Raw genomic sequence first — 46629 nt, 5'->3', positions numbered from 1 at the left:
AGGTCCGTGCGAAGCCGTAAGGCGATGTATACGGACTGACGCCTGCCCGGTGCTGGAACGTTAAGGGGACCGGTTAGTGACCTTTCGGGGTTGCGAAGCTGAGAACTTAAGCGCCAGTAAACGGCGGTGGTAACTATAACCATCCTAAGGTAGCGAAATTCCTTGTCGGGTAAGTTCCGACCTGCACGAATGGCGTAACGACTTCTCGACTGTCTCAACCATAGGCCCGGTGAAATTGCACTACGAGTAAAGATGCTCGTTTCGCGCAGCAGGACGGAAAGACCCCGGGACCTTTACTACAGTTTGATATTGGTGTTCGGTTCGGCTTGTGTAGGATAGGTGGGAGACTTTGAAGCAGCCACGCCAGTGGTTGTGGAGTCGCCGTTGAAATACCACTCTGGTCGTGCTGGATGTCTAACCTCGGTCCGTGATCCGGATCAGGGACAGTGTCTGATGGGTAGTTTAACTGGGGCGGTTGCCTCCCAAAGGGTAACGGAGGCGCCCAAAGGTTCCCTCAGCCTGGTTGGCAATCAGGTGTTGAGTGTAAGTGCACAAGGGAGCTTGACTGTGAGACCGACGGGTCGAGCAGGGACGAAAGTCGGGACTAGTGATCCGGCGGTGGCTTGTGGAAGCGCCGTCGCTCAACGGATAAAAGGTACCCCGGGGATAACAGGCTGATCTTCCCCAAGAGTCCATATCGACGGGATGGTTTGGCACCTCGATGTCGGCTCGTCGCATCCTGGGGCTGGAGTCGGTCCCAAGGGTTGGGCTGTTCGCCCATTAAAGCGGTACGCGAGCTGGGTTTAGAACGTCGTGAGACAGTTCGGTCCCTATCCGCTGTGCGCGTAGGAATATTGAGAAGGGCTGTCCCTAGTACGAGAGGACCGGGACGGACGAACCTCTGGTGTGCCAGTTGTCCTGCCAAGGGCATGGCTGGTTGGCTACGTTCGGGAGGGATAACCGCTGAAAGCATCTAAGCGGGAAGCCTGCTTCAAGATGAGTATTCCCACCTCCTTGAGAGGGTAAGGCTCCCAGTAGACGACTGGGTTGATAGGCCAGATGTGGAAGCCCGGTAACGGGTGGAGCTGACTGGTACTAATAGGCCGAGGGCTTGTCCTCAGTTGCTCGCGTCCACTGTGTTAGTTCTGAAGTAACGAACCGTGTCCATGCCCGGTTGGTTAACTTCATAGTGTTTCGGTGGTCATAGCGTTAGGGAAACGCCCGGTTTACATTCCGAACCCGGAAGCTAAGCCTTTCAGCGCCGATGGTACTGCAGGGGGGACCCTGTGGGAGAGTAGGACGCCGCCGAACAATCATTGTGGGAAAGCCCCGCACCAGGAAACTGGTGCGGGGCTTTTCTGCGTTTACGGGTCTTTTCGAGTGAGGTGGGCTCGGGCTGGGCCTACCAGTCGGCCGGGTAGCTCTTGAGTGTGCTGGTGTCGAGCGTCCAGCGGCCGGCGGTGACGGTGTCCCCGAAGGAGTACGGGACCTTCTTGCGGTACCGGATGCCGTCGGGCCCGTCCGAGGGGTCGCTGTGCACCGTGACCTTCACCTCGGGTGTCTGGGCCTCGATCTGACGGCGCAGCCGCGCGACGTTCAGCCCGTGGGGAGCCGTGGGGCTCGTTGCTCCGCGAAGTCGTGCATGCGGCGCAGCTGTTCCGGGGTGAGGTCGGCCATGGTGTCCTCCTGGTGGGTGCCGTGCTCAACGTGTCCAGGCCGGGACGGTCACAGCACTAGAGGCGGCCGGCGGCCTTCAGGGCGAGGTAGGTGTCTGCCAGGGACGGGGGGAGGGATTCCGGGGTGGCGTCGACCACGTGGACGCCGTGGCGGGTGAGCTGTTCGGCGGTGCGGCGGCGCTGGGACTGGGTCTGGGTGGCGGCCGCGGCCTCGTAGACGGCGTCCAGGGAGCCGCGGGCGGCCGACATCTCCGCGATGTGGGGGTCGGCGACCGAGGCCACGACGACCGTGTGGCGCTGGGTGAGCTGCGGGAGGAGGGGGAGGAGGCCCTCCTCGACGGGGGCCGCGTCCAGGCTGGTCAGGAGGACCACCAGGGAGCGGCGCGGGGCGCTGCGGAGGATGGTGGAGACCAGGGAGCGGGAGTCCGTCTCGACGAGTTCCGGTTCGAGGGAGGCCATCGCGTTGACGAAGGCCGGGAGGGTGTCGGCCGCCGAGCGGCCCTGGACCAGGGTGCGGGGGCGGCGGTCGTGGGCCAGGAGGTCCACGCGGTCGCCGGCGCGTACGGCCAGGGCGGCCAGCAGCAGGGCCGCGTCCATGGCGGAGTCCAGGCGGGGGGCGTCACCGACGCGGCCCGCCGCTGTGCGGCCGGTGTCCAGGCAGATCAGGATGTGGCGGTCTCGTTCGGGACGCCAGGTGCGGACGGCGACCTTCTGCTGGCGGGCGGTGGCACGCCAGTCGATGGAACGGGTGTCGTCGCCCGGGATGTAGTCGCGCAGGCTGTCGAACTCGGTGCCCTCACCGCGCGTCAGGAGGCTGGTACGGCCGTCCAGTTCGCGCAGCCGGGCCAGGCGTGAGGGGAGGTGCTTGCGGCTGGTGAACGGGGGCAGGACGCGGACCGTCCAGGGGACGGTGTGCGAGCCCTGACGGGTCAGCAGGCCGAGGGGGCCGTACGAGCGGATCGTGACGCGGTCGGCCTTGCGGTCGCCTCGGCGGGTGGGGCGCAGACGGGTCGTCAGCAGGCGGCGTTCGCCGGCGGGGACGGTGACCCGGTGCCGGGACGCGGGGGTTTCCGAGCCGGGCTGCCAGCTGCTGGGGGGCCAGGCGTCGCGGACGCGGGCGCGCAGGGGGCGCTTGGCGGGGTTGGTGATCGTGAGGTGGACGTCCGCCGGCTCACCGAGGCGGACCGATGTGTCGCCCGAGCGGGTGAGCCGCAGGTGGCGTACGGGGGCGGCGAGGGCGCAGTCGACGGCGCAGGCCAGGGCCAGGGAGCCGTTGACGGCGAGGAGGCCCGTCCAGCTCGGTTCGAGGAGGCCGACGGGCAGGCTGCCGAGGGCCGCCAGCAGGGCGGCGCGTCCGGTGAGGGCCATCAGCGGGGGACGGGGACGTGGGCGAGGATCGCCGTGATCACCGAGTCCGGGGTGACGCCTTCCATCTCCGCCTCCGGGCGCAGCTGGACGCGGTGGCGCAGCGTCGGCAGGGCGAGGGCCTTCACGTCGTCGGGGGTGACGTAGTCGCGGCCGGTGAGCCAGGCCCAGGCGCGGGCGGTGGCCAGCAGGGCGGTCGCGCCGCGGGGGGAGACGCCGAGGGTGAGGGACGGCGACTCGCGGGTGGCGCGGCAGATGTCGACGACGTAGGCGGTGATCTCGGGGGAGACGGTGGTCCCGGCGACGGCCTTGCGGGCGGCTTCCAGCTGCTCGGGGCCGGCGACGGGGCGCAGGCCCGCGGCGTGCAGGTCGCGGGGGTCGAAGCCGGCGGCGTGCCGGGTCAGTACGCCGATCTCGTCCTCGCGGGAGGGGAGGGGAACGGTGAGCTTGAGGAGGAAGCGGTCCAGCTGGGCTTCGGGGAGGGGGTACGTGCCCTCGTACTCGACCGGGTTCATGGTCGCGGCGACGAGGAAGGGCTCGGGCAGGCGGCGCGGGGTGCCGTCGACGGTGACCTGGCGCTCCTCCATCGCTTCGAGGAGCGAGGACTGGGTCTTGGGGGGTGTGCGGTTGATCTCGTCGGCGAGGAGGAGGTTGGTGAAGACCGGGCCGTCCTGGAACGAGAACTCGGCGGTGCGGGCGTCGTAGACGAGGGAGCCGGTGACATCGCTCGGCATCAGGTCGGGGGTGAACTGGACGCGCTTGGTGTCGAGGGAGAGGGACGCGGCGAGCGCGCGGACCAGAAGGGTCTTCGCGACGCCGGGGACGCCTTCGAGGAGGACGTGGCCGCGGCACAGGAGGGCGACGACGAGGCCGGTGACGGCGGAGTCCTGGCCGACCACGGCCTTGGCGATCTCGGTGCGGAGCGCTTCCAGGGAGGAACGGGCGCTGTCCGTGGTGGCCGTCATGAGGTGCGGACCTCTCTTTCGAGGGCGTCGAGGTGGTCGGCGAGCGCGACGAGTGCCGCGTCGTCGGCGGGGGTGGTGCCGAAGAGGAGGGTGGCCGGGTCCTGCGGGCCGCCGGTGAGGCGGGCCGTCACGGCGGGGACCAGGGTGGCCGGGTCGTGGGCCTGGGAGGCCGCCACGCCGGTCAGCGCGGCGAGGCGTTCGCGGGTGGCGGCGCGCAGCACGGTGGCGGCGCGGTCGCGGGCGGAGGCCTTGCGGTAGAGGCGGGCGCGGCCCTCGGTGGCCTCGGAGGCGCGGATCACGACGGGCAGGCGTTCGGTGACGAGCGGGCCGAGGCGGCGGGCACGCCAGAGGGCGGCGAGGACGGCGGCGACGAACAGCTGGAGCAGGGCCCAGGTCCAGCCGTCGGGGACGAGGTCGAGGAGGCCCTTCTCCTCGGCGGGGCCGTCGGCGGCCATGTCCGCGAGGGTGGGCAGGTACCAGACGAGCTCGGGGCGGGAGCCGAGGAGCTGGAGGGCGAGGGAGGCGTTGCCCTGCTCGGCGAGGCTCTCGTTGAGGAGGACCGCGTCGGAGCCGAGGAGGACGGTGTCGCCGCCCTTGGTGGAGCTGGGGAGCACGAGGAGGGTGGGGTGGCCGTCGTCGGGGTAGCAGGCGGTGGCCCCGGGGAGGTCGGTGGTGTAGCGGATGCCGTCGCCGGTGACGGCCCGGCCGGCGGTGCGGGCGGCGGGCAGGGCGCAGTCCGGTTCGAGGCCGTTGCCGTGGTGGGCGGAGGGCCGGGTGCCGGTGGAGGGGGCCAGGTCGGGGAGGCTGACGCCGCTCGGGGCGACGAGGACGGTGCGGCCTCCGGAGAGGTCGATGGCGGAGCGGATCACCCGCCGCTGGGGCTCGCCGAGCAGGTCGGGGTCGGCGACCAGGAGGGTCGTGCCGGGGCCGGCGGCTTCGGCGGCCTGGGCGGCGTTGGTCACCACGCGGGTGGTGACGCCGCGCTCCTTGAGGAGCTCGGCGACGGCCCGGCTGCCTTCGGGGTCGGCGGAGCGGGGGTCGAGGCGGCCGTGGTGGTCGCCCGCCTGGAGCCCGGCGAGCAGGACGGCGGCGGCGAGCAGGATGCCGAGGGCGAGGAGGAAGCCGCGGGCCCGGAGCCAGAGCTGCCGGCGGGTGAGGGCGGTGGAGGTTCCCGTGCCGGTGCCCTTGCCCTGGCCGGGCGTTGGTGGGGCAAGGGGGTGCCCTGTGCCGGTGCCCTGGCCGGGCGGGACGGGGTTCGGCGTGCCCTTGCCCTGGCCGGGCGGGACAGGGTTCGGTGTGCCGCTGCCGCTGCCGCTGCCGCTGCCGCTGCCGCTGCCGCTGCCGCTGCCGCTGCCGCTGCCGCTGCCGCTGCCGCTGCCGCTGCCGCTGCCGCTGCCGCTGTCCGTGGGTGTGGCCTGGGAGTGGGGGGTGGGGGGCGGTGGGGTGGCGTTGGGGTCTTGGGTCATGGTTGGGGGCCCGTCAGGAGGGGCTTGGTGCGGGCCAGGGTGAGGTCGAGGGTGCGGAGGCGGGCGTAGGTGTCGGGGTCGCCGGTGCGGCCGCCGTAGGTGACGTCGTCGAAGGCGCGGGCGGCCGCGCGGAGCTCGGCCGTGTGGTCGGGCAGGGAGACGGCGGCTTCGGCGGCGGCCTCGTCGGCGGTGCGGCCCGGGCGGGGGTCGAGGAGGGTGCGTTCCTCGAGGGAGCGGACGACGGCGCGCATGCGTTCCTGGACGGCCTCGGTCCAGCGGCCGGCGGCGGCGTGGGCGTCGGCGGCCGTGCGGTGGTCGGCGGCGCTGCGCGGGCCCTCGTCGAACAGGGTGCCCGCGCCGGCGGGGCCGCGGCGGGGGGAGCCGAGGCGCCACCACAGGGCGGCGACGGCCAGTGCGGCGAGGGCGGCGACGGCGAGGAGGCCGAAGCCGCCGCCGGGCGTGGCCCGGGCGGCGCCGTCGAAGAGGTCGCCGAGCCACTCCCAGAAGCGGTCCAGGGCCTTCTCGAGGAGGCCCGGGTCGTTCTGGTGGTAGGCGCGCTTCGCCAGTTCGCGTTCCGCCGCCTCACGGGCGGCGTCGCGCGGTGTCGTCAGCGGTGGTGCCTCGCCGCCGGGCAGCAGGGCCGCGGCGGCCGTGACGATGAGTCCCCCCGTGCTCATCAGCGGCTCAGCCCTCCTGGCCGGCCGCGCGGGCGAGCTCCAGGTCGAGGGCTTCGCGGCGGATGCGCTGGTCGACGTAGAGGAGGGTCGTCACGCCGGACTGCATCGGCAGGGTGACGGTGGTGCCGACGACCCCGCCGATCGCGCTGATGATCAGGAAGGACCAGCTGCGGGCCAGGGAGCCGTCGAGGAGCGAGTCGAGGCCGCCGGGGGCCACGACCACGGCGATCGCGGCGAAGGGCATCGCGATGATCATGGCGGTGATGCCGCGGATCAGGCCGGTGAGCAGGCTGATGCCGAAGATGCGCCACCAGGAGCCCTTGACCAGCTTGGCGGAGCGCTTCATGGCTCCGAGGGCCGTGCCACGTTCCAGCATCAAGGCGGGCGGCGCCAGCACGAAGGTCACCCAGAACCAGCTCAGGAGCACGCCCGCGACGGGGATGCCGAGCAGGGTCAGGGCGATGCTGCCGGTCAGGATGCCGGGCAGGGTCGGCAGGAGGCCCGCGGCCAGGGCGCCCAGGAGCAGCAGGCCGGTCAGGGCGAGCAGCTGCCCCGTGAGCGGGCGGGCGGCCTTCAGGGTGCCGGCGAGGGTGGAGCCCTTGCCGAGGACCGCGCGGCTGACGACGGGCGCCAGCAGGGCGGTGAGGAGGATCAGGCCGAGGAACTCGATGTAGTACTGGAAGCCGTAGACGATGAGGCTGTCGCCCATGAGGTCGACGGTCTGGGACGCCGTCGGGGGCGTTCCGTCGGTGCCCAGCGGGACGGTGTCCATCGTCCAGCGCTCCACGAACAGCATGGCGAGCTGGGACAGCGCGGCGATGACGAGGCTGACGGAGAGCACGGAGCGCCAGTGGCCGCGCAGGGTGCTGACCGCGCCGTCCAGGATCTCGCCCAGGCCGAGCGGGCGCAGCGGGATGACGCCGGGCTTCGCCGCGGGGGGCGGGCCGCCCCAGCCGGGGGCGCCCGGGTAGCCGTACGGGGCCCCGTGCGGGGTGCCCGGCTGCGGGCCGGGGTACTGGCCGGGCTGGGGTGCGTACGAGCCCCAGCCGGGGCCCTGCTGCTGCGGAGGGACCGCCTGGCCCGACTCGGGGCCCGCCCACTGGCCGGGCGGGGGCTGCGTCGCCGACCACTTGCCGTCGCCGGAGCCGGAGGGCTGCGCGGGCGGCCGGGTGCCGTCGGAGCCCTGGCCGTCGGACGGGGACCCGGGCGTGGCCCAGCCCGGAGAGTCGTTCATCGTCGCTCCTTCACGTGCACCTGCCGTGGCGGGCGCGCTGGTCGGCTGCCATCGTGCCACGGGAGATCACCGAACGGACCAGTCGTCCCCCAGGATCTGGGACCGCCGGTCCCTTCAATTGTCGCGCGGATCCGGGGCAGACTGGTCGTCCTGATCACCACGCAGGTCCGAGGGGCGATTTCCAGCCCTTTTGGCTGTGGGACAGCTCACCGCCAGGTAACGATTAGCTAATGGGATGATGTCAAGCATGAAGGGACGAGTCCTTGTCGTCGACGACGACACCGCGCTGGCCGAGATGCTCGGCATTGTGCTGCGTGGAGAAGGTTTTGAGCCGTCGTTCGTAGCGGACGGTGACAAGGCACTGGCTGCCTTCCGGGAGGCGAAGCCGGACCTGGTGCTGCTCGACCTCATGCTGCCCGGACGGGACGGCATAGAGGTGTGCAGGCTGATCCGGGCCGAGTCCGGGGTGCCGATCGTCATGCTCACCGCCAAGAGCGACACGGTGGACGTCGTGGTCGGCCTGGAGTCCGGGGCCGACGACTACATCGTGAAGCCGTTCAAGCCGAAGGAGCTGGTGGCTCGTATCAGGGCCCGTCTGCGCCGGTCGGAGGAGCCCGCACCCGAGCAGCTGGTCATCGGTGACCTGGTCATCGACGTGGCCGGGCACTCGGTCAAGCGCGACGGCGCCTCCATCGCCCTGACCCCGCTGGAGTTCGACCTGCTGGTCGCGCTGGCCCGCAAGCCCTGGCAGGTGTTCACCCGCGAGGTGCTGCTGGAGCAGGTCTGGGGCTACCGGCACGCGGCGGACACCCGCCTGGTCAACGTGCATGTGCAGCGGCTGCGCTCCAAGGTCGAGAAGGACCCGGAGCGCCCCGAGATCGTCGTGACGGTGCGCGGTGTCGGCTACAAGGCCGGACCCAGCTGACGTGCAGCCCGGCGGTTCCCGGGACGGCTCCCGCAGGGGAGCCCCGCGGGGCGGCCGGCTGCTGCCCGACGGAGTGGCCGGCCATCCCGTGCTGCGGCTGTGCGTACGCCTCGTACGCCGGCCGCTGCTTCCGGCTGTCCGGCTGTGGCGGCGCAACATCCAGCTCCGGGTCGTCGCGGCGACCCTGCTGATGTCGCTCGCCGTGGTCCTCGCGCTCGGCTTCGTCGTCGTCGCCTCGGTCAGCAAGGGGCTCCTCGACGCCAAGGAGGAGGCCGCGCAGAGCCAGGCCGCGGGCGGGTTCGCGGTCGCACAGGAGAAGGCCAACACCCCGTCCGCGGTGGACGGGCCCGACGCCACCGACAACAAGGTCGGCCGGGACGCCAGTACGTGGATGAACTCGCTCGTCAAGCAGCTCGCCAGTGGCGGTCAGACGGCCTTCGAGGTCGCCGCGCTCGGCGCGGGCACCGGCGAGCAGGGCCAGGGCGGGCAGGGGCCCGCCGTCCAGGGCGTCAAGGGCGCCCGCGCCTCCGGCAACGTCGACCCCACCGCCAGCGTCCCCATCGAGCTGCGCCGGGCCGTCAACCACACCACCGGCACCTTCAAGACCTTCTCCGAGATCCGCTACACCGCGGGCGCCGGGGAGAAGGCGCCCGAGCCGGCGCTCGTCGTCGGCAAGCGGCTCACCGACATCAACGGGGACCCGTACGACCTGTACTACCTCTTCCCGCTGACCCAGGAGGAGGAGTCCCTCAACCTGGTCAAGAGCACCCTCGCCACGGCCGGGCTGTTCGTCGTGGTGCTGCTCAGCGCCATCGCGTGGCTCGTCGTGCGCCAGGTCGTCACGCCCGTGCGGATGGCCGCCGGGATCGCGGAGCGGCTCTCGGCGGGGCGGCTCCAGGAACGGATGAAGGTCACCGGCGAGGACGACATCGCCCGTCTGGGCGAGGCCTTCAACCGGATGGCCCAGAACCTCCAGCACAAGATCCAGCAGCTGGAGGAGCTGTCGCGGATGCAGCGCCGCTTCGTCTCCGACGTCTCCCACGAGCTGCGCACCCCGCTGACGACCGTACGGATGGCCGCCGACGTCATCCACGACGCCCGGGTCGACTTCGACCCGATCACCGCCCGCTCCGCGGAACTCCTCGCCGGGCAGCTCGACCGGTTCGAGTCGCTGCTCGCCGACCTGCTGGAGATCAGCCGGTTCGACGCGGGCGCGGCCGCCCTGGAGGCGGAGCCCATCGACCTGCGGGACGTCGTACGCCGCGTCATCGACGGGGCCGAACCGCTCGCCGAGCACAAGGGGACCCGGATCCGGGTCCTCGGGGACACCCAGCCCGTCATCGCCGAGGCCGACTCGCGGCGCGTCGAGCGGGTGCTGCGCAACCTCGTCGTCAACGCGGTGGAGCACGGCGAGGGCCGCGACGTCGTGGTCCGCCTCGCTTCGGCGGGCGGCGCCGTCGCCGTGGCCGTGCGCGACTACGGGGTCGGGCTCAAGCCCGGCGAGGCCACCCGCGTCTTCAACCGCTTCTGGCGCGCCGACCCGGCGCGGGCGCGCACGACCGGCGGTACGGGCCTGGGCCTGTCCATCGCCGTCGAGGACGCCCGGCTGCACGGCGGCTGGCTCCAGGCCTGGGGCGAGCCGGGCGGCGGCTCGCAGTTCCGCCTGACCCTGCCGCGCACCGCCGACGAGCCGCTGCGCGGATCGCCGATCCCGCTGGAGCCCGAGGACTCGCGGGGCAACCGGGCCCGGGCCGCCGCCGAGGCCGCCCAGGGCGCCGCGGGGACCGGCGCGCACCCCGCCGAACGGCCCGACCGTTCGCCGATACCGCCGAGGCCCGCGGTCACCACCGCCATGCCGGTGCCCGCCGACCCCACGGCGCTGCCCGGCAACGGCGCCCGGGTCGTGGCCAGGCCCGCCGATCAGGGAGCAGCACAGGAGGATGGATCCGGTGGAGGACGCTGAACGCGTGGGGGGCGGCACGGATCGTACGGGCAGACCGGGTCGTACCGCCGGGGCCGGCGGGGCCGGCGGGACGCTCGGCCTGCTCGCCCTCACCGCCGTCGCCCTGCTGGTGGCGGGCTGCGCCTCCATGCCCGACCGCGGGGAGATCCGCCGGGTGGAGGCCTCGCAGGGCGTGGACTCCCAGGTGCGCGTCTTCGGCGTACCGCCCGCCGACAAGGCCAGCCCGGCCGACATCGTCGACGGCTTCCTGGAGGCGATGACCAGCGACGACCCGCAGCTGGCGACCGCCCGCAAGTACCTCACCGAGGACGCCGCGAGGGACTGGAAGCCCGGCTCGGCCGTCACCGTCCTGTCCGCCGGCCTCGACCGGGTCCCCGTCCAGGGCGAGAAGGACCCCGACGGCCCCCGCTGGAAGGTGTACGGGAAGAAGCTCGCGACCGTCGACGAGCGCAGCGCGTACCAGCCGGAGACCGGCGGCAGCCGCTACGAGGAGTTCCTCCAGCTGGTCCAGGTCAACAAGCAGTGGCGGATCGCGACCCCGCCCAGCAGCCTCGTGCTCTCCGAGTCCGACTTCCAGCGCATCTACAAGCCCGTCAACAAGTACTACTTCGCGGGCAAGACGCTCGTCGCGGACCCCGTGTACGTGCGCCAGCGCAGCGACCCCGACTCCCGCATGGACCCCACCACGCAGACCGTGCAGTCGCTGCTCGCCGGCCCCTCCAAGTGGCTCGGGCCGGTCGTCTCCACCGCCTTCCCCACCGGGAGCGCCCTGCGCGAGGGCACCAAGTCCCTGTCCTACGACGGCCAGAACACGCTGCGCGTCCCGCTCAACAGGAACGCGGAGACCTCCGAGCCGCAGTGCCAGAAGATGGCCACCCAACTGCTGTACACCGTCCGGGACCTGACGGCTTCCCGGCTGGACCGGGTCGAACTGCTGCGCTCCGACGGCAAGTCCTCGCTGTGCTGGGTCACCGGCTCGGCCGCGACGGTCATCGCCAACCGGCCGCCGTCCCCGGAGCACCAGTACTACGTCGACAAGGACTCCCGCCTCGTACGGATGGTCCTCAACGCCGGCGCCGACGAACAGCAGCAGGACAAGCCGGAACCCGCTCCCGGACCGCTGGCCACCGCGAACGGCTTCAAGGTGGGCTCGGCGGCCATCACCTACGACGAGAAGCGCGCGGCGGTGGTCTCCGACGACGGGCACGGCCTGTACGTGGTGACGCTGACCACCGCCGGACCGATGCCGGCGCCCCTGCTCAACAGCAAGTCCGGGAAGCTGTCCGCGCCCAGCTGGGACGCCCAGGGCGACCTGTGGATCGCGGACGCCGACCCGCAGACCCAGGGCCTGTGGCGGATCCCCGGCGGCACCGGGACCCCGCAGAAGGTCGAGGTCGCCGGGCTGGACGGCGGACGGATCAGCTCCCTGAAGGCCTCCCCCGACGGAGTGCGCCTCGCGCTGCTCATCGAGAAGGAGGGCGGGCGCAAGAACCTGTACATCGGGCGGATCGAACGCCCCGAGGGCAAAGCGGACGCCTCGCCGCTGTCGGTGCGCGAGCTGCGCCCGGCCGCTCCGCAGATGGCCGAGGTGACGGCGATGAGCTGGGCGCCGCGCGGCCGGCTGCTGGTGGTGGGCCGCGAGAGCGGCGGCGTCGACCAGGCCCGCTACATGCTGGCCGACGGTTCGATGGTGGCGGCGAGCCTGCCCGGGGCGACCGGGCTGACCGCCATCGCGGCCGCCGAGGACGAGGCGAAGCCGGTGGTGGCGCTCTCCCGTGAGGACGGGATCGTGTGGCTGCCGCCGGGGGCGCAGTGGCGCACGGTGGCGGCGGGCGGCCGGGCGCCGGTGTACCCGGGCTGAGCGTGCTCGCGGGCGGTTGTCCACAGGGGTCGCGGGGGCGTCGCGTCCCCGTCACCGTGGACGGATGCGGGGATGTGCGCGGGAGTGGTGGCAGGAGCTGGCCGGGCTGGTGCTGCCGGCCGGCTGCGCGGGCTGCGGGGCGGCGCGGCAGGTGCTGTGCGCGGGCTGCCGGGCGGCGCTGAGCGGCGCCCGGGCGGGGCCGGTGCGCCCGGACGTGCGGCGGGCGCGGCGGGCGGGGCCTGAGGGGCTGCCGGCGGTGTGCGCGGGGGCCCGGTACGAGGGGGCCGTACGGGCCGTCGTACTGGCCCACAAGGAGCGCGGGGCGCTGCCGCTGGCCGGTCCGCTCGGGGGCGCCCTGGCGGCGGCGGTACTCCAGGCGGGTACCGGCCGGGCCGGGGGCGGCGGGGCCGTGGGGGCTGACGGGGAGCTGGCGCTGGTGCCGGTGCCGTCCGCGCGGCGGACCGTACGGGCGCGCGGCCACGACCCGGCGCGCAGGATCGCCCTGGCCGCGTCGGGGCGGCTGCGCCGGGCCGGTACGGCCGCGCGGGTGGCGCCCGTACTGCGGCTGCGCCGGGCCGTCGCGGACCAGGCGGGCCTGGGGGCCCGGGAGCGGCTGGAGAACCTCGCGGGGGCCCTGGAGGTGTGCCCGGGGGGTGCGCGGCTGACGGCCGGGGCCCGGATCGTGCTGGTGGACGACGTGATCACGACCGGGGCCACCCTGGCGGAGGCGGCGCGGGCGCTGCGGGCGGCCGGGCTGGGGGTGGGGGCGGCCGCGGTGGTGGCGGCGCCGGCGGAGTCGTTCGTGGAGGCAGGTTCGTACGGACGGATCCGGTCGGCAACTCGTACAGGGCAAAAATCTTGTGAATAGATTTGGAACTGCTGGGGAATGCGCAACGTTGCAGGTAGTAAGAGGGAACAGCCACCTGAACGGAGGTATGTTCCGGTAGCGGGTGCCGACAACCGGCTTTGAGAGATATGTTCGGTTGTGAGGAACTGGCGATCCTTGGGCCCCAGGTATCGGAGCACCAGTCCGCCCGTTTTGGAATCTTCGTGTCAGAGGGTGTGTCTCTCTACTCCGAAGTCGGTGGGATGTAGATCTTGCCGATGGGGGAGGAGGAGGTGAAAGTCGCCAAGTCCGAGGCTCCGGTGTTCACCGGGGTCTGGTGCGAAAGGGAGACGCTTCGCCGCACGAGGTGAGGCTCTCCGGGAACGGAGTTCTGCGTGGACATCGTCGTCAAGGGCCGCAAGACCGAGGTGCCCGAGCGGTTCCGCAAGCACGTGGCCGAGAAGCTGAATCCCGAGCGGATCCAGAAGCTCGACGCCAAGGTGATCAGCTTGGACGTCGAGGTGTCCAAGGAGCACAACCCGCGTCAGGCCGACCGTTCCGACCGCGTGGAGATCACCCTGCGTTCGCGGGGCCCGGTGATCCGTGCCGAGGCCGCCGCCGCCGACCCGTACGCGGCGCTGGACCTGGCTCAGGACAAGCTGGAGGCCCGGCTGCGCAAGCAGCACGACAAGCGTTTCACCCGCCGCGGCAGCGGCCGGCTCTCGGCGGCGGAGGTCGCCGACGTGGTGCCGGGCGTCGCCCAGCTCAACGCCAATGGCGAACCGGTCGGCGAGGAAGTCGAGGGCGCTGTCCCGATCCGCCGGATCGGTTCCCTCGAAGTGCAGGGCGAAGGCCCCCTCATCGTCCGCGAGAAGACCCACTCCGCCGGACCCATGTCCCTCGACCAGGCCCTGTACGAAATGGAACTGGTCGGCCACGACTTCTACCTGTTCGTGGATTCCGAGACCAAGATGCCCAGCGTCGTCTACCGCCGTCACGCCTATGACTACGGTGTCGTCCACCTGAACTCCGACGGAGCGTCCACCTCGGACGAGTACGCCGGAGGCGCGGGCGGCGCGCTCGGCGGCTGATCATTCGTCCGTTGCCCCCGCGGGACGTCTCCGGCGTTCCGCGGGGGCACTTGTGCGAGGCGTCGTGGCCGGTACTCACTCCTTTGTGGCTCGTACTGGCGGCTACCGGCCCGTATGAGCCAGACGGGCTGCGCTGGACCTCCGTGCGGAGGTGCGGGCATGGAATCATGGCGGGCAGTCAAGCGGCGGCCGACTCCGCCGGATTGGCCCAGCAGCTCAGCACATGCAGGGGGAGGAACGATGGCGGACAGCTTCGGGCCGGTGCGCGGTGACGACGGCGCGAGCTGTCGGGAAGCGGAGCGGGCGACGGCGGGGGAACGGGCCGGCGAGCCGGCCGGGGAGCCCATCCGGGTGCTCGTGGTCGACGACCACGCCCTCTTCCGGCGCGGGCTGGAGATCGTCCTCGCGCAGGAGGAGGACATCCAGGTCGTGGGCGAGGCCGGGGACGGTGCGGAGGCGGTGGACAAGGCCGCCGACCTGCTGCCGGACATCGTGCTGATGGACGTGCGGATGCCCCGGCGCGGCGGGATCGAGGCCTGTACCTCGATCAAGGAGGTGGCCCCCTCCGCGAAGATCATCATGCTGACGATCAGCGACGAGGAGGCGGACCTCTACGACGCGATCAAGGCCGGCGCCACGGGATACCTCCTGAAGGAGATCTCCACGGACGAGGTGGCCACCGCCATCCGGGCCGTCGCGGACGGGCAGTCGCAGATCAGCCCCTCGATGGCCTCCAAGCTGCTGACCGAGTTCAAGTCGATGATCCAGCGCACCGACGAGCGGCGGCTCGTACCGGCGCCCCGGCTCACCGACCGGGAGCTGGAGGTCCTGAAGCTGGTCGCCACCGGGATGAACAACCGGGACATCGCCAAGCAGCTGTTCATCTCCGAGAACACGGTGAAGAACCACGTGCGCAACATCCTGGAGAAGCTCCAGCTGCACTCGCGGATGGAAGCCGTCGTGTACGCGATGCGGGAGAAGATCCTCGAGATCCGCTAGGGCCTAGGCGCCCCGGCCGGCCCTCCGGCCGCTCAGGCGCCCAGTTCCGCCAGTTCGGAGGTCACGGCCGCCGCCTCGGCGGGGCTCTGGGCCCGCTCCACGCGCACCGCGTCGCAGCCGACCCACTCGGCGGCCTCGCGCAGGGCGCGGGCCATGGCGGGCGCTGCCTTCGGGGTGGTCAGCGACAGCTGGCGGGCCACCAGGGTGGTGCCCTCGCGGGCCGGGTCGACGCGGCCCTGGAGCCGGCCGCCGGCCAGCAGCGGCATCGCGAAGTAGCCGTGGATCCGCTGGGGCTTGGGGACGTACGCCTCGAGCTTGTGCGAGAAGCCGAAGATCCGCTCGGTGCGCGGGCGGTCCCAGACCAGCGAGTCGAACGGGGACAGCAGGGTGGTGCGGTGGCGGCCCGCGGGGGCCGTGGCCAGCGCGGCCGGATCGGCCCAGGCGGGCTTGGCCCAGCCCTCGACCGACACCGGGACCAGCCCGGAGTCCGCGACGACCGCGTCGAACTGCTCGCCCTTGAGGCGGTGGTAGTCCGCGATGTCGGCGCGGGTACCGACGCCCAGGGACCGCCCGGCCAGCGCCACCAGCCGGCGCAGGCACTCGCGGTCGTCCAGGTCGTCGTGGAGCAGGGCGTCGGGGACGACCCGCTCGGCGAGGTCGTAGACCCGCTTCCAGCCGCGCCGCTCCGCGCAGACCACGTCACCGGTGTCGAGCAGCCACTCCACCGCGATCTTGGTCTCGGACCAGTCCCACCAGGGGCCGCCGTTCTTCGCGCCGCCCAGCTCGGTGGAGGTGAGCGGGCCGTCCGCCTTCAGCCGGTCCAGGACCAGGGCGCAGGAACCCTCCCGGTCCTTCATCTTGTGCCAGCGGTAGCCGTGCGCCCGCTTGACCCGGCGGCGGAACGCGAAGTGCGGCCACTCCTCGATGGGCAGGATGCACGCCGCGTGCGACCAGTACTCGAAGGCGTGGGCGTCGCTCCAGTAGGCCTTCTCCACGGTGTCCCGGCCGACCGCGCCGAGGCGCGCGTACGGGATCAGCTCGTGCGAGCGGGCCAGCACCGAGATCGTGTCCAGCTGTACGGCGCCCAGGTGCCGCAGCACCCCGCGGACCCCGCCCCGGCGGTCGGGGGCCCCGAGGAAACCTTGTGCGCGCAGGGCGATGCGGCGGGCCTCGTCGGCGGACAGGGACACGGACGGCTGCGGCGTGCTGGCCGGGCTGCTGGTCATGGTGGGCAGCCTAGGCGGCGCCACTGACATCGGGTCCGGGAGCGGGGAGGTAGGGCAGCGGGGAGGTCATGCCGAGGTCGGAGGGGAGCAGCGCGCCGACCCAGCCGTCGCGCACGGAGTCACCCCGGAGCAGGGAGGCTCGCAGGATGCCCTCGATGCGGAAGCCGGCCTTCTCGGCGACGGCCTTCGAGCCCGCGTTGCCGACCTCGGCCCGCCATTCCAGCCGTAGGGCGCCGAGCTCGGTGAAGGTCCAGCGGGCGACGGCGTCCAGGGCCTCGGTCATGTAGCCGTTCCCGCGGTGCTCCTTGGCCGCCCAGTAGCCGATCTCGTAGGAGTTCGAGCCGAAGGCCTCGTGCACGTGGACGCCGATCGCCGCGACCAGCGGGCCGCCCGCGCCGAGGCGGACGGCGAAGCTGTAGGCCTTGTCCTCGCGCCAGCCGGCGGGGACCAGTTCGCTCACGAAGGCCTTCGCGTGCGCGCGCTCGTACGGGGAGGGGACCATCGTCCAGCGCTGGATGTCGGGGTCCTGGACGGCGGCGTAGACCTCGTCCTCGTCGGACGGCGCGAAGGGCCGCAGGTCGAGGCGGGACGTGGTCAGTGTGGTGGGCTCCATGGTCGGAGTCTGCTGCCTCGGATGCGGAAGGGGCGAGCACTTTTTTCAGAAGCGGCGTGGCGGGGCGGCACCTATTGCATCCCCCGTACGTTCTCATTCCGGGCGCCCGTGCCCTGCGGATACGGCGGACCTCCCGGCGTGACCACGTCCTCGCTTACGATGGCCGTTGCGGTGGGGACCACCTGCCGTGCCCGGTTACGAAACAGTGCCCAGGCCCGACCGGCAAGGAGACAAACCTCGGTGTCCGTCTTCAACAAGCTCATGCGTGCAGGCGAAGGCAAGATCCTGCGCAAACTGCACCGCATCGCGGACCAGGTCAACTCCATCGAAGAGGACTTCGTCAACCTCTCCGACGCCGAGTTGCGTGCGCTCACCGACGAGTACAAGCAGCGCTTCCAGGACGGCGAGAGCCTCGACGACCTGCTGCCGGAGGCCTTCGCGACCGTTCGCGAGGCCGCCAAGCGCGTCCTCGGCCAGCGGCACTACGACGTCCAGATCATGGGCGGCGCGGCGCTGCACCTCGGCTACGTCGCCGAGATGAAGACCGGTGAGGGCAAGACCCTCGTCGGTACCCTCCCCGCCTACCTCAACGCGCTGTCCGACAAGGGCGTCCACCTGATCACGGTGAACGACTACCTCGCCGAGCGCGACTCCGAGATGATGGGCCGGGTCCACAAGTTCCTCGGCCTCCAGGTCGGCTGCATCCTGGCGAACATGTCGCCGGCGCAGCGCCGCGAGCAGTACAGCTGCGACATCACGTACGGCACCAACAACGAGTTCGGCTTCGACTACCTGCGCGACAACATGGCGTGGTCGCAGGACGAGCTGGTGCAGCGCGGCCACAACTTCGCCGTGGTCGACGAGGTCGACTCGATCCTCGTCGACGAGGCCCGCACCCCGCTGATCATCTCCGGTCCCGCGGACCAGGCCACCAAGTGGTACGCCGACTTCGCCAAGCTCGTCACCCGCCTGACCAAGGGCGAGGCCGGCCAGCCGCTGAAGGGCATCGAGGAGACCGGCGACTACGAGGTCGACGAGAAGAAGCGCACCGTCGCCATCCACGAGGCCGGTGTCGCCAAGGTCGAGGACTGGCTCGGCATCGAGAACCTCTACGAGTCGGTGAACACCCCGCTCGTCGGTTACCTGAACAACGCGATCAAGGCCAAGGAACTCTTCAAGGCCGACAAGGACTACGTCGTCATCGACGGCGAAGTCATGATCGTCGACGAGCACACCGGCCGTATCCTCGCCGGCCGCCGCTACAACGAGGGCATGCACCAGGCCATCGAGGCGAAGGAAGGGGTGGACATCAAGGACGAGAACCAGACCCTCGCCACGATCACCCTGCAGAACTTCTTCCGCCTCTACTCGAAGCTGTCCGGCATGACCGGTACGGCCATGACCGAGGCCGCCGAGTTCCACCAGATCTACAAGCTGGGCGTCGTGCCGATCCCGACGAACCGGAACATGCAGCGCAAGGACCAGCCCGACCTGATCTACCGCACCGAGGTCGCGAAGTTCGCCGCCGTCGTCGACGACATCGCGGAGAAGCACGAGAAGGGCCAGCCGATCCTGGTCGGCACCACCTCGGTCGAGAAGTCCGAGTACCTCTCGCAGCAGCTCTCCAAGCGCGGTGTCCCGCACGAGGTGCTCAACGCCAAGCAGCACGAGCGCGAGGCCACGATCGTCGCCCAGGCCGGCCGCCGGGGCGCCGTCACCGTCGCCACGAACATGGCCGGCCGCGGTACCGACATCAAGCTCGGCGGCAACCCGGACGACCTCGCCGAGGCGGAGCTGCGCCAGCGCGGCCTCGACCCGGAGGAGCACATCGAGGAGTGGGCGCACGCCCTGCCCGAGGCCCTCAAGCGGGCCGAGGCGGCCGTGAAGGCCGAGTTCGAAGAGGTCAAGTCCCTCGGCGGGCTGTACGTCCTGGGCACCGAGCGGCACGAGTCGCGCCGTATCGACAACCAGCTGCGCGGCCGCTCCGGCCGTCAGGGCGACCCGGGCGAGTCCCGTTTCTACCTGTCGCTGGGCGACGACCTGATGCGCCTGTTCAAGGCGCAGATGGTCGAGCGGGTCATGGCGATGGCGAACGTGCCGGACGACGTCCCGATCGAGAACAAGATGGTGACGCGCGCGATCGCGTCGGCCCAGTCGCAGGTCGAGACCCAGAACTTCGAGACGCGCAAGAACGTCCTGAAGTACGACGAGGTCCTCAACAGCCAGCGCGAGGTCATCTACGGCGAGCGCCGGCGCGTCCTGGAGGGCGAGGACCTGCACGAGCAGGTCGTCTTCTTCATGGACGACACCATCGACGCGTACATCGCGGCCGAGACCGTCGAGGGCTTCGCCGAGGAGTGGGACCTGGACCGGCTGTGGGGCGCCTTCAAGCAGCTCTACCCGATCAAGGTCACGGTGGAGGAGCTGGAGGACGCGGCCGGCGACCGTGCCGGGATCACCGCCGAGTTCATCGCGGAGTCCGTCAAGGACGACATCCACGACCAGTACGCCTCGCGCGAGAAGGCGCTCGGCTCCGAGGTCATGCGCGAGCTGGAGCGGCGCGTGGTGCTGTCGGTGCTCGACCGCAAGTGGCGTGAGCACCTCTACGAGATGGACTACCTCCAGGAGGGCATCGGCCTGCGGGCGATGGCCCAGAAGGACCCGCTGGTCGAGTACCAGCGCGAGGGCTTCGACATGTTCAACGCCATGATGGAGGGCATCAAGGAGGAGTCCGTCGGCTACCTGTTCAACCTGGAGGTCCAGGTCGAGCAGCAGGTCGAGGAGCTTCCGGTGCAGGACGCGGCGCCGTCGCTGACGAAGGAGCCGGCCGCGGCCGCGCGTCCTGAGATCCGGGCGAAGGGGCTGGACGCTCCGCAGCGGCCGGACCGGCTGCACTTCTCCGCGCCGACGGTCGACGGGGAGGGCGGCGTCGTCGAGGGCGACTTCGAGTCCGAGGGCGGCGGCGACGGGATGACGCGGGCGGAGCGCCGCAAGGCGCAGAAGGCCTCCGGCGGGCGGCGTCGGAAGAAGTAGCCCCGCTGGGGGTGCGTATGTCGGCCGGGGCCGGACACCGATTGGTGTCCGGCCCCGGCCGCGTTCATGTCCGGCGGGGGCCCGTTCCCGGGGCTCCGCCCCGGACCCCGCGCCTCAAGCGCCGGCGGGGCTGGATTTGGCGGCGTGGTTGTTCGGGTGCGGGTGCGTTGCCGGGGGCCAGCCCCCGGACCCCCGCGCCTCAAACGCCGGCGAGGCTGGAAGTGGCGGCGAGGCTGGAAGTGGCGGCGTGGGTGGATGTGGCGGCGTGGGTGGGGTCAGGGGGTCTTTTGGTGGGTGCTCGGGGGGTGGATTTCGATGGCTGCGCAGCGCCAGCGGAGGTCGGGGCCCTGTTCCAGGCGGAAGGCCATCGCCGAGACGCGGTCGCCCGTTGCGATGCGGGCGAAGGCTTCGATGACGCCCGGGCCGGGGTGGAAGCGGCCGCAGTGGCGCAGGACCGGGCGGAGGCGGTCGCGGAGGGGGCCTGAGGGGGCCAGGGCAGCCAGCTGCTCGTACGCCTCGCCCACCGTGAGGCCCAGGAGCGAGTGGACCGGCCGGAGGCCGCTCAGCACCGCCAGGAGGCGTTCCGCGAACCAGTCGTGCGGGCCGGGCCGGCGCAGGGAGCGCGGGGTGCCGGCCGGGCGCCGCTGGTCGCGCCGGCCCGCCGGGCGGGTCCGGCCCGGGCCGGACGGCCTGCTGCGGCTGCCCTCGCCGCCGATCGCGGCGCGCGTGGTGGTGGTGTTCATGGCGATTCCCCCGAACTGACCGGTGACGTGTTGCGGGAGTTCTACGGCCGGTCTTCACGGTGCGCAACCAGTCGTGGCGGAGCGTGGCGGAGGGGGTTTCCGTTCACCTATCCGGGTGGTCGCGGGCCCGCCGCAGGGGGCCGCCGGCCGGGCGTGGGGACACGGGTGGACGCCGGTGGGGCGGGCGGCGTGGGCCCGAAGGGGTACCGGGCGGTCACCCTGCCGGGCGCACCATGGGGCCGGGCGGGGGCGGTCGTATCCTGAGGGCGTTCCCGACTACCGAAAGCAGCCGGCCATGCCCATCCGCGTGTACGTCCCCCTGACACTCCCCGGTCTCGCCGAGGCGCACAAGGCGGGCGAGCTGGGGCCCGCCCCGCTCCGCGCGTACGCCGTGACCCCCGGGCTGCGCGAGTGGTACGTCTCCGACGACCTCGAGGAGCTGGAGTACGCGGCCCTCAGTCGCGCCGCCGAGGCCTCCCTGCGGCTGCTCGCGGCCGACGCGGGCGCGGCCCGCCGCCGTGTCGTGGTCGCCGTCGACGTCGACGACAAGGCCGCCACCGCCGTTCCCGCCGTCGACGAGGCCACCCTCGGGCAGGTCACCCTGGCCGCCGCCGTCCGGCTCACCGTGGCCGCCGCCGTGCACGCCGACGCCGACGACGCGGGCGAGGACGTGGCCGCGGCCGCCGCCGCGATCGGGGCCGCCGACGCCGGTGACGACGACGCCCGTGCCACCGTCGACGGCGCCGAGGACCACGAGCTGCTGTGGTTCGGCGTCCAGGAGATCCCGGGGCTGCTGAAATGACCCATCTGGTGTGGGACTGGAACGGGACCCTGCTGCACGACATCGACGCCGTGATGACGGCGACGAACGCCTCCTTCGCCGAGCTGGGCTTCGCCCCGATCACCCTGGAGACGTACCGCGAGCTGTACGTCGTACCGGTGCCCAAGTTCTACGAGCGGCTCATGGGGCGGCTGCCCACCGAGGAGGAGTGGCTCGTCATGGACGAGACCTTCCACCGGCACTACTGGGCCGCCGCCGACGACGCCGGGCTCGCCGAAGGGGCCCGGGAGCTGCTCCAGGGCTGGCAGCGCGACGGGCTCACCCAGTCCCTGCTGTCCCTCGCGCCCCACGACAAGCTGGTGCCGCTGGTGCGGACGCACGGCATCGACGGGCATTTCCTGCGCGTCGACGGGCGTACCGGCCCCTCGCACACCAGTAAGGCGGGGCACCTCGTACGTCATATGGCCGAACTGGAGCCCTCCGGTGTGACCGCCACCCGTACGGTCCTCATCGGAGACGCGGTGGACGACGCCCTCGCCGCCGCCCACGTGGGCGCGCGGGCCGTGCTCTACACCGGCGGTTCGCACAGCCGCGCAAGTCTGGAATCGGCCGGAGTTCCCGTCGTCGACAGCCTGGCGGAGGCCGTCGCCACAGCTCGGGAGCTGGCCGGATAGCAGCCTGCACGGACGGGCGGCCGCGTCGCTGTCCAGAGTGTCAAAGTTCCACCCCCGGATTTGTACACATACGGCTCGTGACGAGTCGGGGGTGGGTGGGGATAGCCTGGTACCCGTGATCAGCGCGATAGTCCTCGGGGGCACTGACGCCCCCGACCTGCGCCCGGCGCACGACCGTGCCCGGGCCTTCGCTGGTTCTTGCCACCGGGACCTTCACCCTCACATGGTGTCCGAAACCCTCCCGGTCGGTTCTCCCGACGACATAGCGTCGATCTCGAATCCGGACGGACACGCCCGCCCCGTGGCGGAGCTGCGTCCTTCCTTCCTTCACCACCTACGTCACGCAATGGCGCGCGACAGGAGCCAGGGACATGCAGACCAAGCTGGACGAAGCAAAGGCCGAGCTGCTCGCGCGGGCGGCACGGGTAGCTGAGAACAGCCCGGCCGGGGGGCTACTTCCGACTGGGTCCGAGCACGGGGAGCGTCCCGAACAGGGGACGACGCTCGCCTACCTCCAGCGCTACTACCTGCACACCGCACCCGAGGACCTGCTGGACCGGGACCCCGTCGACGTGTTCGGCGCGGCGCTCTCCCACTACCGGCTCGCCGAGATCCGGCCGCAGGGCACCGCGAACGTCCGCGTGCAGACCCCCACGGTCGAGGAGAACGGCTGGACCTCCAGCCACTCGGTCGTCGAGGTCGTCACCGACGACATGCCGTTCCTCGTGGACTCCGTCACCAACGAGCTGTCCCGCCAGGGCCGCGGCATCCACGTCGTGATCCACCCGCAGGTCGTCGTACGCCGTGACATCACCGGCAAGCTCATCGAGATCCTCGGCCCCGACTGCGACGCCCACGGTCCCCGGACCGCGCGCCCCCACGACTCCCTCGTCGAGTCGTGGATCCACGTCGAGATCGACCGCGAGACCGACAAGGCCGACCTCAAGCAGATCACCGGCGACCTCCAGCGCGTCCTGTCCGACGTCCGCGAGTCCGTCGAGGACTGGGAGAAGATGCGCGACGCCGCGCTGCGCATCGCCGAGGGCCTGCCCGAGGAGCCCACCGCCCCGGACCTGCGCGAGTACGAGCTCGAAGAGGCCCGCGAGCTGCTGCGCTGGCTGGCCGACGACCACTTCACCTTCCTCGGCTACCGCGAGTACAACCTCGTCGACGGCGACGCCCTCGCGGCCGTCCCCGGCACCGGCCTCGGCATCCTGCGCTCCGACCCGCACCACAGCGGCAAGGACGACGGCCACCCCGTCTCGCCGTCCTTCAACCGGCTGCCCGCCGACGCCCGCGCCAAGGCCCGCGAACACCGCCTGCTGGTGCTGACCAAGGCCAACAGCCGCTCCACCGTGCACCGTCCCTCGTACCTCGACTACGTGGGCGTCAAGAAGTTCGACGCCGACGGCAACGTCGTCGGTGAGCGCCGCTTCCTCGGCCTGTTCTCCTCCGCCGCGTACACCGAGTCCGTGCGCCGCGTCCCGGTCATCCGCCGCAAGGTCGCCGAGGTCCTCGACGGCGCCGGCTTCGCGCCGAGCAGCCACGACGGCCGCGACCTGCTGCAGATCCTGGAGACCTACCCGCGCGACGAGCTGTTCCAGACCCCGGTCGACAAGCTCCGCGAGATCGTCACCTCCGTCCTGTACCTCCAGGAACGCCGCCGGCTGCGGCTCTACCTGCGCCAGGACGAGTACGGCCGCTACTACTCCGCGCTGGTCTACCTGCCGCGCGACCGCTTCACCACCGGTGTTCGGCTGCGCCTGATGGACATCCTGAAGGAGGAGCTCGACGGCATCAGCGTCGACTTCACCGCCTGGAACACCGAGTCGATCCTCTCCCGCATCCACTTCGTCGTCCGCGTCCCGCAGGGCACCGAGCTGCCCGTGCTCACCGAGGCCGACGTCGAGCGCATCGAGGGCCGCCTCGTCGAGGCCGCCCGCTCCTGGGCCGACGGCTTCCAGGAGGCGCTGATCGCCGAGCTGGGCGAGGAGCGCGCCGCCGAACTGCTGCGCAAGTACGGCACCTCTTTCCCCGAGGGCTACAAGGCCGACCACTCGCCGCGCGCGGCCGTCGCCGACCTGTGCCACCTGGAGCGGCTCTCCGCGAGCGAGCGCGAGTTCGCGCTCTCCCTCTACGAGCCGGTCGGCGCGGGCCCCGGCGAGCGCCGCTTCAAGATCTACCGCACCGGCGAGCAGGTCTCCCTCTCCGCCGTCCTGCCGGTCCTGCAGCGCCTGGGCGTCGAGGTCACCGACGAGCGTCCGTACGAGCTGCGCCGCACCGACCGGGTCAGCGCCTGGATCTACGACTTCGGCCTGCGCATGCCGCTCGCCACGGGCAACGGCGACTCCTACCTCGGGGACGACGCCCGCGAACGCTTCCAGGAGGCCTTCGCGGCCGTCTGGACCGGCGAGGCCGAGAACGACAACTTCAACACCCTGGTGCTGGGCGCCGGGCTGACCTGGCGACAGGCCGTCGTGCTGCGCGCGTACGCCAAGTACCTGCGCCAGGCCGTCTCACCCTTCAGCCAGGACTACATGGAGGACACCCTCCGCAACAACGTCCACACCACCCGGCTGCTGGTCTCCCTCTTCGAGGCCAAGATGTCGCCGGTCCGCCAGGCCGCCGGCACCGAGCTCGTCGACGCCATGCTGGAGGAGCTCGACGGGGCCCTGGACCAGGTCGCCTCGCTCGACGAGGACCGCATCCTGCGCGCCTTCCTCACGCTGATCAAGGCGACCCTGCGGACCAACTTCTTCCAGAAGAACGCCGCGGGCGAAGACCACGCCTACGTGTCGATGAAGTTCGACCCGCAGGCCATCCCGGACCTGCCGGCCCCGCGCCCCGCCTTCGAGATCTGGGTGTACTCCCCGCGCGTCGAGGGCGTCCACCTGCGCTTCGGCAAGGTCGCCCGAGGCGGCCTGCGCTGGTCCGACCGCCGCGAGGACTTCCGTACGGAGATCCTCGGCCTGGTCAAGGCGCAGATGGTCAAGAACACCGTCATCGTGCCGGTCGGCGCCAAGGGCGGCTTCGTCGCGAAGAACCTCCCCGACCCGTCGGTGGACCGCGACGCCTGGCTCGCCGAGGGCATCGCCTCGTACAAGATCTTCATCTCGGCGCTGCTCGACATCACCGACAACATGGTCGCCGGCGAGGTCGTACCGCCGAAGGGCGTGGTCCGCCACGACGAGGACGACACCTACCTCGTCGTCGCCGCCGACAAGGGCACCGCGACCTTCTCCGACATCGCCAACGGGGTCGCCGAGTCCTACGGCTTCTGGCTGGGCGACGCCTTCGCCTCCGGCGGCTCGGCCGGCTACGACCACAAGGGCATGGGCATCACCGCGCGCGGCGCGTGGGAGTCGGTCAAGCGCCACTTCCGCGAGCTGGGCCACGACACCCAGACCCAGGACTTCACGGTCGTGGGCGTCGGCGACATGTCCGGCGACGTCTTCGGCAACGGCATGCTGCTCTCCGAGCACATCCGCCTGGTCGCAGCCTTCGACCACCGGCACATCTTCATCGACCCGAACCCGGACTCGGCCACCTCCTACGCCGAGCGCCGCCGCCTCTTCGACCTGCCGCGTTCCTCCTGGGCCGACTACGACACCGCGCTGCTCTCGGCGGGCGGCGGCATCCACCCGCGCAGCGCGAAGGCCATCCCGGTCAACGCGCAGGTCCGCGAGGCCCTCGGCATCGAGCCGGGCGTCACCAAGATGACCCCCGCCGAACTGATGCAGGCCGTCCTCCAGGCCCCCGTGGACCTGCTGTGGAACGGCGGCATCGGCACGTACGTCAAGGCCACCGCCGAGACGCACGCCGACGTCGGCGACAAGGCCAACGACGCCATCCGCGTCGACGGCTCCGAGGTCCGCGCCCGGGTCATCGGCGAGGGCGGCAACCTCGGCCTGACCCAGCTCGGCCGCATCGAGTTCGCCCGCAGCGGCGCCGGCGGCGAAGGCGGAAAGATCAACACCGACGCCATCGACAACAGCGCCGGCGTGGACACCTCCGACCACGAGGTGAACATCAAGATCCTGCTGAACGCGGTCGTCGCGGACGGCGACATGACCGTCAAGCAGCGCAACAAGCTCCTCGCCGAGATGACCGACGAGGTCGGCTCCCTGGTGCTGCGCAACAACTACGCGCAGAACACCGCCCTCGCCAACGGCTCCGCCCAGGCCCCCAGCCTGCTCCACGCCCAGCAGCGCTTCATGCGCCGCCTCGGCCGGGACGGACTGCTGGACCGCCAGCTGGAGTTCCTGCCCAACGACCGGCAGATCCGCGAGCTGCTCAACAACGGCAAGGGCCTGACCCAGCCGGAGCTGGCCGTCCTGTTCGCCTACACCAAGATCACGGTGGCGGACGAGCTCATCGCCACCGAGCTGCCGGACGACCCGTACCTGCGCCGCCTGCTGCACGCCTACTTCCCGGGCGCCCTGCGCGAGAAGTTCCCCGAGCAGATCGAGGCCCACGCCCTGCGCCGGGAGATCACCACCACCCTCCTGGTCAACGACACCGTCAACACCGGCGGTTCCACCTTCCTGCACCGTCTGCGCGAGGAGACCGGGGCCTCCCTGGAGGAGATCGTCCGGGCGCAGCTCGCGGCCCGCGAGATCTTCGGCCTGGCCGAGGTGTGGGACGCGGTCGAGGCCCTCGACAACAAGGTCGCCGCCGACGTCCAGACCCGGGTGCGGCTGCACTCGCGGCGCCTGGTCGAGCGCGGCACCCGCTGGCTGCTCAACAACCGGCCGCAGCCCCTCCAGATCACCGAGACCATCGAGCTCTTCGGTGCCCGGGTGGCGCAGGTCTGGTCCGAGGTGCCGAAGCTGGTGCGCGGCGCCGACCTGGAGTGGTACCAGTCGGTGATGGACGAGCTGATCGGCGAGGGCCTGCCGGAGGAGCTCGCGGCGAAGGTCGCCGGCTTCTCCTCGGCCTTCCCGACGCTGGACATCGTCGCCATCGCGGACCGTACGGGTCTGGACCCGCTGGCCGTCGCCGAGGTCTACTACGACCTCGCCGACCGCCTCGACATCACCCAGCTCATGGACCGCATCATCGAGCTGCCGCGCGCCGACCGCTGGCAGTCCATGGCCCGCGCCTCCATCCGCGAGGACCTCTTCGCGGCGCACGCGGCGCTGACCGCCGACGTGCTGGCGGTGGGCAACGGCGAGTCGAGCCCCGAGGAGCGCTTCAAGTCCTGGGAGGACAGGAACGCCGCGATCATCGGGCGTGCCCGGACGACCCTGGACGAGATCCGGGGCTCGGACGACTTCGACCTGGCGAACCTGTCGGTGGCGATGCGGACGATGCGCAGCCTCCTGCGGGCGCACGCGTAGGCGTCGCGGGGGTGTACCGGAACGGGCCGGGCCCGGGACCTTGTGGTCCCGGGCCCGGCCCGTCCGTTCGTTCTGGGTGCGGCGCCGTTGCCGGGGGCGCTGCCCCCGGACCCCCGCGCCTCAGGCTCCGGCGGGGCTGGAACGGGTGAAGGCCTCGTAGGCGTCGCAGACCTCCTGGGACGGGCCGTCCATCCGCAGGACGCCCGATTCCAGCCAGATCGCCCGGTCGCAGGTCTCGCGGACCGTGCCGATGCCGTGGCTGACGAGGAAGACGGTGCCCGCGCGTTCGCGCAGCTCCTCGATGCGTTTGTGGCTGCGGCGCTGGAAGGCGGCGTCGCCGGTGGCGAGGGCCTCGTCGATCATCAGGACGTCGTGGTCCTTGGCGGCGGCGATGGAGAACCGCAGCCGGGCGCCCATGCCGGAGGAGTAGGTGCGCATCGGCAGGGAGATGAAGTCGCCCTTCTCGTTGATCCCGGAGAAGTCGACGATGTCCTGGTAGCGCTCGTGGACCTGCCGGCGGGTCATGCCCATCGCGAGTCCGCCGAGGACCACGTTGCGTTCGCCGGTGAGGTCGTTCATCAGGGCGGCGTTCACTCCGAGGAGGGACGGCTGGCCGTGCGAGTAGACGGCGCCGCGGGCCACCGGCTGGAGGCCGGCGATGGCCTTGAGGAGGGTGGACTTGCCGGAGCCGTTGGAGCCGATGAGGCCGATCGCCTCGCCCTTGTAGGCGGTGAAGCTGACGCCCTTGACGGCGTGCACCTCGCGGACGCCCGGGGCCGGCCCGCGGGAGAAGATCCGGCTGAGGGCGGCGGTCGCCCCGCCCTTGCGGGCGCCGGCGCCGTGCACCTTGTAGACGACGTGGACCTCGTCCGCGATGACGGTCGGGACACGGGTGTCAGCCACGGCCGTACTCCTCCTCGGCCTTCCAGAACCAGACGAACCCGCCGGCACCTGCCAGCAGGGCCCAGCCGATGGCGATCGGCCACACGTGGTGCGGGAGCGAGCCCGCCTCGAAGCTGTCGATCAGGGCGAACCGCATCAGGTCGATGTAGACGGCCGCCGGGTTGGTCTTGAGCAGCAGCGAGACCCACTGCGGCAGGTGGTCGGTCCTGAGGACGGTGTCGATGGACCACATCACGCCGGAGGAGTACATCCAGGTCCGCAGTACGAACGGCATCAGCTGGCTGACGTCCGGGCTCTTGCTGCCGATGCGGGCCATGACCATCGCGCAGCCCGCGCAGAAGACGGCCATCAGGAACAGCGTCGGGAGCGCGATCAGCCAGGAGGGGGAGGGGGTCTGGCCGAAGGCCAGCAGCAGGACGACCAGGGCCCCCATGGTGACGAGCAGCTGCTGGAAGAGCTGCACGACGGAGGAGATCGGCAGGCTGGCGCGGGGGAAGTGCAGCGCCCGGACCAGGCCGAGGTTGCTGTGCACGGCGCGGGTGCCGGCGTTGACGGAACTGCCGATGAAGTCCCAGACGAAGACGCCGGTGATCAGGAAGGGCACGTAGTCGGGAACGCCGTGGCTGGCGTGCATGACGATGCCGAAGACGAAGTAGTAGACGGCCGCGTTGAGCAGCGGGGTCATCAGGTGCCAGACCTGGCCGAGCTTGGCCGTGCTGTACGTGGCGTGCATGCGGGCGGTCGCGTACGCCGTCACGAAGTGGCGGCGGTCCCAGAGCTCCGCGACGTAGCGGGGCAGCGGGGGGCGGGCGCCGCTGAGGGTCAGGCCGTGGGCCGCCGCCAGTTCCGCGGGGGTCGGGGGTGCGGTCGCGGTGGCCGCTGTCGCTGTGGTCGCTGGGGTCACGGGGGTCGCTTTCGACGGGGTCACGATGGGACGGGTCCGTATCGTCGCTACGCCGAGGTTACGACCACGGTACGTCGGAACGCAACCGTATCGTCGTGACGGCCGGGTGCTGGCGTGCGCCGCTATGCTCTGGGCATGACCAACGAGCCCGCCGCCGCCCCCGCCCGCCGCGCCCCCGCCGGCGCCGCCGTCCTGCGCGAGGACGTGACCGAGGCGATCCGCGCGGCGGTACTGGCGGAGCTCGCCGCCGTCGGGTTCTCCCGGATGTCCATCGAGGGCGTCGCACGCCGCGCGGGCGTCGGCAAGACCGCCGTCTACCGGCGCTGGAAGTCCAAGCTCCACCTGGTGCTCGACCTGATCGGCGCCTTCGCCGCGGACGGCCTCCCGGTCCCCTCCACGGGCTCGCTGTACGGGGACGTACGCGCCCTGCTGGAGGTCATGTCACACGTGCTGCGCCACCCCGTGGCCTCGGCGGTGATCCCCGACCTCCTGGTGGAGGCGGCCCGCAACCCCGAGATCGCGGAAGCCGTACGGGGCGCCCTCCTCGACGGCCAGCGCCGGATGGCGGAGGGCATCGTCGCCGAAGCCGTGACCCGGGGCGAACTCCCGCCGGGCCTCGACCCGTCCAAGGCCCTGGACCTCGCCCTCGGCCCCCTCTACTGGCGCCAGGTCATCATCGAGGACCCGGTCCCGCCCGCCTACCTGGACACCCTCGCCCACCAGGTCGTGGCGGGCCTGAAGGCCTGACCGCCGCCTACGGCCAGAGGGTGGTCGTCAGCGGCGTCAGGTCCGGGGTGGTGGCGGACGGGGCCGGCGGGGCGGGGTGGCGGTCCTCCAGCGGGGTGACCGGCGGGGTCGGGGCGGACTCGCCCAGGAAGACGCGGCGGACGACGCGTTCCGCCGCGTGGCCGTCGTCGTACGAGCAGAAGCGGGACCGGAACGCGGCGCGCAGCTGGGCCGAGCGGGAGCCCTGCCAGTGGCCGGTGGCGAAGATGTCCACGAGCTCGTCCTCGGTGCGGGCGATCGCCCCGGGCGGGCAGGCCCGCAGGTCGAAGTAGGTGCCGCGGGCGGCCTCGTACGCCTCCCAGTCGTCGGCGTGGATCACGATCGGCCGGTCCAGCGCCGCGTAGTCGAACATCAGGGACGAGTAGTCGGTGACGAGCGCGTCCGAGGCGAGGCACAGCTCCTCCACCGAGGGGTGCGCGGAGACGTCGATCAGGCGCGGGTGCGGGTCGGGGCGGGCGGCGTCGGTGCCCGCGTACGTGAGGTGTTCGCGGGTCAGCAGGACGAAGCGCGGGCCCAGGTCGCGCAGGACCCGTTCGAAGTCCAGGTGGTCGGGCCGGCTGCGCCGGTAGTCGCGGTGCGTCGGGGCGTACAGGACCGCCGTGGTGCCCGGGGCGATGCCGAGGCGTTCGCGCAGGGCGAGGACATCGGCCTGGGTGGCCCGGTGGAAGAGGTCGTTGCGCGGGTAGCCGTACTCGAGGGTGGTGTAGGTGGCGGGGACGGCCTTCTCCCAGACCAGGGTGGAGTGCCGGTTCGCGGAGAGCAGGTAGTCCCACTGGTCGGCGCCGCGCAGCAGGCCCGCGAAGTCCGTCGTCGGGGTGGCGGCCGGCCGGTCCTGGAGGTCCAGGCCGACCCGCTTGAGCGGGGTGCCGTGCTGGGTCTGGAGCAGGATCTGGCCGCGCCGCTTGACCAGCGCGCGGTCGAAGTTGACGTTGGTGGTGAGGTACGTGGCCCGGGCCAGGGCCGTCCAGTACGCCGCCGAACCGGGCCGCAGCGCCAGCGTCTGCGGCGGCAGGCCGGCCGCGTGCCGGGGGTCGCAGATCCACGCGGTGCGCATCCGCGGGGCCAGCTCCCGCAGCTTCGCCTCGACGGCCGCCGGGTTGCAGGCGTAGCCGCCGTGCCAGTACGCGGAGAACACCGCCAGCTCGGGCCGCAGCGGCAGGAGCCGCTGGACGCGGTAGTGCAGGCGCAGGGCGCTCTCCCGCAGGCCCCGCCACAGGGCCGTGCCGGTGGCCGCGCAGGCCAGCGACGCCGAGCGGAGGGCGGAGAGGGTGCGGTAGGTGCGCCGGACGCCGAGCCGCATCAGTGTGTGCCGCAGCTGGTCGGTGCGCGACAGCGACAGCGGGACGGCCCCGCCCTTGACGCCCGGGGTGCGGTAGCGGCGCAGCAGGGCCGAGGCGCGGGCGAAGAACTCGGGCCGGGCGGCGCGCGGGAGGCGGCGCGGGTCGGCGTACAGGGCGCAGAAGTGCTCGGCCATCCTGCGGTGCACGGCGGGCCGCCAGCGCTCCAGCTCGGGGCGGGCGGCGATCTGGCCGAAGACCCGGTCGTACTGGTCGAAGATGTCGAGGTGGCGGCGGCTGGAGGTGGTCAGGATCGAGCCCGTGCGGCGCTGGCGGTAGTGCACGCACACCCGGTCCAGGACGGCCACGGACTCGGCGGCCAGCAGCGCCGGATAGGTCCAGGGGGTGTCCTCGTACAAGCCGGGCGGGAATTCGAGGCCCTCGCGCTCCACGTACTCGCGGCGGTACGCCTTGTTCCACACCACCATCAGCATGCCGAGGAGGGCGGGGCGGTCGGCGAGGCGGAAGCTGGCCGGGCCCTCCTCGCAGAGCCGGTGCGAGAGGCGGTTGCGGACGAGCTCGCCGGTCCAGAAGCTGCGCGCGTAGTCGTAGACGAGGACGTCGGGGGAGCCGGTGGCCTTGAGCCGGTCGGTGAGGGCCTGGAGGGCGCCGGGGGTCAGCGTGTCATCGCCGTCGAGGAAGATCAGGTAGTCGCCGGTGGCCCGGGCCAGACCCGCGTTGCGGGCCGGCCCGAGGCCGAGGTTGTGCGCCAGGTGCACGGCGGTGACCCGGGGGTCACGGGCCGCGTAGTCGTCGATGATCGAGCCGCAGGCGTCCGGGGAGGCGTCGTCGACCGCGATCAGTTCCAGATCCGGGTACGACTGGGACAGGACGGAGTCCAGACTCTCCTGGAGGTACGCCTGAACCTTGTACGCGGGCACGATGACGCTGAACCGGGGCACGGCACATCCAGGGGTCGGCGCGGGCATATGGCCCATGGAACCGCGCGCGCGGCGATCGGGTTACGCACCGTGTGGCATTCGGGTTACGCAGAGTCAACGCAGCATGTCAATCGCGTGATCGCCTCGTGCGAGCCGCTACCTGACGCCGCTACCTGACGCCGCTACTTGGCGTCGCTACTTGACGGCCCCGGCCATCACCCCCGACACGAACTGCCGCTGGAAGGCGAAGAAGACCACCAGCGGGACCACCATCGACAGGAACGCGCCGGGCGCCAGGACGTCGATGTTGTTCCCGAACTGCCGTACCTGCTGCTGGAGCGCGACCGTGACGGGCGGGTGCGCCGAGTCGGCGAAGACCAGCGCCACCAGCATGTCGTTCCACACCCACAGGAACTGGAAGATGCCGAGCGAGGCGATGGCCGGACCGCCCAGCGGCAGCACCACCCGGGCGAACAGCCGCAGTTCGCCCGCCCCGTCGAGGCGCGCCGCCTCCAGCAGCTCGCGCGGGATCTCCGCGAAGAAGTTCCGCAGCAGGAACACCGCGAAGGGCAGCCCGAAGGCGGTGTGGAAGAGCACCACCCCGGCCGTGGTCTCGAACAGGCCGAGCGTGCCGAAGAGTTCGGAGACCGGGATCAGCGCCACCTGTACGGGGACCACCAGCAGCCCCACCACGAGCAGGAACAGCCAGTCCCGGCCGGGGAACTCCAGCCAGGCGAAGGCGTACCCGGCGAACGAGCCCAGGACGAGCACGAGGAGCGTCGCCGGGACGGCGATCGCCACCGTGTTCAGCAGCGAGCCGGTGATGGTGTCGTTGGCCAGCAGCCGCCCGTAGTTCGAGGCCGTCAGGCGCGCGGGCTCGCTCAGCACCTGCCACCAGCCGCCGTCGTTCAGGTCGGTGGGGGACAGGAACGAGGAGATCAGCAGCCCGAGCGTCGGCAGCAGCCAGAACAGCGCCGCCAGTACCAGGAAGACCCGCAGGGCCCCGCCCGCCGCCCGCGCGGCCAGCCGGCCGGACGACGAGGTGCGGCTGCCGTGTGCCGTGCTCATCGGGAGGCCTCCTTGCGCATCCTGCGGATGTTCACCAGCATCACCGGCACCACCAGCACCAGGAGCAGGACGGCGATGGCGCTGCCGAGCCCCGGATCGGCGTCCGTCCCGAAGGAGGTCCGGTACAGCTGGAGCGCGAGCACGTTCGCGTCGTCCTGGACCGCGCCCGGCGCGATCACGAAGACCAGGTCGAAGATCTTCATCACGTTGATCACGAGGGTGACCAGCACCACCACCAGCACCGGAGCCAGCAGCGGCACCGTGATCCGGCGGAACACCTGCCACTCGCCCGCCCCGTCCACCCGCGCCGCCTCCAGCAGCTCCCGCGGTACGGCCGCCAGCCCGGCCGCGATCAGCACCATCGCGAAACCGGCCCACATCCACACGTACGCCCCGATGACGGCGGGTGTCACCAGCGTCGGGCCCAGCCAGTCCACCCCCGCGTACGCCTCCCGGAAGTTCGCCGCGGGCAGCCGCAGCCGTGCCCCGTCGGCCGATGCGGGCAGGGTGAAGGTGCCGTCGGCGCGGGCCGTCGCCGAGGCCACCACCCGACCGTCCCGGACCGCCTCGATCCGCATCCCGGCCAGCCCCGACTCCGTCGGGTCGACCACGTTCACCGCGCCGCCCCCGCCCCGGGTGAAGTCCTGCCACACCGTCCCGGTGACCTTCCCCGGCTCGGCGGCGGAGCTCCCCGCCGTACGGGTCCCCTCCGGCAGGGCCTCCGGCGCGACCCCGACCAGCGGCAGCAGCGCGGGCACGCCCGCCCGTACCGGCTCGCGCGTCACGAACGCACCCCCCTCGGCCGGCTCCAGCGGGGAGTCCCGGCCCGGCCTGGCCTTGGGGAAGGCGGAGGCCTGCGCGAAGGTGTCGTGCACCCCGACCCACACGGCGTTCGCGACGCCCCGGTCCGGGTCGTGGTCGTAGACGAGGCGGAAGATGATGCCCGCCGCCAGCATCGAGATGGCCATCGGCATGAAGACGAGCAGTTTGAACGCCGTGCCCCAGCGCACCCGTTCGGCGAGCACCGCGAACACCAGGCCCAGCGCGGTGGCCGTCGTCGGGGCCAGCACCACCCACAGAGCCGTGTTGCCCAGCGCCGTACGGATCGTGTCGTCGCTCAGGATCTCCTGGTAGTTGGCCGCCCCGACGAAGGTGTCGCCGGAGTGGTCGAAGAGGCTGCGGTAGAGGGAGTAGCCGATGGGCTGCACGACGAGCGCGCCCAGCAGCACCAGCGCGGGCAGCAGGAACGCCGCCGCGATCAGCCGCCGGCGGCCGTGCGCGGAGCGCGGGCTACGGGGGACCGGGTGCGGGGTCGGAGTGCGCCCGCCCGGAGGGGTTCCGGAGGCCGCCACCGGTCAGTTCCCGTACGCCTTGGACGCGTCCGCCTCCAGCCTCGCCTGGATCCCCGCCACGTCCGACGGGTTCGCCAGGAAGTCCTGGAGCGCCTTCCACTCACCCGCCCCCGGCGTCCCCCCGAAGGCCGCCGGAGCCTGGTCCGACATGTCGAAGCGGAAGTCGTCGCCCGCCGCGATCAGCGCCTTCGCGATGTCCCGCTGGATGGCGTTCGGGTACGCGCCCGGGTCCACGGCCTTGTTCGGGGAGACGAAACCGCCCTCCCGGGCCTGGATCTCCGCCGCGTCCGCCGACGCCAGGAAGGTCAGCAGGGCCTGCGCCCCCTTCGAGGGCTTCAGCGCCACCGCCACGTCACCGCCCGACACCACCGGCGCCTTCGCGCCCACCGCCGGGAAGGGGAACACCAGCGCGTCCTTGCCGACCTTCGCCTCGGTCTGCCCGATGTTCACCGCCACGAAGTCGCCCTCGAAGACCATCGCCGCCGCCGGCCGGTCACCCCCGGTGAAGGTCTGCGTCACCGACTTCGGGAACTCCGTCGACAGCGCCCCGCTCTGCCCGCCCGCCAGGAAGTCCTTGCGCCCGAACAGCTGCCCCAGGGTGGTCAGCGCCTGCTTCACGCTGTCGTCCGTCCACTTCAGCTGGTGCTTCGCCAACTGGTCGTACTTCTCCGGGCCCGCCTGCGAGAGGTAGACGTTCTCGAACCAGTCCGTCAGCGTCCAGCCGTCCGCGCCCGCCACCGAGACCGCCGGGGTACCCGAGGCCGACAGGGTGTCCGCGGCGGCGATCAGCTCCTTCCAGTCCTTCGGGGGCTTGACGCCCGCCGCCTCGAAGGCCTTCGCGTTGTACCAGATCAGCGACTTGTTGGCCGCCTTGTAGTAGACGCCGTACTGGGTGCCGTCGACCGCGCCGAGGTTCTTCCAGCCCGCCGAGTAGTTCGCGTCCAGCTGCGCCCTGGCCTCCGGCCCCACCGGCTGCGCCCACTTGTTCTTCACCGCCGCCGTCAGCGCCCCGACCTGCGGGAGCAGCGCCACGTCCGGCGGCGCACCGCCCGCGATCTTGGTGCCGAGGAAGGTGACGATCGGATCCTGCGCCGGAACGAAGGTGACGCTCGCGCCCGTCCGCTTCTCGAACTCCTTCAGGACCTTCGTGAAGTTGGCCTGCTCCGGGCCCGTCCAGACCGCCGCCACCTCCAGCTTCTCGCCTGCCAGCTTCGGTAACTCCACCCGGGGCGCCGCCGGCTCGCCGGTGGCCGGCTGCCCCGGCTGCGGCTGCGGGTCACCGCCGCACGCGGTGAGCGCGAGCGCGCCCGCGGCGGCCAGCGCCGCCCAGCTCAGTTTCGTACGGCTCTTCCCGTGCTCGCGCATGGCTGTGCCCCCGATGCCCGTGATGTGTCCCGGACCACAAGGTCTACGCCGACCCGGGCACCCCCGCAATACCGCCTCGCGGGGGTGCGCGGGGGCCGTCCTGGCGTCAGGGGGCCGGCGGGAACAGCACCGGTACCGCCGAGACCAGGTGCGAGGCCCGGTCCAGGGCGCTCGCCAGGAGCGCCAGGTCCGTCGGGCCGTTGCCCAGCTCGCGCACCGGGCGGCGGGCCGGTGGATCACCCATCCGCTCCCACTCCACCGGCACCACGGTCGGCCTCGACGTCGCCGTCCGCGGGATCCGGCCCGTGACCCGGCCCGCCTGGAACGGGACCGTCCGGCCGTCCGCGTACCGCAGCAGGCCGCGGCCCGGACCCGGCTGGTCCGGGGCGTCGAGCTCCACCCGCAGCGTCGCCAGCCGGGCCAGCTCCGTCTCCGCCGTACGGTCCGGGCGGGCGCTCGTCGCGATCAGGTGCACCCCGAGCCGGGTGCCCTCACGGGCCACCGCCTCCAGCGCCCGCACCACCGAACCGGCGGCCGGGCGGCCCGTACTGCCCAGCCCCGGCGCGACCAGCGCGTCGAAGTCGTCCACCAGCACCACCAGCCGGGGCAGCGGGCTCGGCCCGGCCGCCGGCTCGGCACGCGCGGCGGCGCTGCGCAGCCTCAACGTGCCGCTGCGCGGGGGGTCCAGGTCGCCGCGCAGCTCACCCGGGGCGGGCTGGCGGGGCGACACCATCCGGTCCGACAGCTCCCGGCGGGCGTGCCACTCCGCGAACGGCGCCCCGTCCAGCAGCTCGTGGCGGCGCTTCAGCTCGGCGCCGAGGGCCTGCGCGAACTCCCTCATCCGCAGCGGGTCCGAGGCCACCAGGTGTGCCGACACGTGCGGGAGTTCCGTGCACGGCAGGAGGCCGTCGCCGCGCTCCCCGCCGGCGCCGTCCAGGAGGACCAGGCCGAGGCGGTCCGGGCGGGCCGCCGCCGACAGGGAGGCCGCGACCGAGCGCAGCAGCTCCGTCCGGCCGCTCCCCGCGGGACCCTCGACGAGCAGGTGCGGGCCGTCGTGGACGAGCTCGGCGCCGACCGGGCCGCGCCGGCCCGTACCGAGCACCACCTCGGCGAGACCGCCGACGCCCTGCCCCTGGTCGGTGGCGGCAGCCCAGCGGGCCATCAGGGAGGCCGGGGTGGCGCGGGCCAGCCCCAGCTCGTCGAGGAGCCGCGAGGCCTGCGGGAGGCTGGCCGTGGCCGGCCGGTACCCGGCCTCGGCGACCGCGCCGTCCGTGCGCAGCGGGGCCAGGGCCCGGGCGAAGCGCTCCGCCCAGGCCGCCGAGACCGCGTCCGCGACGGCGGTGGTGCCCGGCGGGACGGGCCGGCCGCCGGCCGCCGCGAAGGTCCGTACCGCCGTGGCCACGTCACCGCTGAGCAGTGCCACCGTCGCGCAGTCCCGGAAGGCGGGCGTGCTCGCGCAGGCCGCGTCGTAGGTGGAGGGGACCGGGGAGGCCGCGGTCGCCGACGGGGCCTCCGCCAGCACCAGGACGTGGATCCCGGCGGCGGCCCCGTGCGAGGCGAGCCGGCCGGTGACCTCGCGCAGCGATCCCGCGCCCGGGTCGCCGTCGAGGACGAGGAGCGTGCGGGGGCCCTCGTAGGCGTACGCCGCCCCGCGCACCGCCGCCGGATCGGCGGCGGCCCAGTTCGTACCGAGCGGGCTGTCGTCCAGCCGCCGGGTCAGCTCCCCGGCGCGGGCCGCCGCCTGGTCACGGTCGTACGCCAGCAGCAGCCGGCAGTCCTGGCCGTGCGCCGGCCGTACGTGGGGCAGCCAGCCCAGCCAGCCCCAGTCGCGGCGGCGCTCCTGGACCGGGCGCGCCCGGTCGGCGGCCAGCAGCACGATCTCCAGCTGCGCGGGCGCGTGCAGCCCGGCCAGCTGGGCGATCACCGAGCGGGCCACACCCGTCAGCCGCTGCCGTGGCCCGGCGATCCCCAGCGAACCCGACTCGGCCAGCGCGACCCGGCTCCCCGCGCCGAGCCCCGCCTCCAGGAACCCGGGACGCCCGGCCCCGCGCGACCACAGCCGGCCCGTCGGCCCGAGCGCGGCCAGCAGCAGCGCGGCCGGGTCGTCGGCGTCGGGCGCGGCGGCGGCGGCCGGCGGCTCCGGCTCCACCGCGACGGCCTCGGCCTCCTCCTCACCCCGCACCCACTTGCGCGCCCACGCCCCGAGCCCGCGACGCTTTCCGGCAGCCGCCTGAGCCCCGGCCCCGTCGCCACTGCGGGCCCGCCCCGCACCGAGCACGGGCGCCCGCCCGGCCCCGGTTCCGCCTGCGGCGGGATGCCCTGCGCCTGGCCCGCCGGGGTGGCCCGCGCCGTCAGTGCCGACGCCGTCGTAGCCGGCGCCGGGGGTTCCGGTGCCGGGGTGTCCGGTGCCGGTGTGGCCGGTGTGGTGGCCCGCCCCGGGGTGCCCCGCGCCCCGGGCCCCCGTACCGGACGCACCGGCGCCGGTGCGGCCGGGGCCCGAGGAGCCCGCGCCGGGCGTACCGCCGCTGAGGTGGCCCGGGCCGGAGGCGCCGGGGGCCGGGTGGCCGAGGTCGGGGTGATCCGTGCCGAAGGCGGCCGCTCCGGGGGCGCCGGAGCCGGGACGGCCCGCGCCGGGCTGCCCTGCTCCGGGTGCGCCGCTCCCCGCGCCGCCCGCGCCGGGCTGCCCTGCTCCGGGTGCGCCCGGGGTCCGGTGGGCGGGGTCGGGGTGGCCCGGGGTGAAGGTGCCGGAGCCGGGCGCGCCGGTGCCCCGGTCGGAGCCGCTCGCAGCCGCGCCGGGCCCGTCGGGGGCCGAGGGGGCCGGGAGGGAGAGGTGGCCCTCCAGGTCCGGGATCAGAGTCAGGGGCGGCTGCGTGGTGCCGCCCGCGGCCAGCCGGAGCGTCGACTCGCCGATCCGCAGCAGCGCGCCCGGGGCCAGCGGGACCGCCCGTACCCCGACGGGGGCGCCGTCCAGGGTGGTGCCGTTCGTCGAGCCGAGGTCGGCCACCGCGACCCGCCCGTCCGGCATCACCGTCACCGCGCAGTGCAGCCGTGACACGTCCGGGTCGTCCAGCGGTACGTCCGCGTCCGCCGAGCGGCCGATCCGTACGGCCCCCGGGTGCAGCAGGTGGACCCCGCCCGCGTCGGGACCGGCCACCACGTGCAGCTGCGGGGCGGCTCCGGGGCCCTCGTCCGGCAAGGCGTCGTCGGCGGTGTCCGGTGCCGGGCCGCCCAGGGCCAGCACCGCCCCGTCGATCAGCGGCGGCTCGCCCAGTACGGCCCGCTGCGGGTCGAGCCTGCGCGTGCCGGCGTACAGGACCACCGTGCCGCCGGTGTCGGGTCCGCCCACGGTCGCCGCGAGCCCGGAGGCCACCGCCGCCAGGGCGGTACCGGCGGGCGCGGTGACGAGCACGTCACAGGTGGCGGGCGCGGCGGCGGCCTGGTGGCCGCTGCGCGATCCAAGGACGGTCAGCCGGATCTGCATCGCCGTCAGCGGTCCCTTCTGCGCGGAGCGCAGTGCGCGGTGCGTGCGTGCGCCCGGCAAGGGGAACGGCGGGCACGGCTGCCCGATCACCCCCCGCCCGGCACGGACGCGTCGTCCGGTCAGGTCTGCCGGAAGGCAGGGCTCCCGTCCCGGCCGTTCCGTACGGATGCATCCTCGCACCTGTCACCCGCAACACGCCCGGCACCCGCCCACAAATGATCTTGATCGGTCAGGTCGCCGCACATGTGTCGTACGGATGTGACACAGGTACGGGCAGGCACGGGGCAGATGCGGCGCGGCGGTGACACGGGTCCGGGCGCCGGGCCCGGTGAAAATCCGGGGAAAGAGCCCCCGGCATACCCCGCAAAAGTCACCCTCCGTACATATGTGCGGCAACCAACCTCCGCGGGCCCGCGTCTTCCCCGGGGACACCCCCTAGAGTTGGGGCCGAAACCTCACAGCGAAAAAACCGGAAAAGACGACAGCAGGGGAGCGCGAGACGTGCGGCCAGTCGGCAGCAAGTACCTGCTCGAGGAGCCGCTCGGACGCGGCGCCACGGGCACTGTCTGGCGTGCCCGCCAGCGGGAGACCGCCGGCGCGGAGGCAGCCGTCGCCGGGCAGCCCGGCGAGACCGTCGCCATCAAGGTCCTCAAGGAGGAGCTCGCCCAGGACGCGGACATCGTCATGCGCTTCCTGCGCGAGCGGTCCGTCCTGCTGCGCCTGACCCACCCCAACATCGTCCGCACCCGCGACCTCGTCGTCGAGGGCGATCTGCTGGCGCTGGTCATGGACCTGGTCGACGGCCCGGACCTGCACAAGTACATCCGCGAGAACGGCCCCTTCAGCCCCGTCGCCGCGAGCCTGCTGACCGCCCAGATCGCGGACGCGCTCGCCGCCAGCCACGCCGACGGCGTCGTCCACCGCGACCTGAAGCCCGCCAACGTGCTGCTCGACGAGAGCCACGGCCAGATGAAGCCGATGCTCACCGACTTCGGCATCGCGCGCCTGGCCGACTCCCCGGGGCTGACCCGCACGCACGAGTTCGTCGGCACCCCCGCCTACGTGGCCCCCGAGTCCGCCGAAGGCCGCCCGCAGACCTCCGCCGTCGACATCTACGGCGCCGGCATCCTCCTCTACGAGCTGGTCACCGGCCGTCCGCCCTTCGCCGGCGGCACCGCGCTCGAAGTGCTCCACCGCCACCTCAGCGAGGAGCCGCAGCGCCCGCCCACGGTCCCCGAGCCGCTGTGGACCGTCATCGAACGCTGCCTGCGCAAGGAGCCCGACGAGCGCCCCAGCGCCGAGAACCTGGCGCGCGGCCTGCGCGTGGTCGCCTCCGGCATCAAGGTCCACTCCTCGCCCGACGAGGTGGAGGCCGCGCTCGGCGTCGGCGCCCTGCTCGGGCCCGACCTCTCGCCCGCGCCCGTCCCGACGAACCCCACCGCCGCCACCCCGCAGGCAGCTCCGCAGGCGGCCCCGCAGCCCGGCGCGTACGACCCGAACGCCATGACCAGCGTCATGCCCCCCATCGGCGGCTCCGACGCCACCACCGTGCTGCCCAGCACCGGCGCGCCCGGCGGGCCCGGCGCCCCCGACCCGACCTCGGTCATGCCGCCCGTGCAGCAGCCGGACGCGCCGCACCCGTGGCAGTCGCAGATGCGGGCCGCCCGGGACCGCAACGAGCAGACGCAGATGCACTACCTCGACCCCGCCGAGGACCCGCTGCGCCGCCGCCCGCAGCGCCAGGCGCCGCCGCCCCCGCAGCAGCCCCCGTACCGCCAGGGGCCGCCGCAGCAGCACTACCAGCAGCAGCCGCCGCCGCCCCAGCAGTACGCGCCGCCGCAGCACTACCAGCAGCAGCCCCAGCCGTACCAGCAGCCGCAGCCGCCTCAGCAGCCGCAGTACCAGCAGCCGCAGCCTCAGTACCAGCAGCCCCAGCAGCAGCGTCCGCAGCAGCCGCCCCAGCAGCAGCGTCCGGCCCAGCAGCCGCAGCGGCCGGCCCCGGCCCCCCGCGAGCCGCGTCCGCCGCGCGAGCCGCGCCGCCGCAGCGCCAACCCGGTCCGGATCCCCGGCCTCGGCTGCCTCAAGGGCTGTCTCGTGATGCTCGTCATGCTGTTCGTGGCGGGCTGGCTCATCTGGGAGCTCACCCCGCTCCAGGAATGGGTCGGCACCGGCCGCGGCTGGTGGGACCAGGTGTGGACCTGGGGCAACGAAGCCGTCGACTTCGTCACCTCCGTCGGCGAGGCGACGGAGGGCGGCACCAAGTCCTGACGTCCCGACAGCTCCGCCGGCCGGCGCTCCCGTAGCCCCGTAGCGCCGACTTCGTGGATTTGTCGACATCCAGGACGTGATTTCGCCCGCAGAAGTGAAGGTCGCCGCGATCCGGAGCGCTGAACCCCCATTCGGCCGCGTAGCTTTGGTGCGTACGCCAGCCGCTGAGGGAGCAGTCGTGGCACGGAAGATCGGCAGCCGGTACACCGCGCACCAGATCCTGGGACGCGGCAGCGCGGGCACGGTGTGGCTGGGCGAGGGGCCTGACGGGCCCGTCGCCGTCAAACTGCTGCGCGAGGACCTCGCCTCCGACCAGGAGCTGGTCGGACGCTTCGTCCAGGAGCGCAGCGCGCTCCTCGGACTGGAGCACCCGCACGTGGTCTCCGTCCGCGACCTCGTCGTCGACGGCAACGACCTCGCCCTGGTCATGGACCTCGTACGCGGTACGGACCTGCGCACGCGCCTCGACCGCGAACGGCGGCTCGCCCCCGAGGCGGCCGTCGCCATCGTCGCGGACGTCGCCGACGCGCTGGCCGCCGCGCACGCGGCCGGGGTCGTCCACCGCGACGTCAAACCGGAGAACGTCCTGCTCGACATGCAGGGCCCCCTCGGCCCGGGCGGCGCGCACCCCGCGCTGCTCACCGACTTCGGCGTGGCCAAGCTCATCGACTCCCCGAAACGGGCCGTCGGCGCGCCCGGCGCGCGGGCCGCGGCCCAGACGACCCGGATCATCGGGACGCCCGACTATCTGGCCCCGGAAATAGTGGAGGGCCTGCCGCCACGGGCGGCCGTCGACATATACGCCCTGGCCACGGTGCTGTACGAGCTGCTGGCCGGCTTCACCCCCTTCGGCGGGGGGCACCCCGGTGCGGTGCTGCGGCGGCACGTCACCGAGACCGTGGTCCCGCTGCCCGGGATCCCCGACGAGCTGTGGCAGCTGATGGTGCAGTGCCTCGCCAAGGCCCCGGCCTCGCGGCTGCGTGCCTCGGAGCTGTCCGTCCGGCTGCGGGACCTGCTGCCGTTGCTGGCCGGGATGCCGCCGCTGGACGTGGACGAGCCGGACGACGCCGAGCAGGCGGCCGAGCCGGAACTCCCGGAGGAGCCGGCGGGTGGTGATCCGGTACGGCGGCGGGGCGTGGTCCCGCTGGTGCCGGGGTCTGCGACCGACTCCAACCGGGACACCCACACCTCCATGCGGGTGCCGGGGCCGGACGAGCTGGCGGGCGGGGCGCTGGGTACGGCGCGCGTACCCCGGCCCGCCGGCGGACACCGGCCGGGCTCCGCCCGGCACCGGGCGGAGGCTGCGCGCAAGCGGCGGCTGCTGTTGTCCGCGTCGGCGGTGGTGCTGGCTGCCGCCGTGGGGGTGGGGGGCTGGCTCGCCGTCTCGGGCGACGAGCCCCCGGTCCCCCCGGACACCAAGCAGTCCACCCCCCGCCACCCGTAGCCCCGGCGGCCCCCGGTCAGGATTCGGTCAGTTCCGGGTGCCAGCGGCGGGCCACCGCCGGGTGGGCCCGGACCCATCCCTTGAGCTCGTTGCGCCCGTACTCGGCGTGCAACGGATTCGCCGCGTCCTGCGCGATCCCCGGCGCGGACCGCAGGTAGTCCCCGGGGACGGTGTCCACGACCGCGTCCAGCCGCGGGTTGTAGAAGAACGGCACCGAGAACCGCTCCACCGCGCCCGGCGGGCTGACCACCCGGTGGTCGGTGGCCCGCAGGTACCCCTGCGTGGCGATCTCCAGCAGCTCGCCCAGGTTGACCACGAAGGCCCCCGGCATCGGCGGGATGTCGACGTAGCCGCCGTCCCTGACCACCTGGAGCCCGCCCACCGTGTCCTGCAGGAGCAGGGTCAGGAAGCCGTAGTCCTTGTGCGCGCCGACCCCCTGGTCCGCGCCGGACGGGGCGGATCCGGGGTAGCGGATCAGTTTCGTGTGCAGGTGCGGCCGGTCCGCGAAGGCCGCGTCGAAGAAGTCCGAGGGGGCGCCGATCGAGGCGAGCAGCTCCTGGAGCAGCCGGTGGGCCACCGCCGCCAGCCGGGTCTGCCAGCCCAGGACGACGTCCCGCAGCTCGGGCAGCGCCTGCGGCCACTGGTTGGGGCCCTCCAGCCACAGGTACGCGGGGTCGTCCGGGCCCAGGACCGGCGCGGGCCGCTCCGCGCCGACGTCGAGCTGGTCGCGCCAGTCGGAGGCCCCGCCCGTGAGCTCGTGCCCGATCCGGGTGTAGCCGCGGAAGTGCGGCGAGTTCAGGTTGCTCACCGACAGCCGGTCGGCCTCGGGGAGGGCGAAGAACGTTCTGGTCAGCTCCAGGATGCGGGCGGTTTCCGCCTCGGTTATCCCGTGCCCCGTCAGGTACAGGAAGCCGGTGTCCCGGGCAGCCGCGTGGAGCTGCTTCAGGAAGTCGGGGCGCTCGGCGGGGTCGTCGGCACGGGAGAGGTCGACGACGGCGAGGCCGGCGGTGGCGGCGGTGGGAGCGGAAGCAGAAGAGGAGAGGTGCGCGGACGGCATGACGGCTCCGTTTCGGATGTCACGGGGTCCTGTGCCCCATCGATGTGGGGGCAGCGGGCGGAGCGTGCCGCCGGCAGGGATGGCGCCGGGGCAGCGTGGCCGCGTACAGGACCGAAGTCGGATCGGGGTGGATCAGGCTCGTGCGAGGTCCGGCGGCAGACAGCTCGTCGTCGTGACACGCATGTGGTCCACATGGCGGCGCTTCACGAGTAGGACAGTCATACGGTGAGCGTACGCCCGTGCGCACGCTCCTTTGTACGGGTTGATGGAGCCTGGCCGGAGAGTGCCGTCCGCGGACCGGCTAGGCTGGACCCGTGGCAGTTGTCGATGTTTCCGAAGAGCTGAAGTCCCTCTCCTCGACCATGGGGTCGATCGAGGCCGTCCTGGACCTCGACAAGCTGAGGGCAGATATCGCCGTGCTCGAGGAGCAGGCCGCCGCGCCGTCCCTGTGGGACGACCCGGAAGCCGCTCAGAAGATCACGAGCAAGCTTTCGCACCTCCAGGCCGAGGTCCGCAAGACCGAGTCCCTGCGGGGCCGCATCGACGACCTCGCGGTGCTGTTCGAGCTCGCCCAGGAGATGGACGACGCGGACACCCTCGCCGAGGCGGAGACCGAGCTGGTCTCCGTGCGCAAGGCGCTGGACGAGATGGAGGTCCGCACCCTGCTCTCCGGCGAGTACTCCGAGCGCGAGGCGCTGGTCAACATCCGTGCCGAGGCCGGCGGCGTCGACGCCTCCGACTTCGCCGAGCGCCTCCAGCGCATGTACCTGCGCTGGGCGGAGCGGCACGGCTACCCGACCGAGGTGTACGAGACCTCGTACGCGGAAGAGGCCGGCATCAAGTCGACCACCTTCGTCGTCAAGGCCCCCTACGCCTACGGCACCCTTTCCGTCGAGCAGGGCACGCACCGGCTCGTCCGCATCTCGCCCTTCGACAACCAGGGGCGTCGCCAGACCTCCTTCGCGGGCGTCGAGGTGCTGCCGGTCGTCGAGACCAGCGACCACGTCGAGATCGACGAGGCCGAGCTGCGCGTCGACGTGTACCGCGCGTCCGGCCCCGGCGGCCAGGGCGTCAACACGACCGACTCGGCCGTGCGCATCACCCACCTGCCCACCGGCATCGTGGTCTCCTGCCAGAACGAGCGTTCGCAGATCCAGAACAAGGCCAGCGCGATGAACGTGCTCCAGGCCAAGCTCCTGGAGCGGCGCCGGCAGGAGGAGAAGGACAAGATGGACGCCCTCAAGGACGGCGGCAGCTCCTGGGGCAACCAGATGCGCTCCTACGTCCTGCACCCGTACCAGATGGTCAAGGACCTGCGGACGGAGTTCGAGGTCGGCAACCCGCAGGCGGTCCTCGACGGCGAGATCGACGGCTTCCTGGAGGCGGGCATCCGCTGGCGCAAGCAGCAGGAGCAGAGCGCGTAGTACGTGCGGCAGTAGCTGAGAAGGAAGGGCCCGGACACCTTGAGGTGTCCGGGCCCTTCCTTCTTCTGTGTGATCCGTCCGGATCACAGATTCCACGTGATCGGGACGCGGCGCGGGCTACGCGGTCCGAGCCACCAGCGCCAGCGCTGCCACCAGCACCACCAGAAGCGCGATGAGTGTCACCGGATTCAGGCCGGCGAAGGGGCCCTCCTGCTGGAGGCGCTCCCGGTTCGCCCGGCACACAGGGCAGCGGCCCTGGCTGACAGGTGCGGCGCAGTTCGCACACACGAGCCGGTCATATGTCATGCGCTCCTCCTCTCGTCCCCATCGTCAGTACAACGGCACGGGGACCGAGTCCGTTCCCCCTACCACTGTGCCAGCTCCGCGGACATTCGGCGCGGCCCGTCCGGGCAATCGCGGTCCGGCCCCGAAGGGGGCCGAGGATAAAACGGGCAACTCCGGATGCCGGGTCCACACCTCGCGCCCGTTCGCGTATGGTCACGCTCACCTACTCCCGGCGACCGTGGTGCACCCGTGATCCGATTCGACAACGTCTCCAAGTCCTACCCGAAGCAGAACCGTCCCGCACTCAGAGATGTCTCCCTGGACATCGCCAAGGGCGAGTTCGTCTTCCTGGTCGGCTCCTCCGGCTCCGGCAAGTCCACCTTCCTGCGGCTGGTCCTGCGCGAGGAACGGGCCAGCCACGGTCAGGTGCACGTCCTGGGAAAGGATCTCGCGAAGCTCTCCAACTGGAAGGTCCCGCACATGCGGCGCCAGCTGGGGACCGTCTTCCAGGACTTCCGCCTCCTCCCCAACAAGACGGTGGCCGAGAACGTCGCCTTCGCGCAGGAGGTCATCGGCAAGCCGCGCGGCGAGATCCGCAAGGCCGTCCCGCAGGTCCT

General features: G+C 72.5%; 33 protein-coding genes and 2 rRNA genes (1 of these 35 cut by a window edge). 17 read left to right on the top strand and 18 right to left on the bottom strand.

Translation table 11 applies throughout. The features are described from left to right. Positions 1–1119: ribosomal RNA gene (locus OOK31_RS38385) — 23S ribosomal RNA — on the top strand; the annotation flags it as partial. A gap of 74 nt (positions 1120–1193) precedes the next feature. Continuing rightward, positions 1194–1311: ribosomal RNA gene (rrf, locus tag OOK31_RS38380) — 5S ribosomal RNA — on the top strand. A gap of 91 nt (positions 1312–1402) precedes the next feature. On the opposite strand, the gene OOK31_RS38375 is transcribed toward rrf, so the two are convergent. The 6 genes from OOK31_RS38375 to OOK31_RS38350 all read right to left on the bottom strand — a co-directional run bounded on the left by OOK31_RS38375 (position 1403) and on the right by OOK31_RS38350 (position 7383). Beyond that, entirely contained in the window at positions 1403–1552 is a 150-nt protein-coding gene (locus OOK31_RS38375) for a hypothetical protein (protein WP_267092081.1), read from the bottom strand. 181 nt (positions 1553–1733) lie between these two features. Then, the gene (locus OOK31_RS38370; protein ID WP_267092080.1) at positions 1734–3044 is read right to left on the bottom strand and encodes a DUF58 domain-containing protein; all 1311 of its coding nucleotides are present in this window, start codon (positions 3042–3044) and stop codon (positions 1734–1736) included. Further along, positions 3044–4006: a MoxR family ATPase gene (locus tag OOK31_RS38365; RefSeq protein ID WP_267092079.1), complete on the bottom strand. Its 963-nt coding sequence runs from the start codon at positions 4004–4006 to the stop codon at positions 3044–3046. Before OOK31_RS38365 ends, OOK31_RS38370 begins: the two co-directional genes overlap by 1 nt. Then, complete coding sequence (locus tag OOK31_RS38360; RefSeq protein ID WP_267092078.1) at positions 4003–5472, bottom strand: DUF4350 domain-containing protein; 1470 nt, start codon at positions 5470–5472, stop codon at positions 4003–4005. The genes OOK31_RS38365 and OOK31_RS38360 overlap by 4 nt, the downstream gene beginning before the upstream one ends. Next, complete coding sequence (locus OOK31_RS38355; protein ID WP_267092077.1) at positions 5469–6149, bottom strand: DUF4129 domain-containing protein; 681 nt, start codon at positions 6147–6149, stop codon at positions 5469–5471. Before OOK31_RS38355 ends, OOK31_RS38360 begins: the two co-directional genes overlap by 4 nt. Before the next feature lie 7 nt (positions 6150–6156). Next, a complete protein-coding gene (locus OOK31_RS38350) occupies positions 6157–7383 on the bottom strand; it encodes a hypothetical protein (protein ID WP_267092076.1) in 1227 nt (408 codons plus the stop codon). A 235-nt stretch (positions 7384–7618) separates the two neighbouring features. On the opposite strand from OOK31_RS38350, the gene mtrA reads away from it, so the two are divergent. The 6 genes from mtrA to OOK31_RS38320 all read left to right on the top strand — a co-directional run bounded on the left by mtrA (position 7619) and on the right by OOK31_RS38320 (position 15048). Beyond that, entirely contained in the window at positions 7619–8308 is a 690-nt protein-coding gene (mtrA, locus tag OOK31_RS38345; protein ID WP_323188307.1) for a two-component system response regulator MtrA, read from the top strand. Positions 8309–8396: 88 nt separating this feature from the next. Further along, on the top strand, positions 8397–10271 hold the full coding sequence (mtrB, locus tag OOK31_RS38340) for an MtrAB system histidine kinase MtrB (protein ID WP_323188308.1): 1875 nt from the start codon (positions 8397–8399) through the stop codon (positions 10269–10271). Continuing rightward, positions 10258–12132, top strand: coding sequence for an LpqB family beta-propeller domain-containing protein (locus OOK31_RS38335; RefSeq protein WP_323188306.1), 1875 nt, complete (start codon positions 10258–10260; stop codon positions 12130–12132). The genes mtrB and OOK31_RS38335 overlap by 14 nt, the downstream gene beginning before the upstream one ends. Before the next feature lie 64 nt (positions 12133–12196). Further along, positions 12197–13000 carry a ComF family protein gene (locus tag OOK31_RS38330; RefSeq protein WP_267092074.1) on the top strand — a complete coding sequence of 268 codons (804 nt, stop codon included), beginning with the start codon at positions 12197–12199 and terminating at the stop codon, positions 12998–13000. A 353-nt stretch (positions 13001–13353) separates the two neighbouring features. After that, positions 13354–14049, top strand: coding sequence for a ribosome-associated translation inhibitor RaiA (raiA, locus tag OOK31_RS38325; RefSeq protein ID WP_267092073.1), 696 nt, complete (start codon positions 13354–13356; stop codon positions 14047–14049). A 240-nt stretch (positions 14050–14289) separates the two neighbouring features. Beyond that, a complete protein-coding gene (locus OOK31_RS38320; protein WP_267092072.1) occupies positions 14290–15048 on the top strand; it encodes a response regulator transcription factor in 759 nt (252 codons plus the stop codon). Between the two features lie 32 nt (positions 15049–15080). On the opposite strand, the gene OOK31_RS38315 is transcribed toward OOK31_RS38320, so the two are convergent. After that, positions 15081–16274 carry a winged helix-turn-helix domain-containing protein gene (locus OOK31_RS38315; RefSeq protein WP_267092071.1) on the bottom strand — a complete coding sequence of 398 codons (1194 nt, stop codon included), beginning with the start codon at positions 16272–16274 and terminating at the stop codon, positions 15081–15083. Positions 16275–16284: 10 nt separating this feature from the next. Beyond that, positions 16285–16887, bottom strand: coding sequence for a GNAT family N-acetyltransferase (locus tag OOK31_RS38310; protein WP_267092070.1), 603 nt, complete (start codon positions 16885–16887; stop codon positions 16285–16287). Between the two features lie 240 nt (positions 16888–17127). On the opposite strand from OOK31_RS38310, the gene secA reads away from it, so the two are divergent. Further along, positions 17128–19920, top strand: coding sequence for a preprotein translocase subunit SecA (secA, locus tag OOK31_RS38305; RefSeq protein WP_267092069.1), 2793 nt, complete (start codon positions 17128–17130; stop codon positions 19918–19920). Between the two features lie 275 nt (positions 19921–20195). Here the strand turns inward: secA and OOK31_RS38300 are convergent, their stop codons facing one another. Then, the gene (locus OOK31_RS38300) at positions 20196–20663 is read right to left on the bottom strand and encodes an Rv3235 family protein (protein WP_267092068.1); all 468 of its coding nucleotides are present in this window, start codon (positions 20661–20663) and stop codon (positions 20196–20198) included. Between the two features lie 301 nt (positions 20664–20964). Between OOK31_RS38300 and OOK31_RS38295 the strand changes: the two genes are divergently transcribed. The 3 genes from OOK31_RS38295 to OOK31_RS38285 all read left to right on the top strand — a co-directional run bounded on the left by OOK31_RS38295 (position 20965) and on the right by OOK31_RS38285 (position 27457). Then, entirely contained in the window at positions 20965–21465 is a 501-nt protein-coding gene (locus OOK31_RS38295) for a hypothetical protein (RefSeq protein ID WP_267092084.1), read from the top strand. Continuing rightward, on the top strand, positions 21462–22118 hold the full coding sequence (locus OOK31_RS38290; protein WP_267092067.1) for an HAD family hydrolase: 657 nt from the start codon (positions 21462–21464) through the stop codon (positions 22116–22118). The genes OOK31_RS38295 and OOK31_RS38290 overlap by 4 nt, the downstream gene beginning before the upstream one ends. 371 nt (positions 22119–22489) lie before the next feature. After that, positions 22490–27457: an NAD-glutamate dehydrogenase gene (locus tag OOK31_RS38285; protein ID WP_267092066.1), complete on the top strand. Its 4968-nt coding sequence runs from the start codon at positions 22490–22492 to the stop codon at positions 27455–27457. A gap of 120 nt (positions 27458–27577) precedes the next feature. On the opposite strand, the gene OOK31_RS38280 is transcribed toward OOK31_RS38285, so the two are convergent. Next, positions 27578–28360, bottom strand: coding sequence for an ABC transporter ATP-binding protein (locus OOK31_RS38280; RefSeq protein WP_267092065.1), 783 nt, complete (start codon positions 28358–28360; stop codon positions 27578–27580). Then, on the bottom strand, positions 28353–29264 hold the full coding sequence (locus OOK31_RS38275) for an ABC transporter permease (RefSeq protein ID WP_267092064.1): 912 nt from the start codon (positions 29262–29264) through the stop codon (positions 28353–28355). Before OOK31_RS38275 ends, OOK31_RS38280 begins: the two co-directional genes overlap by 8 nt. A gap of 135 nt (positions 29265–29399) precedes the next feature. On the opposite strand from OOK31_RS38275, the gene OOK31_RS38270 reads away from it, so the two are divergent. Beyond that, positions 29400–30011 (top strand): TetR/AcrR family transcriptional regulator, encoded by a 612-nt coding sequence (locus OOK31_RS38270; protein ID WP_267092063.1) that lies wholly within the window; start codon positions 29400–29402, stop codon positions 30009–30011. Between the two features lie 7 nt (positions 30012–30018). Here OOK31_RS38270 and OOK31_RS38265 read toward each other — a convergent pair whose 3' ends face one another. From OOK31_RS38265 to OOK31_RS38245, 5 genes are all read right to left on the bottom strand, one after another. Continuing rightward, complete coding sequence (locus OOK31_RS38265) at positions 30019–32289, bottom strand: bifunctional glycosyltransferase family 2 protein/CDP-glycerol:glycerophosphate glycerophosphotransferase (protein WP_267092062.1); 2271 nt, start codon at positions 32287–32289, stop codon at positions 30019–30021. A gap of 174 nt (positions 32290–32463) precedes the next feature. Next, complete coding sequence (locus OOK31_RS38260; protein WP_267092061.1) at positions 32464–33336, bottom strand: carbohydrate ABC transporter permease; 873 nt, start codon at positions 33334–33336, stop codon at positions 32464–32466. After that, complete coding sequence (locus OOK31_RS38255) at positions 33333–34688, bottom strand: carbohydrate ABC transporter permease (protein ID WP_267092060.1); 1356 nt, start codon at positions 34686–34688, stop codon at positions 33333–33335. Before OOK31_RS38255 ends, OOK31_RS38260 begins: the two co-directional genes overlap by 4 nt. Positions 34689–34691: 3 nt before the next feature. After that, positions 34692–36053, bottom strand: coding sequence for an ABC transporter substrate-binding protein (locus tag OOK31_RS38250; RefSeq protein ID WP_267092059.1), 1362 nt, complete (start codon positions 36051–36053; stop codon positions 34692–34694). Positions 36054–36159: 106 nt separating this feature from the next. Continuing rightward, positions 36160–39534 (bottom strand): FHA domain-containing protein, encoded by a 3375-nt coding sequence (locus tag OOK31_RS38245; protein ID WP_267092083.1) that lies wholly within the window; start codon positions 39532–39534, stop codon positions 36160–36162. 501 nt (positions 39535–40035) lie between these two features. Between OOK31_RS38245 and OOK31_RS38240 the strand changes: the two genes are divergently transcribed. Both OOK31_RS38240 and OOK31_RS38235 read left to right on the top strand, forming a co-directional pair. After that, positions 40036–41802 carry a serine/threonine-protein kinase gene (locus OOK31_RS38240; RefSeq protein WP_267092058.1) on the top strand — a complete coding sequence of 589 codons (1767 nt, stop codon included), beginning with the start codon at positions 40036–40038 and terminating at the stop codon, positions 41800–41802. A 178-nt stretch (positions 41803–41980) separates the two neighbouring features. Beyond that, entirely contained in the window at positions 41981–43246 is a 1266-nt protein-coding gene (locus OOK31_RS38235) for a serine/threonine-protein kinase (RefSeq protein WP_267092057.1), read from the top strand. A gap of 16 nt (positions 43247–43262) precedes the next feature. Here OOK31_RS38235 and OOK31_RS38230 read toward each other — a convergent pair whose 3' ends face one another. Beyond that, positions 43263–44303, bottom strand: a complete 1041-nt coding sequence (locus OOK31_RS38230) for an isopenicillin N synthase family oxygenase (protein WP_267092056.1) — start codon at positions 44301–44303, stop codon at positions 43263–43265. A 314-nt stretch (positions 44304–44617) separates the two neighbouring features. On the opposite strand from OOK31_RS38230, the gene prfB reads away from it, so the two are divergent. Further along, entirely contained in the window at positions 44618–45727 is a 1110-nt protein-coding gene (gene prfB, locus OOK31_RS38225; RefSeq protein WP_267092055.1) for a peptide chain release factor 2, read from the top strand. A 117-nt stretch (positions 45728–45844) separates the two neighbouring features. Here prfB and OOK31_RS38220 read toward each other — a convergent pair whose 3' ends face one another. Beyond that, on the bottom strand, positions 45845–46033 hold the full coding sequence (locus OOK31_RS38220) for a hypothetical protein (RefSeq protein ID WP_267092054.1): 189 nt from the start codon (positions 46031–46033) through the stop codon (positions 45845–45847). 228 nt (positions 46034–46261) lie between these two features. Between OOK31_RS38220 and ftsE the strand changes: the two genes are divergently transcribed. After that, positions 46262–46629, top strand: partial view of a cell division ATP-binding protein FtsE gene (ftsE, locus tag OOK31_RS38215; RefSeq protein WP_030240478.1) — the 5' portion only. 322 nt of this gene lie beyond the right edge of the window; only the first 368 of its 690 coding nucleotides appear in the window; the start codon lies at positions 46262–46264; the stop codon falls past the right edge of the window.

This window comes from Streptomyces sp. NBC_00249 (assembly GCF_026342355.1).
GTDB lineage: Bacteria > Actinomycetota > Actinomycetes > Streptomycetales > Streptomycetaceae > Streptomyces.
This window is presented reverse-complemented; position numbering and strand designations above follow the sequence as displayed.

What these genes read in the sequence shown, in the direction of transcription:
- OOK31_RS38330 (WP_267092074.1), top strand. Translation starts at nt 12,197, where the DNA reads ATGCGGGGATGTGCGCGGGAGTGGTGGCAGGAGCTGGCCGGGCTGGTG.
- OOK31_RS38300 (WP_267092068.1), bottom strand. Translation starts at nt 20,663, where the DNA reads ATGAACACCACCACCACGCGCGCCGCGATCGGCGGCGAGGGCAGCCGC.
- OOK31_RS38230 (WP_267092056.1), bottom strand. Translation starts at nt 44,303, where the DNA reads ATGCCGTCCGCGCACCTCTCCTCTTCTGCTTCCGCTCCCACCGCCGCC.
- OOK31_RS38260 (WP_267092061.1), bottom strand. Translation starts at nt 33,336, where the DNA reads ATGAGCACGGCACACGGCAGCCGCACCTCGTCGTCCGGCCGGCTGGCC.
- OOK31_RS38370 (WP_267092080.1), bottom strand. Translation starts at nt 3,044, where the DNA reads ATGGCCCTCACCGGACGCGCCGCCCTGCTGGCGGCCCTCGGCAGCCTG.
- OOK31_RS38320 (WP_267092072.1), top strand. Translation starts at nt 14,290, where the DNA reads ATGGCGGACAGCTTCGGGCCGGTGCGCGGTGACGACGGCGCGAGCTGT.
- mtrA (WP_323188307.1), top strand. Translation starts at nt 7,619, where the DNA reads ATGATGTCAAGCATGAAGGGACGAGTCCTTGTCGTCGACGACGACACC.
- OOK31_RS38250 (WP_267092059.1), bottom strand. Translation starts at nt 36,053, where the DNA reads ATGCGCGAGCACGGGAAGAGCCGTACGAAACTGAGCTGGGCGGCGCTG.
- OOK31_RS38360 (WP_267092078.1), bottom strand. Translation starts at nt 5,472, where the DNA reads ATGACCCAAGACCCCAACGCCACCCCACCGCCCCCCACCCCCCACTCC.
- OOK31_RS38220 (WP_267092054.1), bottom strand. Translation starts at nt 46,033, where the DNA reads ATGACATATGACCGGCTCGTGTGTGCGAACTGCGCCGCACCTGTCAGC.
- OOK31_RS38245 (WP_267092083.1), bottom strand. Translation starts at nt 39,534, where the DNA reads ATGCAGATCCGGCTGACCGTCCTTGGATCGCGCAGCGGCCACCAGGCC.
- OOK31_RS38285 (WP_267092066.1), top strand. Translation starts at nt 22,490, where the DNA reads ATGCAGACCAAGCTGGACGAAGCAAAGGCCGAGCTGCTCGCGCGGGCG.
- OOK31_RS38355 (WP_267092077.1), bottom strand. Translation starts at nt 6,149, where the DNA reads ATGAGCACGGGGGGACTCATCGTCACGGCCGCCGCGGCCCTGCTGCCC.
- OOK31_RS38315 (WP_267092071.1), bottom strand. Translation starts at nt 16,274, where the DNA reads ATGACCAGCAGCCCGGCCAGCACGCCGCAGCCGTCCGTGTCCCTGTCC.
- OOK31_RS38350 (WP_267092076.1), bottom strand. Translation starts at nt 7,383, where the DNA reads ATGAACGACTCTCCGGGCTGGGCCACGCCCGGGTCCCCGTCCGACGGC.
- OOK31_RS38290 (WP_267092067.1), top strand. Translation starts at nt 21,462, where the DNA reads ATGACCCATCTGGTGTGGGACTGGAACGGGACCCTGCTGCACGACATC.
- OOK31_RS38270 (WP_267092063.1), top strand. Translation starts at nt 29,400, where the DNA reads ATGACCAACGAGCCCGCCGCCGCCCCCGCCCGCCGCGCCCCCGCCGGC.
- OOK31_RS38365 (WP_267092079.1), bottom strand. Translation starts at nt 4,006, where the DNA reads ATGACGGCCACCACGGACAGCGCCCGTTCCTCCCTGGAAGCGCTCCGC.
- OOK31_RS38310 (WP_267092070.1), bottom strand. Translation starts at nt 16,887, where the DNA reads ATGGAGCCCACCACACTGACCACGTCCCGCCTCGACCTGCGGCCCTTC.